This window comes from Indiicoccus explosivorum (assembly GCF_002167005.1).
Taxonomy (GTDB): domain Bacteria; phylum Bacillota; class Bacilli; order Bacillales_A; family Planococcaceae; genus Indiicoccus; species Indiicoccus explosivorum.
In genome coordinates, this window is the sequence record NZ_NHTN01000003.1 from 1 (window position 1) to 53,033 (window position 53,033).

The 53,033-nt window shown below is 49.7% G+C and carries 80 protein-coding genes (1 of these 80 running past the window's edge); 12 read left to right on the forward strand and 68 right to left on the reverse strand.

What is annotated here, in order from left to right; genetic code table 11:
• The coding region (locus CCE92_RS16120; RefSeq protein WP_206601385.1) for a hypothetical protein at window positions 1-201 on the forward strand (201 nt) is incomplete at its 5' end.
• A gap of 39 nt (window positions 202-240) precedes the next feature.
• On the opposite strand, the gene CCE92_RS00505 is transcribed toward CCE92_RS16120, so the two are convergent.
• The 45 genes from CCE92_RS00505 to CCE92_RS00710 all read right to left on the reverse strand — a co-directional run bounded on the left by CCE92_RS00505 (window position 241) and on the right by CCE92_RS00710 (window position 31,094).
• Complete coding sequence (locus CCE92_RS00505; RefSeq protein ID WP_088005583.1) at window positions 241-486, reverse strand: DUF3006 family protein; 246 nt, start codon at window positions 484-486, stop codon at window positions 241-243.
• Window positions 487-498: 12 nt separating this feature from the next.
• Complete coding sequence (locus tag CCE92_RS00510; protein ID WP_088005584.1) at window positions 499-2,226, reverse strand: S-layer homology domain-containing protein; 1,728 nt, start codon at window positions 2,224-2,226, stop codon at window positions 499-501.
• A 159-nt stretch (window positions 2,227-2,385) separates the two neighbouring features.
• Window positions 2,386-3,120: a Panacea domain-containing protein gene (locus tag CCE92_RS00515; protein ID WP_088005585.1), complete on the reverse strand. Its 735-nt coding sequence runs from the start codon at window positions 3,118-3,120 to the stop codon at window positions 2,386-2,388.
• Complete coding sequence (locus CCE92_RS00520; protein ID WP_162287782.1) at window positions 3,113-3,808, reverse strand: nucleotidyltransferase family protein; 696 nt, start codon at window positions 3,806-3,808, stop codon at window positions 3,113-3,115. The genes CCE92_RS00515 and CCE92_RS00520 overlap by 8 nt, the downstream gene beginning before the upstream one ends.
• Window positions 3,809-3,979: 171 nt before the next feature.
• Window positions 3,980-4,867: a M15 family metallopeptidase gene (locus CCE92_RS00525; protein WP_088005587.1), complete on the reverse strand. Its 888-nt coding sequence runs from the start codon at window positions 4,865-4,867 to the stop codon at window positions 3,980-3,982.
• A gap of 18 nt (window positions 4,868-4,885) precedes the next feature.
• Window positions 4,886-5,206, reverse strand: a complete 321-nt coding sequence (locus CCE92_RS00530) for a hypothetical protein (protein WP_088005588.1) — start codon at window positions 5,204-5,206, stop codon at window positions 4,886-4,888.
• Between the two features lie 18 nt (window positions 5,207-5,224).
• Window positions 5,225-5,626 (reverse strand): hypothetical protein, encoded by a 402-nt coding sequence (locus CCE92_RS00535; RefSeq protein ID WP_088005589.1) that lies wholly within the window; start codon window positions 5,624-5,626, stop codon window positions 5,225-5,227.
• A gap of 126 nt (window positions 5,627-5,752) precedes the next feature.
• Window positions 5,753-5,941, reverse strand: coding sequence for a hypothetical protein (locus CCE92_RS00540; RefSeq protein ID WP_088005590.1), 189 nt, complete (start codon window positions 5,939-5,941; stop codon window positions 5,753-5,755).
• Window positions 5,942-5,994: 53 nt separating this feature from the next.
• A complete protein-coding gene (locus tag CCE92_RS00545; RefSeq protein WP_088005591.1) occupies window positions 5,995-6,393 on the reverse strand; it encodes a C40 family peptidase in 399 nt (132 codons plus the stop codon).
• A gap of 13 nt (window positions 6,394-6,406) precedes the next feature.
• Entirely contained in the window at window positions 6,407-7,051 is a 645-nt protein-coding gene (locus CCE92_RS00550; RefSeq protein ID WP_088005592.1) for a DUF4376 domain-containing protein, read from the reverse strand.
• Between the two features lie 27 nt (window positions 7,052-7,078).
• On the reverse strand, window positions 7,079-7,702 hold the full coding sequence (locus CCE92_RS00555; protein WP_088005593.1) for a hypothetical protein: 624 nt from the start codon (window positions 7,700-7,702) through the stop codon (window positions 7,079-7,081).
• A 3-nt stretch (window positions 7,703-7,705) separates the two neighbouring features.
• The gene (locus CCE92_RS00560) at window positions 7,706-9,214 is read right to left on the reverse strand and encodes a pyocin knob domain-containing protein (RefSeq protein ID WP_088005594.1); all 1,509 of its coding nucleotides are present in this window, start codon (window positions 9,212-9,214) and stop codon (window positions 7,706-7,708) included.
• A 15-nt stretch (window positions 9,215-9,229) separates the two neighbouring features.
• Window positions 9,230-9,868 carry a hypothetical protein gene (locus tag CCE92_RS00565; protein WP_088005595.1) on the reverse strand — a complete coding sequence of 213 codons (639 nt, stop codon included), beginning with the start codon at window positions 9,866-9,868 and terminating at the stop codon, window positions 9,230-9,232.
• Complete coding sequence (locus tag CCE92_RS00570) at window positions 9,861-11,039, reverse strand: baseplate J/gp47 family protein (RefSeq protein ID WP_088005596.1); 1,179 nt, start codon at window positions 11,037-11,039, stop codon at window positions 9,861-9,863. Before CCE92_RS00570 ends, CCE92_RS00565 begins: the two co-directional genes overlap by 8 nt.
• On the reverse strand, window positions 11,029-11,388 hold the full coding sequence (locus CCE92_RS00575) for a contractile injection system sheath initiator (RefSeq protein WP_088005597.1): 360 nt from the start codon (window positions 11,386-11,388) through the stop codon (window positions 11,029-11,031). The genes CCE92_RS00570 and CCE92_RS00575 overlap by 11 nt, the downstream gene beginning before the upstream one ends.
• Window positions 11,385-11,762 carry a Gp138 family membrane-puncturing spike protein gene (locus CCE92_RS00580; protein ID WP_088005598.1) on the reverse strand — a complete coding sequence of 126 codons (378 nt, stop codon included), beginning with the start codon at window positions 11,760-11,762 and terminating at the stop codon, window positions 11,385-11,387. Before CCE92_RS00580 ends, CCE92_RS00575 begins: the two co-directional genes overlap by 4 nt.
• An 11-nt stretch (window positions 11,763-11,773) precedes the next feature.
• A complete protein-coding gene (locus CCE92_RS00585; RefSeq protein ID WP_088005599.1) occupies window positions 11,774-12,556 on the reverse strand; it encodes a phage protein in 783 nt (260 codons plus the stop codon).
• The gene (locus CCE92_RS00590; RefSeq protein ID WP_088005600.1) at window positions 12,553-12,867 is read right to left on the reverse strand and encodes a phage baseplate plug family protein; all 315 of its coding nucleotides are present in this window, start codon (window positions 12,865-12,867) and stop codon (window positions 12,553-12,555) included. Before CCE92_RS00590 ends, CCE92_RS00585 begins: the two co-directional genes overlap by 4 nt.
• A 6-nt stretch (window positions 12,868-12,873) precedes the next feature.
• Entirely contained in the window at window positions 12,874-13,449 is a 576-nt protein-coding gene (locus CCE92_RS00595; protein ID WP_162287783.1) for a LysM peptidoglycan-binding domain-containing protein, read from the reverse strand.
• 2 nt (window positions 13,450-13,451) lie between these two features.
• Window positions 13,452-17,135 (reverse strand): peptidoglycan DD-metalloendopeptidase family protein, encoded by a 3,684-nt coding sequence (locus tag CCE92_RS00600; RefSeq protein WP_162287784.1) that lies wholly within the window; start codon window positions 17,133-17,135, stop codon window positions 13,452-13,454.
• Window positions 17,136-17,243: 108 nt separating this feature from the next.
• Complete coding sequence (locus tag CCE92_RS16285) at window positions 17,244-17,375, reverse strand: hypothetical protein (RefSeq protein ID WP_277621510.1); 132 nt, start codon at window positions 17,373-17,375, stop codon at window positions 17,244-17,246.
• 46 nt (window positions 17,376-17,421) lie between these two features.
• Entirely contained in the window at window positions 17,422-17,682 is a 261-nt protein-coding gene (locus CCE92_RS00605; protein ID WP_088005603.1) for a hypothetical protein, read from the reverse strand.
• A gap of 98 nt (window positions 17,683-17,780) precedes the next feature.
• Window positions 17,781-18,182, reverse strand: a complete 402-nt coding sequence (locus CCE92_RS00610; RefSeq protein ID WP_088005604.1) for a phage structural protein — start codon at window positions 18,180-18,182, stop codon at window positions 17,781-17,783.
• 17 nt (window positions 18,183-18,199) lie between these two features.
• A complete protein-coding gene (locus CCE92_RS00615) occupies window positions 18,200-19,219 on the reverse strand; it encodes a DUF3383 family protein (protein ID WP_088005605.1) in 1,020 nt (339 codons plus the stop codon).
• Between the two features lie 17 nt (window positions 19,220-19,236).
• Complete coding sequence (locus tag CCE92_RS00620) at window positions 19,237-19,710, reverse strand: phage neck terminator protein (protein WP_088005606.1); 474 nt, start codon at window positions 19,708-19,710, stop codon at window positions 19,237-19,239.
• Window positions 19,707-20,075: a hypothetical protein gene (locus tag CCE92_RS00625; RefSeq protein ID WP_088005607.1), complete on the reverse strand. Its 369-nt coding sequence runs from the start codon at window positions 20,073-20,075 to the stop codon at window positions 19,707-19,709. Before CCE92_RS00625 ends, CCE92_RS00620 begins: the two co-directional genes overlap by 4 nt.
• Window positions 20,075-20,683, reverse strand: coding sequence for a hypothetical protein (locus CCE92_RS00630; protein ID WP_206601386.1), 609 nt, complete (start codon window positions 20,681-20,683; stop codon window positions 20,075-20,077). Before CCE92_RS00630 ends, CCE92_RS00625 begins: the two co-directional genes overlap by 1 nt.
• Window positions 20,683-21,027, reverse strand: a complete 345-nt coding sequence (locus CCE92_RS00635) for a DUF4054 domain-containing protein (RefSeq protein ID WP_088005608.1) — start codon at window positions 21,025-21,027, stop codon at window positions 20,683-20,685. Before CCE92_RS00635 ends, CCE92_RS00630 begins: the two co-directional genes overlap by 1 nt.
• A 13-nt stretch (window positions 21,028-21,040) precedes the next feature.
• Window positions 21,041-21,370, reverse strand: a complete 330-nt coding sequence (locus CCE92_RS00640; RefSeq protein WP_088005609.1) for a hypothetical protein — start codon at window positions 21,368-21,370, stop codon at window positions 21,041-21,043.
• Complete coding sequence (locus CCE92_RS00645; RefSeq protein WP_088005610.1) at window positions 21,370-22,269, reverse strand: DUF2184 domain-containing protein; 900 nt, start codon at window positions 22,267-22,269, stop codon at window positions 21,370-21,372. The genes CCE92_RS00640 and CCE92_RS00645 overlap by 1 nt, the downstream gene beginning before the upstream one ends.
• 21 nt (window positions 22,270-22,290) lie before the next feature.
• Window positions 22,291-22,749, reverse strand: a complete 459-nt coding sequence (locus CCE92_RS00650) for a structural cement protein Gp24 (protein ID WP_088005611.1) — start codon at window positions 22,747-22,749, stop codon at window positions 22,291-22,293.
• 18 nt (window positions 22,750-22,767) lie between these two features.
• A complete protein-coding gene (locus CCE92_RS00655; RefSeq protein WP_088005612.1) occupies window positions 22,768-23,856 on the reverse strand; it encodes a DUF2213 domain-containing protein in 1,089 nt (362 codons plus the stop codon).
• Between the two features lie 35 nt (window positions 23,857-23,891).
• Window positions 23,892-24,188, reverse strand: coding sequence for a hypothetical protein (locus CCE92_RS00660; protein WP_088005613.1), 297 nt, complete (start codon window positions 24,186-24,188; stop codon window positions 23,892-23,894).
• A 12-nt stretch (window positions 24,189-24,200) separates the two neighbouring features.
• The gene (locus CCE92_RS00665) at window positions 24,201-24,983 is read right to left on the reverse strand and encodes a phage head morphogenesis protein (RefSeq protein ID WP_162287785.1); all 783 of its coding nucleotides are present in this window, start codon (window positions 24,981-24,983) and stop codon (window positions 24,201-24,203) included.
• Window positions 24,976-26,304 (reverse strand): phage portal protein, encoded by a 1,329-nt coding sequence (locus tag CCE92_RS00670; protein ID WP_088005615.1) that lies wholly within the window; start codon window positions 26,302-26,304, stop codon window positions 24,976-24,978. Before CCE92_RS00670 ends, CCE92_RS00665 begins: the two co-directional genes overlap by 8 nt.
• A 6-nt stretch (window positions 26,305-26,310) precedes the next feature.
• Window positions 26,311-27,774 carry a phage terminase large subunit gene (terL, locus tag CCE92_RS00675; protein WP_088005616.1) on the reverse strand — a complete coding sequence of 488 codons (1,464 nt, stop codon included), beginning with the start codon at window positions 27,772-27,774 and terminating at the stop codon, window positions 26,311-26,313.
• On the reverse strand, window positions 27,746-28,078 hold the full coding sequence (locus CCE92_RS00680; protein ID WP_206601387.1) for a hypothetical protein: 333 nt from the start codon (window positions 28,076-28,078) through the stop codon (window positions 27,746-27,748). Before CCE92_RS00680 ends, terL begins: the two co-directional genes overlap by 29 nt.
• A 131-nt stretch (window positions 28,079-28,209) precedes the next feature.
• Window positions 28,210-28,419, reverse strand: a complete 210-nt coding sequence (locus tag CCE92_RS00685) for a hypothetical protein (RefSeq protein WP_144390952.1) — start codon at window positions 28,417-28,419, stop codon at window positions 28,210-28,212.
• Window positions 28,420-28,589: 170 nt separating this feature from the next.
• On the reverse strand, window positions 28,590-29,078 hold the full coding sequence (locus CCE92_RS00690; protein ID WP_088005619.1) for a sigma-70 family RNA polymerase sigma factor: 489 nt from the start codon (window positions 29,076-29,078) through the stop codon (window positions 28,590-28,592).
• Window positions 29,079-29,096: 18 nt separating this feature from the next.
• The gene (locus tag CCE92_RS15785) at window positions 29,097-29,273 is read right to left on the reverse strand and encodes a hypothetical protein (protein WP_155522820.1); all 177 of its coding nucleotides are present in this window, start codon (window positions 29,271-29,273) and stop codon (window positions 29,097-29,099) included.
• 99 nt (window positions 29,274-29,372) lie between these two features.
• Window positions 29,373-30,059, reverse strand: coding sequence for a hypothetical protein (locus CCE92_RS00695; RefSeq protein ID WP_088005620.1), 687 nt, complete (start codon window positions 30,057-30,059; stop codon window positions 29,373-29,375).
• Window positions 30,056-30,244 carry an XtrA/YqaO family protein gene (locus CCE92_RS00700; protein ID WP_420913214.1) on the reverse strand — a complete coding sequence of 63 codons (189 nt, stop codon included), beginning with the start codon at window positions 30,242-30,244 and terminating at the stop codon, window positions 30,056-30,058. The genes CCE92_RS00695 and CCE92_RS00700 overlap by 4 nt, the downstream gene beginning before the upstream one ends.
• Window positions 30,245-30,333: 89 nt before the next feature.
• Window positions 30,334-30,483 carry a hypothetical protein gene (locus CCE92_RS15790; RefSeq protein WP_155522821.1) on the reverse strand — a complete coding sequence of 50 codons (150 nt, stop codon included), beginning with the start codon at window positions 30,481-30,483 and terminating at the stop codon, window positions 30,334-30,336.
• 41 nt (window positions 30,484-30,524) lie between these two features.
• Complete coding sequence (locus CCE92_RS00705; RefSeq protein WP_088005621.1) at window positions 30,525-30,707, reverse strand: hypothetical protein; 183 nt, start codon at window positions 30,705-30,707, stop codon at window positions 30,525-30,527.
• A 207-nt stretch (window positions 30,708-30,914) separates the two neighbouring features.
• Window positions 30,915-31,094, reverse strand: a complete 180-nt coding sequence (locus CCE92_RS00710) for a hypothetical protein (RefSeq protein WP_088005622.1) — start codon at window positions 31,092-31,094, stop codon at window positions 30,915-30,917.
• 64 nt (window positions 31,095-31,158) lie between these two features.
• Between CCE92_RS00710 and CCE92_RS00715 the strand changes: the two genes are divergently transcribed.
• Window positions 31,159-31,380 (forward strand): hypothetical protein, encoded by a 222-nt coding sequence (locus tag CCE92_RS00715; RefSeq protein ID WP_088005623.1) that lies wholly within the window; start codon window positions 31,159-31,161, stop codon window positions 31,378-31,380.
• A 42-nt stretch (window positions 31,381-31,422) separates the two neighbouring features.
• On the opposite strand, the gene CCE92_RS00720 is transcribed toward CCE92_RS00715, so the two are convergent.
• The 15 genes from CCE92_RS00720 to CCE92_RS00780 all read right to left on the reverse strand — a co-directional run bounded on the left by CCE92_RS00720 (window position 31,423) and on the right by CCE92_RS00780 (window position 38,949).
• Window positions 31,423-31,902: a DUF1064 domain-containing protein gene (locus tag CCE92_RS00720; protein WP_241535804.1), complete on the reverse strand. Its 480-nt coding sequence runs from the start codon at window positions 31,900-31,902 to the stop codon at window positions 31,423-31,425.
• A gap of 136 nt (window positions 31,903-32,038) precedes the next feature.
• A complete protein-coding gene (locus CCE92_RS00725) occupies window positions 32,039-32,620 on the reverse strand; it encodes a dUTP diphosphatase (protein WP_088005625.1) in 582 nt (193 codons plus the stop codon).
• 35 nt (window positions 32,621-32,655) lie between these two features.
• Window positions 32,656-33,054 (reverse strand): hypothetical protein, encoded by a 399-nt coding sequence (locus tag CCE92_RS00730; RefSeq protein ID WP_088005626.1) that lies wholly within the window; start codon window positions 33,052-33,054, stop codon window positions 32,656-32,658.
• A gap of 10 nt (window positions 33,055-33,064) precedes the next feature.
• Window positions 33,065-33,235 (reverse strand): hypothetical protein, encoded by a 171-nt coding sequence (locus CCE92_RS15795; RefSeq protein ID WP_155522822.1) that lies wholly within the window; start codon window positions 33,233-33,235, stop codon window positions 33,065-33,067.
• Window positions 33,232-33,429, reverse strand: coding sequence for a hypothetical protein (locus CCE92_RS00735; RefSeq protein WP_088005627.1), 198 nt, complete (start codon window positions 33,427-33,429; stop codon window positions 33,232-33,234). Before CCE92_RS00735 ends, CCE92_RS15795 begins: the two co-directional genes overlap by 4 nt.
• Window positions 33,430-33,440: 11 nt before the next feature.
• Window positions 33,441-34,247, reverse strand: coding sequence for an ATP-binding protein (locus CCE92_RS00740; protein ID WP_241535808.1), 807 nt, complete (start codon window positions 34,245-34,247; stop codon window positions 33,441-33,443).
• A gap of 9 nt (window positions 34,248-34,256) precedes the next feature.
• On the reverse strand, window positions 34,257-35,063 hold the full coding sequence (locus CCE92_RS00745) for a hypothetical protein (protein ID WP_088005628.1): 807 nt from the start codon (window positions 35,061-35,063) through the stop codon (window positions 34,257-34,259).
• 71 nt (window positions 35,064-35,134) lie between these two features.
• A complete protein-coding gene (recT, locus tag CCE92_RS00750) occupies window positions 35,135-35,992 on the reverse strand; it encodes a phage-derived integrase/recombinase RecT (protein ID WP_088005629.1) in 858 nt (285 codons plus the stop codon).
• On the reverse strand, window positions 35,992-36,930 hold the full coding sequence (locus CCE92_RS00755; RefSeq protein WP_088005630.1) for a YqaJ viral recombinase family nuclease: 939 nt from the start codon (window positions 36,928-36,930) through the stop codon (window positions 35,992-35,994). Before CCE92_RS00755 ends, recT begins: the two co-directional genes overlap by 1 nt.
• Window positions 36,931-37,025: 95 nt before the next feature.
• Complete coding sequence (locus tag CCE92_RS00760) at window positions 37,026-37,262, reverse strand: YqaI family protein (RefSeq protein ID WP_162287786.1); 237 nt, start codon at window positions 37,260-37,262, stop codon at window positions 37,026-37,028.
• Between the two features lie 5 nt (window positions 37,263-37,267).
• Window positions 37,268-37,540, reverse strand: a complete 273-nt coding sequence (locus CCE92_RS00765; RefSeq protein ID WP_088005632.1) for a hypothetical protein — start codon at window positions 37,538-37,540, stop codon at window positions 37,268-37,270.
• A 150-nt stretch (window positions 37,541-37,690) separates the two neighbouring features.
• Window positions 37,691-37,813, reverse strand: coding sequence for a hypothetical protein (locus tag CCE92_RS16290; protein WP_277621511.1), 123 nt, complete (start codon window positions 37,811-37,813; stop codon window positions 37,691-37,693).
• Entirely contained in the window at window positions 37,810-38,340 is a 531-nt protein-coding gene (locus tag CCE92_RS00770; RefSeq protein ID WP_088005633.1) for a hypothetical protein, read from the reverse strand. Before CCE92_RS00770 ends, CCE92_RS16290 begins: the two co-directional genes overlap by 4 nt.
• 76 nt (window positions 38,341-38,416) lie before the next feature.
• Complete coding sequence (locus CCE92_RS00775) at window positions 38,417-38,695, reverse strand: group-specific protein (RefSeq protein WP_241535810.1); 279 nt, start codon at window positions 38,693-38,695, stop codon at window positions 38,417-38,419.
• Between the two features lie 17 nt (window positions 38,696-38,712).
• A complete protein-coding gene (locus CCE92_RS00780) occupies window positions 38,713-38,949 on the reverse strand; it encodes a helix-turn-helix domain-containing protein (protein ID WP_088005634.1) in 237 nt (78 codons plus the stop codon).
• A gap of 181 nt (window positions 38,950-39,130) precedes the next feature.
• Between CCE92_RS00780 and CCE92_RS00785 the strand changes: the two genes are divergently transcribed.
• The 7 genes from CCE92_RS00785 to CCE92_RS00810 all read left to right on the forward strand — a co-directional run bounded on the left by CCE92_RS00785 (window position 39,131) and on the right by CCE92_RS00810 (window position 44,366).
• Window positions 39,131-39,478, forward strand: coding sequence for a helix-turn-helix domain-containing protein (locus CCE92_RS00785; RefSeq protein WP_162287787.1), 348 nt, complete (start codon window positions 39,131-39,133; stop codon window positions 39,476-39,478).
• Window positions 39,479-39,497: 19 nt separating this feature from the next.
• On the forward strand, window positions 39,498-40,574 hold the full coding sequence (locus CCE92_RS15675) for a PH domain-containing protein (RefSeq protein WP_162287788.1): 1,077 nt from the start codon (window positions 39,498-39,500) through the stop codon (window positions 40,572-40,574).
• A 19-nt stretch (window positions 40,575-40,593) separates the two neighbouring features.
• Window positions 40,594-40,911 carry a hypothetical protein gene (locus tag CCE92_RS15680; RefSeq protein WP_144390955.1) on the forward strand — a complete coding sequence of 106 codons (318 nt, stop codon included), beginning with the start codon at window positions 40,594-40,596 and terminating at the stop codon, window positions 40,909-40,911.
• Between the two features lie 221 nt (window positions 40,912-41,132).
• Window positions 41,133-41,648 (forward strand): DUF6932 family protein, encoded by a 516-nt coding sequence (locus tag CCE92_RS00795; protein WP_088005636.1) that lies wholly within the window; start codon window positions 41,133-41,135, stop codon window positions 41,646-41,648.
• A 15-nt stretch (window positions 41,649-41,663) separates the two neighbouring features.
• Complete coding sequence (locus tag CCE92_RS00800) at window positions 41,664-42,572, forward strand: hypothetical protein (protein ID WP_088005637.1); 909 nt, start codon at window positions 41,664-41,666, stop codon at window positions 42,570-42,572.
• Window positions 42,573-42,680: 108 nt separating this feature from the next.
• On the forward strand, window positions 42,681-43,142 hold the full coding sequence (locus CCE92_RS00805; RefSeq protein WP_088005638.1) for an ImmA/IrrE family metallo-endopeptidase: 462 nt from the start codon (window positions 42,681-42,683) through the stop codon (window positions 43,140-43,142).
• A 75-nt stretch (window positions 43,143-43,217) separates the two neighbouring features.
• Window positions 43,218-44,366 carry a site-specific integrase gene (locus CCE92_RS00810; protein WP_088005639.1) on the forward strand — a complete coding sequence of 383 codons (1,149 nt, stop codon included), beginning with the start codon at window positions 43,218-43,220 and terminating at the stop codon, window positions 44,364-44,366.
• A gap of 234 nt (window positions 44,367-44,600) precedes the next feature.
• Here the strand turns inward: CCE92_RS00810 and CCE92_RS00815 are convergent, their stop codons facing one another.
• The 6 genes from CCE92_RS00815 to CCE92_RS00840 form a co-directional block, all read right to left on the reverse strand.
• On the reverse strand, window positions 44,601-45,110 hold the full coding sequence (locus CCE92_RS00815) for a hypothetical protein (RefSeq protein ID WP_088005640.1): 510 nt from the start codon (window positions 45,108-45,110) through the stop codon (window positions 44,601-44,603).
• Between the two features lie 28 nt (window positions 45,111-45,138).
• Window positions 45,139-45,408, reverse strand: coding sequence for a hypothetical protein (locus tag CCE92_RS00820; RefSeq protein WP_088005641.1), 270 nt, complete (start codon window positions 45,406-45,408; stop codon window positions 45,139-45,141).
• A 159-nt stretch (window positions 45,409-45,567) separates the two neighbouring features.
• The gene (locus tag CCE92_RS00825; protein WP_088005642.1) at window positions 45,568-47,610 is read right to left on the reverse strand and encodes a TRAP transporter permease; all 2,043 of its coding nucleotides are present in this window, start codon (window positions 47,608-47,610) and stop codon (window positions 45,568-45,570) included.
• Window positions 47,603-48,112, reverse strand: coding sequence for a DUF1850 domain-containing protein (locus CCE92_RS00830; protein ID WP_088005643.1), 510 nt, complete (start codon window positions 48,110-48,112; stop codon window positions 47,603-47,605). The genes CCE92_RS00825 and CCE92_RS00830 overlap by 8 nt, the downstream gene beginning before the upstream one ends.
• A gap of 80 nt (window positions 48,113-48,192) precedes the next feature.
• Window positions 48,193-49,197 carry a TAXI family TRAP transporter solute-binding subunit gene (locus CCE92_RS00835; RefSeq protein ID WP_088005644.1) on the reverse strand — a complete coding sequence of 335 codons (1,005 nt, stop codon included), beginning with the start codon at window positions 49,195-49,197 and terminating at the stop codon, window positions 48,193-48,195.
• 119 nt (window positions 49,198-49,316) lie between these two features.
• Entirely contained in the window at window positions 49,317-49,901 is a 585-nt protein-coding gene (locus CCE92_RS00840; RefSeq protein WP_088005712.1) for a phosphatidylglycerophosphatase A family protein, read from the reverse strand.
• A 116-nt stretch (window positions 49,902-50,017) separates the two neighbouring features.
• Between CCE92_RS00840 and CCE92_RS00845 the strand changes: the two genes are divergently transcribed.
• The 3 genes from CCE92_RS00845 (at window position 50,018) to CCE92_RS00855 (ending at window position 51,760) form a co-directional block, all read left to right on the forward strand.
• On the forward strand, window positions 50,018-50,740 hold the full coding sequence (locus CCE92_RS00845; protein WP_088005645.1) for an alpha/beta hydrolase: 723 nt from the start codon (window positions 50,018-50,020) through the stop codon (window positions 50,738-50,740).
• 72 nt (window positions 50,741-50,812) lie between these two features.
• Complete coding sequence (locus CCE92_RS00850; RefSeq protein WP_088005646.1) at window positions 50,813-51,331, forward strand: YjcG family protein; 519 nt, start codon at window positions 50,813-50,815, stop codon at window positions 51,329-51,331.
• A complete protein-coding gene (locus CCE92_RS00855) occupies window positions 51,332-51,760 on the forward strand; it encodes a GNAT family N-acetyltransferase (protein ID WP_088005647.1) in 429 nt (142 codons plus the stop codon).
• An 88-nt stretch (window positions 51,761-51,848) separates the two neighbouring features.
• Here the strand turns inward: CCE92_RS00855 and CCE92_RS00860 are convergent, their stop codons facing one another.
• Together CCE92_RS00860 and fabI are read right to left on the reverse strand one after the other, a co-directional pair.
• Complete coding sequence (locus CCE92_RS00860) at window positions 51,849-52,160, reverse strand: hypothetical protein (protein WP_088005648.1); 312 nt, start codon at window positions 52,158-52,160, stop codon at window positions 51,849-51,851.
• A 118-nt stretch (window positions 52,161-52,278) separates the two neighbouring features.
• On the reverse strand, window positions 52,279-53,033 hold the 3' portion of the coding sequence (gene fabI, locus CCE92_RS00865; protein WP_088005649.1) for an enoyl-ACP reductase FabI. 16 nt of this gene lie beyond the right edge of the window; the window shows 755 of its 771 coding nt (coding positions 17-771); its start codon lies off the right edge, out of view; the stop codon is at window positions 52,279-52,281.

Sequence of the window (53,033 nt, forward strand, 5' to 3'; positions counted from 1 at the left end):
GCTCAGCTGGGAGAGCGCTACCTTGACAGGGTAGAGGTCGCTGGTTCGAACCCAGTAGGAATCATCAATGAAATATCGTTCAAAACATTGATGTATCAGTGTTTTGAGACAAAGGAAACCGGGAGTGCTTGGGCACATTCCGGTCCTTTTTTTATGTCTGTATCATGCCATGTGCCGAAAGTGTGCCTATTTCTAAAATGAACGCAAAAACCCTCTACCTTAAATGGCAGAGGGTCTTACTCATTTTCGCTTTTTCAGTTCATCCATTTTCGCCTTCATGCGCTGCTCGACTTTCATCGTCTCATAATAAAGCGGCTCTAGGAAAGCCTCTCCATCCTTAACGCGCACTTCAATGATCAGTCCCTCCGGCACTTCAAAAGGAAATTCCTCGATCGGAATGATTTCTTCTATCGATTCGTCCGGTCTGTAAAGCAGCTTCACAATTCCATCTTGGATGGAATCAACTGTGTATTTTCCGCTTTTCATGTCGCTACTCCTTTATGGACGCTCTGAGATAAGGACACCGGATGAATCATAAAGTTCCGCTTCATCACCAGTGTTATTCCAGATATACGCGTCGGACCATTCCAAGTCACTCGGCGGATTGTGGATAGAACTGCGGCCAGAATTGATGTTTACACTGTAGCCAGCTCTTAAAATATAGCCTGCCGGGAATGTGTAGACTTGATTTCCTTCAACACTCACAAGCATCCACCCTGTCATATCGACATCGACAGAGCCTGTATTCTGAATGGTTACGGTTTCCGACTCCAGATTCTTGCCGACGATTTGCGGTGCGTACGTCGTCTCGTCAACTGGCGGTTTAGGCGGTGGCGGCGTTACGCCTCCATCAGTCGGCGATTCAAGCTGCGTGACATAGAGGGAAGTTCCGTCACTTTCCACAATCACTGTTCCGTCCATTGTGCTGATGACTTCAGCGCCGGAATTCAGCAGCCGGTTCACGACAGTCTGCGTAGGATGGCCATATGAGTTCTCACCTACAGAGATCACCGCAAGAAGTGGATCCACTTCGTCCACAAACGCTTGAGTCGTGCTCGAGTCGGAACCATGATGGCCGACTTTCAGCACTTCGGCATCCAGATTGTAATTCGCCACAAGTTCCGCTTCGGTTGATGCTTCCGCATCCCCTGTTAAAAGGAAATCATTCAGCCCATGTGTCAGCATGATTACAATCGAGCCTTCATTGAAATCTGAAGCTGCATCATTCACGGCAAGCACTTCCGCTTCAACTGAAGCATCATCTGACACATCGTCTCCGACTTCAGCCACTTGGAATGTCGCGCCGGATGCTTCGACAGCAGCCAGGTAGTCCGCAAATACTTCCGTTGTATGGACCTGCCCGCTATCAACTACGTGAGTTACGCCGTAGTTATTGATGACATACGCCGCGCCGCCAATGTGATCAGCGTCCGGGTGCGTAGCGATGAATGTATCAATCTGCGTTACGCCGACAGCTTGGAGAGCTGCGTCAATAACAGTACCGTACCGGCCTGCATCAACCAATGCCACTTCGCCGTTCGGATACTCGATCAGGATAGCATCCCCTTGGCCTACTTCCAAAAATGTCACTTCGACTTCACCCTCTGTCACCGGGAGGGCGAATACTTCTGGGTTGACCGCACGAGCCATGAATGCTGCGAATTGCTCGCGTGTCAGTTCCACATCCGGGCGGAATGTTCCGTCTGGGTAACCACCTGCTACGCCGAGCGTTCGCAGATCAGCAATCGCCTCGTAGGAGCGCATGCCGGAAGCAACATCACTGAAGTTCTCTGTTCCATCCACTGCGGATCCGTCAACAAATGCGCGATGCAGGAAAATCGCCATTTCTGCGCGTGTTACGACATCACCTGGACGGAATGTGCCGTCAGGATAGCCATTGATAATACCTACGTCTGCGAGGGCATCAATATAACCACTTGCTTTCACATCGGCGTCAACGTCAGGAAATTTGGTATCTTGCTGCGTCCCGCTGAATCCAAGCGCACGTCCAATCATGATAGCTGCTTGAGCTCGGGTGACATCCCCTTTCGGCTGGAATGTCCCGTCCGGAAAACCATTGATAATCGTCTCCCCTGTCAGGTACATGATTTCATCGTAAAATCTGTCGCTTGGATCCACATCGGGAAAACCAGCTGCGATTGCGGGTGACGTGAATACGCCGCCGAGCGAGAGCGTTACAACCAAAACTGCGATAAGTTTCTTCAAAAACTTTTCCTCCCTCTTTATCTTATGTATTACTTCTTAAAAGTAGCATATTGGATTCAGAGGCAGTGTGGATTATTTGCTGTTTCTGGACATTCGACAAAACTTCTTGTTTTTCGACAAATAAAAAGCCCTTCACTATTTTTAGTGAAGGACCTTTATTTAAGAATAGGCCGAAATTATATCATCTGTAATGAGTTTGTTTGCACCCGGTTTGTAAACTTTAGCCCAAGGCTTCCCTGGCTCATGAGTAAGCTCTACTAAGTCCCAAGCAGAAAGACTTCCGTACTCCTCGATTACAGAATGAATCATCTTGATGGTTAGCGGGCCGTGTTCGGATGAAAAAATCCGCATAAAAGAAGGGCTGATCGTCATATCGGCGGAATTCATAATAATGCTATCATCTTCTTCGTAGGGAATAAGATGAGAGCCGTAACTCTTGAAAGCATCATAAACAGATTCTACAACAGGACCATGTTTCCAAGCGTAAATAGGATCTTTGAACATTGGCACGCCTGTTGCTTTCAAGAGCTTCTCGTAAGACAAGTACAGTATCTTTTGCAGTTTCAAAGGGCTCATCGGACTAATAGTTAAAATAAACTTAGCTACATCTACGGCACTGAGGGTTTGTTCAGCGCTAATCAGTTCAATAAATCTATCTTTATCGTTTGTGACCAATAAGTCCTTGAAATAGGAATCTGATTTAACAACCGATTCCCATTCAGGCGATTCAGTAGTCAATTTATGGATTCCCAGTTTGATGTCGCCGTTTTTTCTCTTTAATTGCCCGAGAAATTCTTGAATTAAGGTTGAGTCCACTTTTTCAGCACTATAATGCCAAGCAAAGCGGATTCCCTTTGAATAAAGGCTAGTAATAGCGATGAAATGTTTATACATCTTTCTTAACCTCCTCTATGAGCGGCATCTGCTTATAATCCTCTACCCACTTAGTATAACCTTGTTTGTGTATAGAATGCGAACATATGTTACTTTGAGTATCTTCAGGATTCCAAATCTGTAATTCCCAAGGGAAATATTTATTATTACCGTTCGAGAAATAGGCGTGTGTTGCTTTATATTCCCCTTTCGAAGCATTATAAATCCGGAAAGGCTCTATCTGAACCAGATTTTTAATATGATCGATTGCAGCTTCGCTATGGTCAAAACCATCAATCCATACCCTTAACCCAAATAAGTCATTTAGGCATTTTTTGATACTCATAGCACCTTTTTCTTCTTTGTCTTTCATATAGTGCATTAGCTTTGCTACTCGAGAGTCAGGATCTTTAATTCGAATACTTATATCAAAGTCTAAACCAAAGAAATCATAGGCTGGTTCGTATAAGACTGGAATCAGCCCTTCACAGTAACTATTCATATACTGAAGGAAATGGGTATCGAGAGTGACTTTATTATCTTCTTCAGAGTCCGTTGAAGAGAGACAGATATTTTTCACTTGGCTTCTCTTTAGGTTATAAACGTCCTGCAAGTCATTTAACCACTGTCTAGAATGCTTATGGTGAAGGGTGTTCGTATGTATGATCAGTTCAACTAAAGGCTTAAAGTCAACTAAAGCTATACTCACCCTATCCCCCCACTCATTTATCGGCATCTTCCTTTGATTATAAACATACCGTTCTTTCATAAACAACATTTTGAGAAAATAAAAATCACTGCATCTTCAATATAGAACGCAAAAAGCCCTCTGCCGATTAAGGCAGAGGGCTTTCACAATACTCATACTCGATTCTTACTTTTAACTGTGAATTCGATAAAGCATCGCCCACAGTTCTTCGCGTGTGACGGGACGTTTGGGATAAGTGCCATCGCTAATCTTTTTCTCGGTCACCCATTCATGCGCTTCCTTGAACCGTGGTGACGGCTGTGCGTCCTTCTGGTATTGTTCTTCCTTTTCCACTTCTGGTTCCTCCTTCGCTGCCGTTTTGACTTCCGGAGCCGGCGCTTTCAATTCGTCCAGTGCCTCATTCATTTCCGCCAAACTTCCCGGGCCATAAAAACCATCCACTGTGAGGGCGCGCTTCCGCTGGAACTCTTTCACAGCCGCTTCAGTCGCAGGCCCATAATCCCCGTCTATGCCACATTTGATGCCGACCATGTTCAGGTACTTCTGCAGCGCTTCGACACGGCCGCCACTGTCACCGATGCCGAGGTAATTTCGCTCCGGTACCGCCGGAACCTTCGGGCGCTTTCCGGACGCCAGCTGCTGCCAGGAGAGCCCGCCGATGTCGATATGCGGATAATCTTTAAACGAGGTCCAGTCGCCGCCCCACTGGAATCCGAGCTCTTTTGCGATGGCTGCCACCCGCCGCCACTCGTCTGTCACGCTCCAGATCGCTTGATTGCCATCCTCCGACACAATGACATAATCCACAGCATAGCCGTAGTTGTGGACCGACTGACCGGCCCGCGCATTCGTGACGATGTTTCCGGGAGCCGTTCGTCCTTGTGCATACAAGCGGTTCTGCTCGGCCGCTGAACGATAGCCGGACGTAATCTGCACTTCTATGCCTTCGTGGTACGCCTGTTTGATCAGTTCCATGACGAGGGCTTTTACTTTACCGTTAACCGCGCCCATGTTTTCTTCCGACCGGCGCATCAACTCGAATACTGATACTCGTGCCATACTTTACACTCCCTCTCTTTACAGATCAAAACTGTCTTTGTCCTTCGGTACGACGACCGCTGGTTCTTCCACTTCTTCAAATTCGATTCCTTTATCTTCCAAATAGCGTACTTTTTTCTCGTTCGCCTTTCGGAACGCGGCCCACTTCGGGAAATGGTTGCTCAAAATCCCTTTAAGATTGACCGCCAGCACAATCACCGCACCGAGTAGCACACCAAATGCGTTGATGGAATCCATCGTAAACCAGTCATACGTCACACCGATCGACACAAAAAAGAACAGAAGCGCGGATAGGACCGCGACCACCTGCTCCACCAAATCTTTTGTTTTCTGTTTCATGGTTTTCCTCCTCCTCTCCTATTTAAGGAACAATTCGATTGCTGCAGTGACCGCGGCGATCAATCCACCCCCACCGAGTGCGCTGACGGCAGCCAGTGACACCTTTTCGCCGGTGCTCAACCGCTGCATCGTCACCCGTTCCTTGCTGTCGAATTCCCGTCTGTCCATTTCCAAAAAATGCTCGGTGAACTGTTCCAGCATCTTCCTAGTTCGGTGTCCGTCTTCCATGACCGTAACTTTAAGACTGTCCTGTGCATGGCGGATTTCCGTGACTTCAGATTTGATCGTCTGCATTTCCTTTTTGATTTCCAACTGGCCACTTTCGACCGCTTCCAGACGCGGCAGAATGTTTTTATTGATTAAATCATCGTGCGTATTGACCGTTTCAAACATGGAAAGATCATCCCCTTTGTTCGGCATCCTCTTCCCCCTTTCAACAGTGACTTCTCTCTTTTTTCGGTATATAAAAAGAGCGCTGGAGCGCCTTGGATTTTTGCATAAAAAAGAACGCCGGTGAGGGCGTTCTGGTTTATTTAGTGATATCAATCAAGATTCGTCGAGTATTTCAAACGAAGAAACCTTATTGCTATCAATCCAAATCTTTTTTTCTTTATCAACAGACAGGTAATTAACTGTAGCTCCACCGCCATGCATCTTTTCCAAAAACTCGTCCATGCTTTTAAATTTACTTGTTGCGTATTCTTTCCCGCTGTTCATTATAATTTTCATTTTCATTGATTCCCCCCCTCTCTATATCCATATTTCGACAAAAGAGGGAGGAATCCTTTTTATTCGACAAGTTCAGTAACGGCTTTATACAGTTCATTCGGCGTCATCCCCGTCCACGACGGTTTATGCATAGCATGGGCAATCAGCTCCGAACAGATAAACTGGTCCGGCGTGTTCCAGATCTTCCCCCATCGGAACAGGTACCAAAAGAACTGCCCGTAATCGTATTCGTAGCCGACGAATTTCCATGCGATCTCCATGTCCAACGGCACAGGCACCAACTCGTAATTACTGAATCGGAATGGGCGTTCTTTCACCCCATCCGGATACTGGCTGTCGAGCACATTGCCGTTATCGAGCAGGATCGCCACATGAGAAAATTCCCCTTTATCAAAAAAACGGATCAGCCGAGCCAACAGCGATGTCCCTCTGACGAAAACCAATGTACCTGGCTCCATACGCATCACTCCCTCACCAGATTATAGCATCAACTTCGGCGTTCAATGTCGCGGCCAATACCTGCGCCTCCAGCTGCCAATATTTCTCCTGCTGCGTGACTTTGTGCGCCGTCGCATCGTTAATGACCTGCTGGAATTCAGGCACGGTGAACACCTGCACGCCGTTGTTCTTCGTTTTCCAGCGAATGTCCGCGGTATCGCCGCTCACAATCAGCAGCAGCTGCTGTGTAAAGTTTGCCTGGTCTTTTTCATTAAAGCCGAACTCATTCGTCCCCGATGTAAAGCCAGCATAAATGGCGGCCGTGCATTCTTCCTTCAACTTTAAGATACGGGCGTCCTTCAGTTCGGCGATTGGCGTTGAAATCTTGTCTAACTTTGCGTATTTCTCCGTATCATTCATGTTCATTCGCTTTAAAGCTGCGTTCTCCTCGAGTAAACGAGCCGCTTGTGGATTGTTGCGGATAGAAGAAGATTCAGTGACAATCCCTTCATTATTTACTACATGTACAGTGATTGTGTGCTCGTATTCATATCCCGGGACGTGCTCAGGCACTTCCGACTTTGCGATCAAGTAGTTCCCGCTTCTCGCCGCCACCTCTGTATCATGAATTTGAATGACGTGTCTTGCGTCCTTGTGGTATTCCAGATAGGTCAGCATGTGTCTGTCCCCCTTTGGTTAGTGCCCTTATTTGAGTGTGATGCCATAAATGGTCGTCTTCCGGTCTTTTCCGGCAGCATCCCCCAGATACGTTCTGAATCCGATGCGGTAAAGCCCCGATAACGCGGAAATGTCCACCGTCTTAACCCCTCGGGCTTCGTGAAGGCCGAAGTTCACTTCCGCGGCAGCGGCGTTGTCTGTATGATTGATTATCTGAAGATACGTCAGTCCATAGCCTGTGTACATCGAAACGCCATTGCCATCATACACAGTGACTTCGACATCAAATTCGGCCGTCGTGTAATTTGTCAGGTCGATGCTGTCCGCTGTAACTGACGTTATGTTCCCGTAAGAGGCACTGCCGTCGCTCAGCGCTGTCGTGTTGACACGGTTGTAGATGCTACTGGCTACAGTGCTGTGATCGTTGGACGTGGACACGCCGGTAGTGGAAGCAGTCCTATTCATGACTTCGAAAGTATATGCAGAATTCGCCCCACTATACACTTTTAAGAGATAAGTGATGAAGTCCTGCCACACTCCGCCCTTAAACACTCTCCCGATTTTCTTCAATGCCCATGCGCCATTTTGGAAAACATGAATCCCTTTGACCGCCGTCAAAACGCCTGCCTTGTTCACTTTTATCCGTGCCACGGCTTACACCTCAATCCAAATATCGCCTTCACCAGGTGCAGTCGGCGCAGTCGCTGAAACCGTGATTTTCCCAGTACCAACACCTGTTACCTTCTCGTTCCAAGCAGTTCGCTCATCGGAATTGATGTGCTGAATCGTATTCTCGGCATGCGCATTAACCTTCGCCTGCGCGCCGGCGGTCGTCTCCAGCTCGGTCCATGCGCCCCACGTCCCGCTCCCGCCGACTTGGGGCGGGTTGCCGGAACGGGTGTAGAGTTTTCCAGTGCTGTGTTCAGAGACAAGCTGAGTAATGGTATCGGATTGTCCGTGAAGGACAAGCATCTGACCGAAGTTAGCGGCGGCGCTGGGTTGGTTTGCATGACCACTTTGCAGACGGTAGAATCCGCTTGCAACGATGGTATTCAGGTCGGCATTCGCGGGGACCTGTCCCTTCGAATTATCCCCAAAGCCGAAGCTCCGCGTCCATGTCTTCGCGTCGTTCGTACCTTTGGATGCGGCTGCATCCGCCTTCGCCTGCGCCCCGGAGGTCGTCTCCCGCTCAGCCCATGCTGACCAGCCAGCTGATGTGTAAATACGGGAAAACATGCGTCCGGAGGCTGCCAAGGCAAGCTGGCCATAGTTACTTCCCTGTATGACAATGATGGCCGCGGTTTCTCCGTTCGGGGCATTTAATCCGGCATTGGTAACGTAATAGAACCCTCCGGCTCGCGCATCGTTTGCATCGGCAACACTTTTCGCAATAGCGCCGAGCCCAAGTTCCTTCGCCCAGTTGATGGCGTCCGCTTCTGCCTGATTAGCTTTCTCTTGCGCACCCGCCGGTGTCTCCTTCGCGTTCCAGTTGTTCTTTTCCGTGTCAGAGACAAACCGGTTATTCACGTCCTGCGCAATGATGCTCGGTGCATGCGTCGCCGGGTGAACATACTTATTGGCACCCGATTCAATCCCGCCAAGCTTTGTTTTTTCGGCCGATGTATAATCCTCGGTCGAGAGCTGCTTTCCTGTCACCTTGTCCACTTTCGCGTCAAGGGCATTGGAAACCGATGTTGCAAAATCCGGGTCATTCGCAACAGCAGCCGCCAGTTCGACCAACGTGTCCAACCCGACAGGTGCGCCGTTCACCAGTGCATTAACTGCAGAATTCACTTTCGCCTGCGCACCTGCCGGGGTTTCCTTCGCATTCCAGTCCGTTCGTTCAGTGGCTGTGATGTGGACGGTGGTATCGTCTGTATGCTCATCAAACTCAATTTGTGTAACTTCACCGGCAAGTGAACCGTCTGCATTGATTGGCTTGCCGTCCGCATTCAGGCGAGCGATTCCGTTCGCTACACCTACCTGCTCGGAATGAACAGCGTTCTGTTGCAGTTCGAGCAGCGCTTGATCGAGCAGCCGGAAAGTCCAGTTGAAATACTCGGCTGGCGGCTTCTGTTGTGCTTGCCAGCCCGCATCTTTTAAGGATTGAGGTGGCTCGATTCCGACAGCTCCCCAGCCTATTAGCGGTTGTTGAAATGGCATCTAAGTTCCTCCTCTCTAAATCGGCAGTTCTTGATCACTTGATGGCTCGAATGCCGCACCGAAGTAACCGCCTGTTGTGCCGTCAACATCGGAAAAGCCTGCTGCCGCATCCGTTTCCATCGGCAACCCGCCGAATTCAAAGGTACCGGTCAGCTCGATCGATGCGACTTTAACACCCGCTGCCACGGTCTTCTGGATGATCTTCACGAACTGCTCGGGTGCCAGACCGGATTCATTGATCTTGGCGAGTGGCACTTCAATCACTTTGATGGCCGCCGGTTCCGGCTCAGTCGGGTCGTTCCACTTCTCTTGAATACGGATCGTCGACGGATCGGCGTCCAACGCCAGTGACAGCACACGGATGATCGTATTGATGTCACTCGTCGACAGGTTGCGGGCGATTTTGGATTTTAATAAAACCCGGTAAACTTCATCCGTCGCGATCCCGCGCGGCTGCTGAATGTTCTCGCCGATCAGGTCGAGCGCCACGCCTTCCGCATTATCGATCAACCGCCATTCCTTGATTCGGATATTCGTCGTTTCCAAGTCCTGCAGCTGCTGCGAAAAAATCTGAATGATTTTTCCTAAATTGCTGTTGGAATCTTTATTGAAGACATCCGTGAATTTTTTCAGAATATCAATGGTTTTATACATTGATGGTCACCTCAATGAAATCGTCAGCCGTCTGTGCTACCTGCCGGCTTGAAATAGCGATATTGCCTTCCGCATAATTCATCCCATCTGTAGACAGCGACAATGTGATATCTTCGATACCTGGCACTTTAAAAATCTGCGCAATGAGCTTCGAATAAATCACATCTTCTCCCATATTCAAGCCGGCATAGAGCGCGCCTCCCGCATCTTCCCCGCCGACGAACTGGATCAGCGTCTGTCGAATTCGCGCGCCGCCATCTACGGGAAATGACGTGTTTTTGGTGATGCTTAAACGAACTCGGACCAAGATTTCTTCCGCACGCGAAAAAGCGACGTCGTGAACATGGCCGGCATCGTCCTCCACTTGGACCAGCACGTCACCAAACGGACGGATGCCGCCTGCCTTGGAGTTGAAGATGATCTCCGCAATCTCCTGGTCAGCCCCTCCAAGCACATACGCTTGAAAGCTGTGGGGCGGCCGGCCTTCTGAATCTGTGACAGCTAAGTTATTTTCGATAACAGCTGCCGCCCGGACGTCCGGCACCTTCAGCAGCTTTGAACGAATGGCTGGCAGTGTAGCGGCACCGAGCCCTTCGACCGTCAGTCCGAATCGTTCCCGCAGTTCCTGGTCGGTCTCCCGCTCCCGGCCGCCTGTGGTCGGCTCCGGATTCGTCACTGTATGGATGTTGGCGCTCGGGTTTACAATCACCAAAATAGCGCCAGTTGCTACATTCCCGGAGCGGCCGGTCACTTGCGCCTGAATCGGCGCAGTTCCGTTCCCCACTCCATCCAGCACCACGCTCTCTGTTGTTTCAAAAAACACATCCGCTTCAGTTGCAACGACAAAGCCAGCTGGTACTTCGAATCCGGCCGTTCCACTGATCGTGATTGTTCCAATTGCGTATCGCGCCGGATTCCGCCGGATTCCGCCATACGGCAAAAGCCGGTCCAGGTTCTTGTCTGTCGCTGTTCCGACATATGCGGAATAGTAGACGTCTTCATTGTCCTTCCAGACGAGGGACAAAAACCACGCCATGATCATCAGGAGGATTCCAAGCACGGACTTTTTGCCGAGCTGGATGCTTTCTCCGAATAGCTCCCGGGCTTTGTTCTCGATTTCCATTAGAATTTCATCATATGTCTTTCGGCGGTATCCAAATTTATCGAGCATTCAGTGACACCTCCCCCTCAATCGTTTCGCCACCGCGGATTCGGACACGAAAAAAGACCGACAGCTTGCGTGCCTGCCGATCTTGCTTGATTTGCAGATCCTCAATGAGTTCCACTCGTTCTTCCTGGCTGATCGTCGCAATGATTGCCGCCCGAATCTGACTGTCGGTCGGCTTGCCGATGATCGCTTTAAAGTCCAGCCCGAAATCCGGATGCAGGAACCATTCCCGTTTATTCGTCGCCATTGCCAGATACAGCGACTGACGGACCTCTTCGACTTCATCAACGAAAACCAGATCCGCTTTATCGAGTGCCAGGTCACCGGTTTCATCCAATTTCAATGTTTTCATGTAATCACCCCTACTATGACCGCGCCGGTTAGTGGGAAAAGCCGGTTCGGGCTCGGGTAAGCCGGCTGACCGGTCAGCGCATCATCCAATTCGCGCTGCGAGAAACTGAGGAGCACGATATCCCCCGCCCGAATGACCGGCAGGTATTCCCGCTCCACTCCATCCACTTCAAAGCGCTGGAAGAGCACCGGCACGCTTTCTAATACAGGTAATGTCACCGGTTCCCGGCCTTTTTCTTTTGACTTATACAGCGGCTGCACCTTCGCTTCCCGCTGGGCTTTATCGTAACTGATCACTTTCGCCGGCATGGACGTATTGATGGAAAGCAGAATATCCTGCTTAAACTTCCGGAAAAACGACATGTCTTCACTCACCGCTGCACCTCCTAATAAATCAGATCCAGTTCAGTCGTGAACTGGCTGCCGGTCCAACTGTGCATCCCCCGGTAGACATAAAATTTCCCGTTTGCCGCAGCAGATTTCAGCGTAACAGCATTCGCGGTCGATAGCCGGTGCTGCAGCAGGGATTGCACACTGTACCCGGAAAGGCTTTCTTCTTCAAACGGCGCTGGCGTACCGATTAGCCCGCTTTCTTCGCTCAGCGTAAATTTGCTCGTCTCTCCACTGTGGATCCCGCTGACGAACGCCTTGCCCTTGCTCATGTAAAAGGTGACGCCGCACTCTTTCGCTAAACTAGACAGCGCTTCGACAATCTCCCCGTCTATGGTATAACCCTTCGCATACGTCTTATCCCATGCAAGTCGCACAGTCGCATCCAAATTGAGAATAGACAGCAAATCGGCAATGACCTGCGAAGCTTTGATGTTCTTTTTGTACGCTTTACTGAGGGTCTTCTGTGTATCCAGCGGTTGTGAGTCCAGGACATACAGCGTCGTCACTTTATCGACACCCTGCCGGACTGTTTTCGTCTTAGAAATATAGCCAGACAGCACAACGCCGATGTCACCTTTATAGCCAGCATTTAAGACCAGTTTCTTTTTTTGCTTGAATCGATTGATTGTATCGTCCGTCAGATTGTAAATCGACAGCTCAGATTCATTTGGCTCCACATCACTGTCGAAAGGGACGCGGAAATCAATATCCAGTCCCTCACTCGTCAGTGTCATGCCCGCGCAATGGATTTCTGCATATCGGCCGAACAAATTCACCGGTTCATCACCACCAGAAAGACTGTTTCGCCTAAATTCTTATAGGTGACGTGCTGTTCATTCCCGGATTCGTCAAGCGGCACGATGGTCGGTGCCGGGAACCGCCGATCATACACGTCTCGAAAAAGCGGCACGCCGTAGACAATCTTCTCGCCAAGGACAAGCGTTTCGTCGCCTTTAAACAAATCGATTGTAAAAAAATCATACGTTTCATTGTATCGGACCTCGAACGTGTAAATCTCGATTGGCAATGCAATGTCGAAACGGTATGGAATGTTTTCTTTTTCGATTGGTAAGTACTCAAATCGCATCTCGTATCACCCGACTCTCAGTTTTACGCCGATTGGAATTGCCCTTGCCGGGTACGTATTCCATGACTGCAGTTTCTGCACACTCACCCCATATTGCCGGGATAATTCCCAGAACGTATCGCCGGCCTTCACAATGTGATAGACGGCTGATTCATTCTTGTTCTGCGTCTGTTTCTGACCGGCATTTGTAACCGGTTTGGTCGGCGGTGTGTATTCCACTTCCGCAATCCGCACCTGCTTCAGCGTCATGCTAAAGCTGTAGCCATTGGCCGTGGATTTATCAGCAGCGAATTTGAAGCTTTCAATCAGCACGTTCTGCACGATCTGCCGACCTTCGTACTGCAGCTTCGTGCCGTTCTTTTTCCAGTCCAGAATCTTGTTGATCAGCGTCTGCACCCGCTCTTCAGTGGGACGGACGAGAAGGCCAGACAGTGAAACGACTTGGGGCTCACTCGACACATGATCGTTCATGGTCAGCCCGTTTTCGGTTTTGTGACTCGTCACTTCGCCGTCATGGGCATAGTCCTCGCTGCTTACATGAATTTCGTAGCCCTCCAGCCGTGCTTTGCCATTCAGCTCCATTCTCATCCCTCCCGATTAAAGAGCATTCTGCGGTTAAATTTCGCGTACTGTTCTTCCATTTCTTCGCGAATCATTTGTTTCATCTTGTCGACGGTACCCTCATCCGCATTGCCTTGGATGGTGATGTTGATTTCCGGGTTGAAGTGACCGCTTCCGCCGACAGGTGCCGGAACAGCTGGTTCATAGCCGCCGGCCGTCATCGCCACGCTGTCCTGATGGCTAAATACTTCCGTGCCTTTTCTCAGGTGCATGAGCTCGGGGCCACGTTCACCGACCCACGCCCACTGTGAGCGCTGAAGCGGGCCGTTCGTGCCTGTTGCAAAGCCCGGAAAGCTGTTCGGGTTAATCGCACGACCGTTCTTCCGGATTTCGTAGTGCAAGTGAGGGCCTGTGCTGGCCCCCGTTGAACCGACGAGCCCGATGATCTGCCCTTTGCGGACCGTGTCTCCCGTAGAGACCAGGTTCCGGCTGTTGTGCTGGTAGATATAGTCGAACGGACCCGTTCCGACCTTGACGTAATTCCCGCGCAGGCCATGGTAGCCCGCGTATTTGACGATGCCGCTGGTCTGCGACGGAATCGGCGTGCCAATCGGTGCGGCGAAGTCAACGCCTCGGTGCATGGTCGAACCGATGCCGCCCGGTGAGCGTCTCGGGCCGAAACCGCTCGTCATCGTGAAGCCGCCGAAATTGCCACCGGCCGGCAGCATGTTCGCGATTTTGTTTTTCACAAAACCGATCACTTTTTCTTTCACGAGAGACAGTGCTCCACGGCCCATCTCGCCGAATGCCCCGCCGATGTTGGACGGGAAACCAAAACCGAACAGTTCGAGCGCTTTGCTCATCAACTTGGACGGATTCGAGATGTAGCTCCAGACATCCAGTCCGAAGTCCTTCACCTTACCGACGACATTTTTCGCACCTTCCAAAACGCTGGTCGATTTATCCTTCAGCCAGCTGGCGCCGGTCCGGATAGCATCGCCGATCATGTTGCCGGACTCATAGGCCGGATAGAAGTTGTTGAAGACCTTTTGCGTGTCCGGCCCGGACAGCACTTGTGTTCCTTTCGGCAAGTTCATGAGCGTATCTGTCGCCGGCGACAGCCCGACCAAGCCCTGCGGTGTTCTGAACAGTTCATTCATGCCGCCGTCGCCCAAGATAGCCGGGCCGCCAGGATGGAAGTTCGTGCCGCGGGCATATTGTTGCGGCCCTCCTGGCCCGGCGTGTGCCATAGCTACGCCGCTGACCGACGGTGTCCATGGCGGGATAGCAAAATCAATTCCTAGTTTACCCATCACCCAGTTGATTCCGCCGGTTGCCCCGTTGATGATCTGGGCAAATCCTTGCTTCAACTTGGTTCCAAACGACTTGATGCCGTCCCATGCTTTGCCGCCCATTGCCTTGATACCGTCGCCGATTTTTTTCGGCAGGGCCTTCGCTGCGTCGACGATTTTCCCGAAGGTCGTGGAAATGCCGTCCTTCAATTTTGTCATGATATCATCGAGTAGCGTCCGCATTCGAGTGAATCCGGTGACGGCAAAGTTTTTCACTTTGCTGACGCCTGACTTAAAGAGACTCGAGGCGGTAGACCAAAGAGTTGTGATGATCCCTTTGAATCCAGTGAAAAACAATTTCCCGGCACTGAGAATTTTCCCGAACATCTGCAATTGAATGAAGTTCCAGATAAATTTAATCGCGCCGAAGAAGATTTGCTTGATGCCTTCCCACATTTTGCCGAAGTCGCCTGTAAAGAGCCCAGAGAAAACTTTCACGAGACCCATGATGACATCCAGCGCACCATCGATGACGCCTTTGATGTTTTTCCAGACGGATTTGATCAACGCAAGCACGGCCGGCCAAATGAATTTCATAACCGCCCAGATGGCATTGAGCACACCCTTAATCAAACCACTGATGAAGTTCCAAACATTCTTTCCTGCCTTAAGGATTTGTTGGCCTTCAGAATCCCAGAATGCCCGCAACTGCGCGAGTTTTTCCTGACCGAACGAAACGACCGCACCGATCGCCTGATTGATAAAAGGTTCGAGGAATCCCCATACTTCACGGGCTTTCGACTTAATCGCTTCCCATCCGGAAATGACTGCGTTTCGGAATGTTTCAGAGCGCGTCCATAAGAGATAGAGAGCTGCAGCAAATCCAATGACTGCAGCTGATACGAGTAAGACCGTCCCCATCATCGCGCCGAGGCCGGTTACTAATGGGCCAATAATCAGGAAAACAGCCGAAAATGCAGCCTTAATTCCTCCGAACAATCCAATGCCTATTGCCAAAGGCGACAACAGCAACGTGAACGTCGTGACCAGGTAAAGGAACATGCCGCCGATCTTCGTGATCCATGGGCTGATGTCATTCAGTTTCTGGACTAATTCACCAATCTTCGTACCAGCTTTCACTACATACGAGGCGAGTAATCCCCAGAACTCGACAAACGGCGCGAGTGCATCGGCCCACGTCGCTTTAAAGTCCTCCCATGCAAGTCCGAGCGGTGTAAGGGAATCCTGCAGGGCTTTCACTTTCTGGTCTGTTACTTTCCGGAGACCCTCCAATTCCGTTTCTGCGGATGTGCGAGCAAGCGCATGTTTTTCTTTCCACATGGCGACGTATTTCGTCAATCCTTCATCGCTCATCTGCGTGAGTGCCGCAATTTCGCCGGCAGCTGCAGGACCCATTTTCCGCAGTTCCTGAATAAACCCTTTATCCAATCCCTTGGCTGCAAGTTTCCCTAGGTTTTCCTGCCAGCCACGCATGACTTTCACTTGCTGCTGCAGATTCAAAAACAGCCGCCGCGGATTCGTCGCATCAATTGTTACCTGCTCGAAAAGACTGAAGGTATTATAGATTTCATCCGTCCGTTTCTTCAGTTCCTTCTCATATTCAGCCCATGCTTCTGCCTGCGCCGCAAGGTTCTCTTGGACATCTGGCCCAAGCGCCGCATTCGCCATAATCGCAGTGAACCCAACCCACGCAACAGCAGCTACAACTGCCACTGCCTGCATCCGCATGATCCCCCGATTGATAAGCGCAATCCGGTCCTGCAGGTCCTTCATGCTCGCGTTCGGTCCGAGCTGTTTCAGCGCAACAAACGCAGCGTTCCCTTCACGCGCCATCTTCTCAAAGCCGCCGGTCACTTTCAGCAACGGATTGTTGACCCGATAAATGGCATTGCCCATCTGATCATAGTTCTTGCTGATCTTCTCGCTCTGCCCGCTCATGGCGCTCAGTGTTGCGACCGTCTGAACTAATCCGCGGCGCATGCCGACGTTATTATTGATCATTTGATCGGTCGCTTTCTTATGCGCTTTTCCGAGCTTGCCGATTTCATCCATGAATTCATTGGTCGTGCCCGTGTAATGGCCCATCTGTGAACCGAGCTTCTGCATGCTGTTCTCGACTTCCAGAATTTCCGAGCGGTATTTCCGCATCTCGTTGTTGTTTTTGATGAGCGATTTCCGCATATCTGTACTCATGTCCTGCCAATCGGCGGCCATCCGTTGGGCACTTGTGCCAGTCTGCTTGGCCAACTGGCGAATGACAGCGCTCTGCTGATTCATCTGCTTATTAAACGCTTGGGACTCCTTGATCATGCCCCGGTTCGTCATGTCGATGGTCTTGCTCATCTTGTTCATTTCTTTTTGGGCTTCGCTGGTCGCCCCGCCCAAATTGCCCATCTGCTTCACAACATCCTGCAGGGGAGACGGATTGGCCGCTATGCCGACCGCCAAATCTCGTAAAGTAATGGTTTTCCCCTCCCTTCTGTTATGTATTTTTGTTGCCGTTTAGCGATTTGCCGCGTTATCTTTTTCAATCTGCAGATCAATGGCCGCATTCACTTCGAGCAGCTGGTGCTGGCTCATTTCTATCGCTTCGGAATAGGTGAGCACCTTGGCGACGATTGGCCGCCAGAACACCCAGTCCTTCTTCACTTTCGCTTTGTACCAGGACGGATCTTCCCCGTTACTTTCCAGTCCTAAGAAAGTTCATGGCTTCTGTAATGACCTCTTCGTATCCATCGTTTTCGTCGAAGTACTCAAAGTCCACTTTTGGTTCCACGATGACGTGCTTGAAAATTTCTTCCGACAATTTTTCAGAAGACATCATACCGCCTTCGCGCTGAATCCGGTCTTGGATCTGGGTATATGCCCGAGTTCCCGGGTGCTGCAGCGTAAATTCTGTTCCTTCAACTTCGACAACTTTCTTGGATCCTAGTTTTGGCATTTTCTGTACCTCCGATATAAGTTTTAAATGCAAAGAAGCAGCCCGGTTGGACTGCTTCGTGATTCTGCTCTGATTTTGGTTATGTGATTTCATTCGACTCACTCTTCAGTGTAGTCGAACACGACGATGGAATATTCCCGATTGGCCGCTTCCTTACCATAGCTTCGCGCTGCCGGCCGCTGAATCCGGCACATGGTACCGCCGGACTTCTCTTTCGGCTCATTCGTGTTCATGCAATAGACCGGCACCAAGCGCTTCGACTTGGCGATGTTATCCAAGTACGAAACATATGGGCTCGTCTGCTGTAGCACGAGTGTGGCCGTGCGCGTCTCGTCATTCGTTTCCGATACGACGACATCTCCCGGAGCTGCGCCGACCGAGTATGAGAACCCGTCTTCGGCCGCTTCGAATGAAATGAATGTGCCATCCGCAAGACCGGTGATGTGCATGTTATCGACTGTGACAATGACCTTACTAGAATCATATACACCTACTGGCATTCGTTATCCCTCCTTGATTAGTAGCTGATGGAGCCGGTGATTTCCGCTTCGTGGATGGCTCCTGCTAATTCAAAACTGAAAGCCCCGCCTGTATAGCGGCGGAGCGCGCGATCTTCTTCCGATGTTTCAGCACGGCTCTTGAAATTGGTCTGGAACAACGGGTTATTCGCTTCATCGCCGGCGATAATGCCTTGGTTAAATCCGCGCTTCAGAACAGACAGGACGCCCGCTTCCAGTGTGGCAATACCGCCGTCTGTATACGGAATTTTGCCGGCCTGGTTCTTGATTTTCTGGACTGTGTGCTCGATGTTCGCTTTCACCCAGTCCTTGCCGTGCATTACGTCGATATATTCACCTGAGAGCACCTTGCCTTCCGATGTCACGTCATCGCCTGCCTTCGTCACATAAGCATAGCCATTTGCGTCCTCGATAGCCGTCACTTCTGCAGGCGACAGATCCTGCGACGTGATGCCGACGAGCGTCTTGCCCTGCCAAGTAACAGAACCGACTTCGCGGGATCCGACTGCGCCAACAATGGCCGCGTCGATATGTTCGGCATCCGGATGGACCGCCACGAATGTCCGGTCACCCGTTCCAAGCCCAGCAAGATCTGCAGCTGCAGCCACCTGTGCGGAAAAGAGTTTCGGTACGCCTGTCGCATTCGATCCTTCCACGACTGCTGCGATGTCGGCCAAATCGATCAGATCATCCTCCGTTACAATAAGGAAATACCAGTCTTTCGAAAGCAAGCTTTCAACCAGATCGGCGGCTGTCGTGATGGCTCCGGCCACGGTGGATGCCGGGTCGAATGCAGCGACTGCGAATTTCTCCGGCCGGTTCTCCTGCGCGAGCAATGCTTCTGCCTTTGCATAAACTTCTGTTGTGTCATTGAAATCTGCGGCTAATGTCTGCAGGTCACTGTACTCCGTGTAAGGGAATCCTCCCGCCAGTTCACCGACAATTAATGGTTTTCCGAATCCGACAGTTCCTGCTGGTCGGTTCGTGGTGATGCGTACGGTTACGTCACTCAATGGCATTTGTCATACCTCCTGTATTAAATATTGATTTCATCCATTGGTTCTTCCTGATACTTGGAGCTGTCCACATAGCGGATCCGGACGTCGATTCCGTGGCGTCTCTCGTAATGATCTCCGAGCAAAACACTGCGGTTTTGAGTGGATGAAACTTCAATCACCGCTATCCCGTGATCTGCCAGCAGGGTGCGACCGGTCCGCTCGAAATACTCAATCAATCCATAGCAGTAATCCAGTGCTTCATCCCGGTTCTCAGAATGAGCGGTGAATGAATAGGTGGCTTCCTTCTGATTCGCGTAGGTTTTGACGAAACCGGCAGCTGTCTCCCCGTGGGTAATGCTGTCGTGCCCGTTCTTCCCGTTGTCCCGAATGACGGAATACAACACATAAGGGCGCTCCGGAATTTCCCCATCGTCATCGTCCGGTATGATTGGAATCTGCAGGTGATTGTAGAGCGCTTGGACGAGCGCATTCCGGATACTCACACTGATCATCGGCCACCATCTCCCATGCTCGTCCGTTTCGCGTAATAGACATTGAAACCGGCGTAATGCCCATACGGCTTGTCACCGGTAATCCGGTAACTTAGGCTGTCCACAGTCACGACATCATTTTCCGCAAGCGTTTTCGGTTCTTGCAGATAAATCTTTCGGTCCTGTCGGGTATACGTGCCGGCTGTGTCGAACCGCAGGTCATCATTCCCGAGCGGAACCACAATTCCCTGCATGTCCTTCGCTGGAAGCTCAGTTCCTTTTACCGTTTGGCCGCCCCTTGAATAGTCACGGTCGCTCGGTGTGCGAGGGATCAGCTGAAACGGTCGGTTATATTCAGCGAATAAGCTGCTAAAGTCAAATTCCATTACCGTTTCCTCACTTTCCACGTCACCCGTTGCCGCATGCCGCCTGTGTCAATCAGCGGATTGGACGAGCCTTTGTTTTTGACCGTGATATCAGCATTGGCTGGACTTCTCAGGCTTGTCATTTTTCGCTGGATATCCGCGACCGCTTTCGCGCCCATTTGCTCGAACATCTGCTCGACCGACATTTCAAACTGCAGCACGCGGTCCAAACGTTCTTCCAGAAATGCCGTCCAGTTTTTCTCTTCTTCATCGAATGTCGAACGGATGAACGAACGCTCCGGAATTTTGACGCTCTTCCGGAGGAAAAACATGATTTTCAGTTCGCCATCCTCACTCACAGCAAGATAATCTTTCCCCTTTGGCCGGAACAGCCCGGGAATCTCACCGGCACTTCTGCCTTTCGCATGTTCTGTCGGGATGGTCAAGGCGCTGCCTTTTGCCTTGATCGTCATGCCGAATTCATGAACACCGGCAATCATGGTGTAGAACTCATCATCCTCGCCGAAAATGCCGATTTCGATATACATTTTGTCCAGATCATCAATGACCTGCTGCAGTTGCGCCAGGTTGTCTTCCTGTACGGTGATTTTCATCTGCGTCTTCTGCATCACAGCACCGTCAGATTCAGCGATGGACGAACCGCAAACCGCTTCAGCAACCGCGCATATTCCTGACCATAAGCTGTTGCGTCGAGTCCTTTGTTTGATTCCGAGCCGTCCTGATACGTCTGCGACATGTCCGCAACTTTCTGCTGCTGTACCTGGCGCACGTTGAGCGAAGCCAGATGCGCCGCCAAGTACCGGACCGCCCGTTCCCGATATGCTTCCGGAACGGAAGAAGAGGACACCTCAAGCGAGGCATCCTCAATATAGACAGCAAGATCGGTGTCCGGTAACGACTTTAGATGATTGGCAATTGATTTTATTTTGACTGCTGTTGTCAACGGCTCCAATCAAATCAGCTCCTTACTCGTCGTCGCCAGTTTCGCCCTGCAGCTCAGCCAGTTTGTCAGCAATCGCTTCCTGAACCGTTTTACGGTCATCCGCTTCCTGCCACTGCCGAAGCAAATCGACGTCTACGGTGTCTTTCACGAGCTCAACTGCGCCATCAACATTAAAGTCCTGTGTGCTCTTAGCCTTTTCATGTGCAACAACTTCCCCACTCTCGATAACTTCTTTCATGATCGGATTGGAGCTGAACTTCTTCCAGTCCTTCTCGCTCACGTTATTGGTTCCTGGCACCAACATGACACCGGCTGCGTGACGGACGTAATTGCCTTTGTTATGAATAAGCATCAGACACCGTCTCCTCTCACAATGGCCATTGGATAACGGACGATTGCGCCGCCTGTACGTTCTTCAAGCGGAATCTTGTAGTTCGGGAATTTGTATTCCTGCGGATGGCGGGTAATGTCCATCGAAACAAGCACTTCAACCACAGTTGGCGAACTGTCGAGAACGAGGAAACAGTTAGTGCCTGCGTCGCCCATTCCTTCCAAGTCGGAAGTGGAATCAATGCGAGAAAACCAGTTCTGGCTTTTCAGATACTGCAACACAGTCTGATTTGTGTATTCGTTATACTCTTTCTCCAGCTCTTCCATTGCATCCGGCGTCACGACGAGTGTATCTGCCTGGTGGCCAGGAAGTCGGTTGACTGCTGAACGAGCCTTTCGAAGATCCGCAACGATTTCCCGGCCGGTCTTATCCGCCCAGTTGGTCGAAGTGTCAGCAGCGTTGGTATCGAGCGCCATCGCCTGAATGCCCTCCGCATTTGCCACACCGAGGATGCCGTGTTTTGCGTCCCCTTTCCAGACAAGCTTGTTTTCTTTCTCGGCAATCGCCCGGCGAGCCGTGGCCGCTTTCATTGTTTCGATCGGCGTACCGCTCATCTGCGCCTGACGCAATTCCTGAACGGAATAACGGAACGCGGAAGCAATTGAATAAATTGTCTCTGTATGCCGCTCCATATCTGCGTCAACGAGTGGGATATCATCCGCACCAGGCGCCAGAATCTTAGCCGCACCCGAGCGTTTGATGACGTCATAGGAATAAGTCTCTGCACCAGCCGGGACATCGGTCTTCACGTTGAAAATCGAGCGAGCCTTGAGTTCCTCGCGGTGTGTTTCGTAGATTGTATTGTCGATTGCATTCAGATCCTGTGGACGGATCAGAGCATCTTCGCGCATTGTTGCCATTTTCACTTCACTCCTCATTTATTAGGGTAGATTGATTTCAAGTTGGGCCAGTCCACCGGCAGCAGCTGCAGAATGGAACCGCGCCCCCGGCAGTGCTGTGACTGTTGTGATGGCTGTCGTATTTGGACGGAAGTTCCCTGTCGCATTGTCAACAACCGGTGTATCACCCGCAAGAACATCTTCGATAACTTCAACCCAGATGACTCCCTTCGTGACAACGGCCACCGGCGAGTTCACTGGATAGTTCTGATCAGCGGCGTTATTCACCCAATCATGTGGCTCCTGCGCGAGGGAAATACCGGCAGGCGCCCCTCCAGCGAATGGCACAACCGTTTCCTGATCTGCGCCCAGCTGCACCGCGACACCAAATGCAATGGCAGCAGCTGCGCCTTTCGTGATGGCGCTATACGGCTGGTAATTTGCCAACTTTCCTTTTGAGCTTGCTTCAGACATATATTTTTCGTAGCTTGTAATCGGCATTTCTTGTTCCTCCCTCTCTTATTTGGAATCCCGCAGGTTCAGGCGCTGCTTCCGCTTTTCTTCCAGGTTTCCATCACCTTTGTAATCACCGGTATGCAAATGATTGTCGCCGGTGGACGAGAACCCGTCTTGCTTCGAGCGTTCGACCGTTGCATCATAAAACGCATTAATGTACTCATCCGACTTGCCGTCACCCTTGAAATCCGGTTTCACTTTCTGAATGACCGCTTCCTTGATTTCACGCTCTTTCTTGCCGGAGAAATCGAATTCATCTCCAAGAAACGCTTTTGCGCCGGAAACGAGCTCGACGCGCCCCTGCACCTTCTTGTCCAGTTCGTCTTCAGACAGATTCGATTTCTTCGCTTCCTCAAGGTCCGCTTTTGCCTGATTGTAATCCGATTCGAGGGAATCGTACCGGCCTTGAAGTTTGTCGTAATCCTTGGCTTTGTTTTCCGCTGAATCCTTCTGCGCTTCGAGTGCATCCAATCGTGCTTTCACGACCGGATCCACTTCATAATCCTTGCCGTCAATTTTGTATGTTGGCATCTTGCTGCCTCCTTCATTTTTGGTTTCGATTTGCCATGCCGAGCTGTCATTCCGGATGGATACATCAGGACCGGCACGGCCCTGCTCGACGATGGCAATGTGATTAATGTCGATGTTGCGCTGCACGTATTCGTACTGGTCACCACGGTAAGTGCCGCCTTCGGACACGACATCCGACAGGAAACCGATGCTGATTTCCCGCTGATCTCCGTTCCGGATCTTGTCAATCAAGCCGGCATCCGTGACCGTCAACGAAACGAACAGCATTCCGTTTTCCACCCGGCTGTCCGTGTGGCTCAACCCTTTTGCATACTGCATATGATTGGCCAATGTGACCGGTTCATTCGGATGCCCGTCCGTCACCGCTTTGGAGCGAGCGGAGCGGATTGTCAGGTCACTGAATACATCATCCGGCAGCTTGGCCTCCATCTGAATGGTTCCATCCTGCCGCTGGTACGGGAAGACGCCGGGCCGGGTAATTGGCGTATCCACCGTCAAATAACCTTCGGATGTTTCCTGATAGTCCAGAATCATCACTTTGTCATATCTCTGTACCTTCACACTTTCTCACCCCCTTTAAGGCACGAAAAAAAACGCTATCCGTTCCGGAAGCACTTCTCTGTTTTTCCTTCATCCAATTTTTCATAAGTAGCTTCAAAGATTTCCGGTTTGCATGGGTAAAATTCACCTTGGACACCCTTAATGATGTAGTCGCCTACTCTTGCTCGCATTTCGCCTTCGAGCGTGGGTACGACAACTTCACCTAACTGGTAGCGATCATAATCAATATAAGCTCCTTCACAAGCTTTCATGAAGGTATCTGTTATCAAATGATTCGCACCTGTCCACTCGACAGCTTCAATCACGACCGGTTTCTTTCGATATCTCGCCATCCTCATCCACCTCTATTCGAAAACTGGATCCGCCACACAACGGCAGCGGTAATCTTCACCCGGCAGTACCTTCCGCTTTCCAACAGTCGGCGGATTCGCGTAAGAGAACGTCTTACCATCCAAATTCTCGTGTGTCTTCCGCACCCGTTCATCATCCGAATCTCGCCAAATGAATTCTTTTACACCCATGCTTTGATGCCGTTTCGCGGTCAGTTGGCCGAATATGGATCCCATCTGATCAACTGCAATGAACTCGGCACGTGTTCTAGAAAAACCGATCTGCTGAACCAACTGTTCCCGGATTCCTTTCATGCTCGAGCCTTTCTTCACGCCATTTAAAACAATGCGCTCGATGTCCACAAGGAAATCATCTTTTATTTTCGTGATATAACTCACGTTCTGCTGAATGGATAGCTCCATGAAATCAGCCAGTTTACCGTCGGCATCTACGGGTTCAACACCTGCTACCCGACCCTGTGCTTTCATGTTTTTCAGATTCATTTTGTTGATGAGACTCAGATTATCGGTCGCGATAGTGACGACCTTCGACGGGCTGAAAATCCGATGGGCAGCAGATGCGATAAAAGCGAACGCTCGCTGGATCAAACTGAGGAAGCTATCCTCGATATAATTGAGGCTGTCCTTTCGCTTGTACGCTTTCAGCTGTGGTTTGAGCTGCTCATCAAACGTTTTCAGCGTCTCGCTCCCCAGTTCATTGACCAGCCGTTTAATCGCTTTCGAATAGTTGACACTCGGAGCATACGGAAAACGAGTAGGCGGCACTTTTCTAGCCATTCTGTAGGCTCTCCTTGCGCTTGGCATAGACTTCTGCGGCCATCTTTTCGTAATCGGCTTCATCACCGCTGAACGCCAACGTCTGCTCCAGTCCGAAGCGACCAAAACGGGCCTCTCTCACTTCATCCGTGGTCAGTACGCCGTTTGTAATATACAGATCATCGGTCTCCGCCACCAACTTCCGGATTTCTGCATCCGTTTTCCCGTCCACTTCCCACAGCGGATTGAATTTTACTTCCCATTCAACGGAGGCAGGATCAACGCGCCCGCCCAATTCATCGGAGCACCACAGCAGCATGCGGATGAGCTTTTCGATAAGTGGCTTCATTTCATTTTCCTGCATGGCCGCAATCCGCGAATAGTAATTCATGACATCGTATTGGGCTCCGGCAATGGTGCCCGCTTCCTGTCCTTTAATGACCGTCTTCGGCATCCGGGCGCCACCGGCCAGCATGTCCCATCCGTAATCGAGCAGCTCCTTAATGCCGCCTGCGTTCGTCGTCTGCTTCTCCAGTTTCTCGCCTTCCCCGATGATCGCCAACGCCTCTGTGCGGAACATGAAATCCATCAGCGTTCCGAGCTCCCGGCGTTCTTCCGGCTTCATATCCTCGATGTCTTTGCTGCTGTAAGTCTTGAACGTGAAATCATAAAGGATTTGACCGACGCTCCAGAGCGATGTATCCATGACCGTGATAATGTCGAACAGCGGTTCCAGAAGCGGCTGCCCCTGCTTCTCGTCCTCCAGCCGCCGCGTCTGATCGTGCAGAATCCGGCTGGCGTGGACCAAGTTCTTTTTGTCGCTTCCGTTGATTTTCGGCAGCTCGAACTGTTCGACGCTGCCGTAGTCAGGAGAAAATACATTGTTATTCGAAACCATGTTCTCCACCTTGAAACCGCTGAACGCGTGGATATATTCCAGCTTCATCAGTTTTTCCGGTTCGATTGGTTTATCCAAGGTGAAGCTCGTTGATTGCTTGACGCCAAGACTGATCAGCCCGTCACCGGACAGCCGCTCGAAGCGGCGCATGTCTTTGAACGCCTCTTTTGCTTTCAGGTCCCGCAGCTTCTGCATGATGGCATCCCGGAGTTTTTCATCCTTCATCTTCAAGGTGAACCAGCTGCGCGTCATATCCTCAGCGGGGATGTTGATGATGTTCTGAACAATAATGTTGCTGGCGTAGAGTGATTTCAGCTGATCCTTCGACAGCTTCCGGCGATTGCCTGGATTCTGCCGGACGAGCGCGTCCCGTTCACCGCCCTTTCCATTCCCTTGCATAAAGTCATTTCGAAACTGCTTTGCACGTTCGATGGTTGTCGTCAAATCCCATCACCTCCTGCCATACATTTTTTTATACCGATCAAGCGGATTGCTTTTCTTCACCTGTAGCTTAATGAGTGCCTGAGTGCCGCTGTCCACTTGGTCATCGTTTTTGCCATTTGGGAATGATGTGAATTCCTCGATGAGATCATTCACCCACGGCGCAATGGATGGATGCGGGAGATATACGTTTCCGGCTTCCATCAGCGGAGCTACGGCGTTTGCCCGTGCTTCCTTCCCGCCTTCCGGATTCACCGGAATGAGTCCGGTGATTTCCTTTTCGAGCATCTGAATGACGGCAGGCCCGTTTGCCTTGTCCTCAATGTACTTGGCTTTCGCTTCCGGCCACTTGGCCGTCATGTTCCGGATGGCTTTCATCGTCTCCGGCAGATTCATTCGATTCCTAAACTGGTCGAGCAGATAAAAAGCGGCATCTCTGCTGCCCCATACCTGTCCGACTACAAAATCTGAAGTTTTACTGTCCTTGAACGTGCAATCCCAAGACTGGATCTGCTTTTCGATGATCCGCGGAAGAACGACAACCCCTTCCGGATTGGCAAGTCGTGAACGAGTCGGCTCGTCAGGCACATAAAACCGCCACCACTGCCGCTGAAAAATAGCCCCGCCGGCTGGCGAAGGCCGCTGCTGATAAAGTGCGGACCAAGTACGGGAGCCGACTTCCGATTTCTTTTCTTCTGCCCATTGTTCGTCGAATCCGAGTTCAGCACAGAGGGGCTCTCCAATCTCCCGACCAAGCAGATCATCTTTATCCTCTGAAATCGCCGGCATCCGGATCCGCTTCCAATCTCTTGGCGAACGCTCAAGCAACCGGCCGATCAGGTCATCCTCATGCCACCGTGTCATGATGACAATCACAGAGGCGCCTTTATGAAGACGGGTGGATAATGTCGATTCCCACTCGTCCCAGACCTTATCGCGGATGGTGGATGAGTTGGCCGCTTCCGCATTCTTAAACGGGTCATCGATAATCAGCAGATCAGCGCCCTGTCCGGTAATGGATCCACCGATACCGGTCGAAATCATTCCGCCATTCATCCTGGCGATATCCCAGTTGTTTTGGGAAGCATTTACGTCCGACAGCTGCACATCGAAAAGTTCCGGACCGTATTCCTCCAGCTTCGCCCGGTTCAATCGGCCGAACTTTCGAGCGAGCCCATCAGAGTAGGAAGCGGTGATGACCCGCTTTTCCGGATTCTTCGCCAGGTAATAACTCGGGAAGCTTTCGGAAACCGTCATACTTTTCCCGTGCCGTGGCGGCATCTCAATCATGATATAGCGCTGTTCCCCATTTGCGACCGGCTCCAGTTCACCCGCGATGTATTCCGTATGCCGAAAATGCCTGTAATTGCCGCGATGCACGTACTCAACATAGTCCCGGAAAGAGCGACGAGCGAGTTCTGCCTGCGCCTGCCGTGCAAGCTCCTTACGTTGATTCGCTGTCAGAGTTGGCAAGCTTCCTCAACTCCTCAACGGATAGTCCGGAAAGATCCAGCTTGTTTTCAATGCCCCCGCTGTGTTCAACTTCCTGCTTTTTGCTGAATTCATCTTTGGCTTTCCGCTCTAAATACCAGAGTGATAAGTCAATATCTCTCCGTTCGATGAGATTTGCTACATTGAGTTTTGCCCGCATTTTCACCTGTTCTTTTAAGAGCTCTTTTCGCTCCGAAAACTCAGGTTTATCTTTGCAGTATTCGTAGAGCGTTGAAGGCGCAATACCTGCGTAAAGACAAGCTTCCCGATCACTCAATCCTTTCAAGAATCCGTCTTCTAATTCCCGGAGTACCGCCTTCGTGATTTTCTTTGGCCTTGGCACCTCTTATCACCTCTCCCACGCTATTCGCTTCTTCAGACATAGTAAAAAGCACCTCAACTGAGATGCCTGCGCCTTTACTCAAATGTATTAAACCGGAACATATAAAAGACCAGGTAAACCAACAACAAAGATGCCGCCGGTGCTACGATTGAACCTGGTATTCTTAATTTTCGTAAGCCCCATCCAACTATCATTGCTAAGAGGAACGGGATTCCCAAAACGATCAGTAGGTTCAGCAGCAACTCGTTCATGATCGGTTCCATTGGACTGAAATCAACCTCCACCATACTTACCTCCTTCGCTACATCTTATGTATCGGATAAGCCATGCAGGTATGAATAAGGCACCCATATTTTGTGGGGTTGAGTGAGGAGATTTGCGCCTTGCACGCATCCCCTCTTTTTTTCTCCCCTTCATTAATAGGGGGACCGTATGACAAGCGTATGACAAAGAATTATAATTTCACCCGGTCCTTCACTTTCTTTTTCGCCCGCTCAATGTGCGTTTGAACGGTGGCTTTACTGACACAAAGTCCCTTTGCAATTTCCCCCATGCTGATGCCTTTAGCGACATGGAGAATATAGCAGTGCTTTTCCCGGTGGGACAAGGATTTGAAAATATCTTGCATGATCATTTTTTCTTCGGCGGTCATATACAACAGCTTCGGGCCATCCTCCAACTGCTCTACGATGTCGGGAATGAAATCCAGATTTCCATATGATTTTTGGTAAACTCCCCGTTTGTCAGCTCCTCGGTAATTACCCGGCTGTCTGCCAGTTTCCAGCCATCCCAGTACAAATTCCATGTCCCGGGTCATGCTGTTCTTGCTTGAGATAATCTGCTGATCGGCAAGATCATCTGGATCCAACCTGCGGACTTGCCGCCGCAACTCGTTTTGATGTTTCCGGTATTGTGCAATCAGCTCGTCCGCCCAGTTCTCCATTTACCTTCCCCCTGTTTTTTATTTCTGTCTATAAGCTCCGCCCTTGTGCCGGGAAAATCTCGGCTTTCGAACACCCATCAATTCTTCCAAGTCCCGCTGACTGAGCTTGTTCTTTGGCCGCTTCTCTTTTTTGGGCGGCGATTTCTCTTTTTTGGCGAGGCCGATTCTGATCAGTTCCTCTTGCAGATTCCCCATAACGCTCCCCCTTTAGAAAAATAAAAAAAGAGGACACAAAACAGCAATTATGCTGTCATGTGTCCTCCAGTTGGCTGGTGCGGACATATATATGGTCTCTTAATCGTTTTCATCCTCTTCTTTAAGAGGTTTAAAATTCAAATTGTAATATTTTATGTTTTTTAATGCTTTTCTAATCATTTCTATTTCTTCATTGCTTTTTCCAACCAGCAAATTACTGGACGATGAGTTTAAAAGATCTGAATGTCTTCTAGCGATAGAAATAAGATCAGAAGGTTTTTCAAAATTATTATAAGCCAAACTTAAATCTTCTTGAATAGAGGATAATTCCTTTTTAATTGATTGAATTTCAGCTTCAGATTTATCGGTCCCTTGTAAATCACCTAGCTTTTCCGTAGCTTCGATGAGTTTTTGGACGTATCCTTTACTGTCTGCTTGAAAATTTTCGAATAACACAATAACATCTTCAATCGTTTCTCTATTTTGTGTATCAATTTGTTCTACAAATGATTTAATTTCAGCAGTTACTTCTTTAAGTTCTTCTACACTACTTTTCATATCTTGTATATTATTTTTTTGGCCAGCTACATCCCAAAGAGTTATTAATATTGCCACTACTGCTAATACAATGGAAGTCAGCAATCCGGCAGCAGAAAGCCCTTTGATAGCAACCTCTTGATCATATAAGGCTAATCCGCCTATGGTACAACCAACCAACACAAAAATAGTAATTATATATTTCAAGTGAAGATTTAACCTAACAATTTTCACTTCTTCATCGCTCAAAACTCTTCCCCCTCATCCCACTTCACACGGGTCACTCTGCCTTTATGCGTAATGATCTTCGTCTCTGCATGCGGAGGAAGTTCGGCAAGTTTCACCTTGCCGTCGTTGATGACCACCACACAACTGTCCGGTAATTCCATTATATCCAATTCTATGACATTTGTCTCGTTGATCTTAAGTTCCATTAAGCGCACCGTATGACCCCTTTCTCTGTTCTCGTCTGTCTTTTTGCCTAGTCTATAACTAGAAGAATACCCCAGCTCTGGCCGGGGTATCATTTTGCTGCCTGCTTCACGAATTTGCTGCCACACCAGCAGCAGTACACCTGGTCTTGATCATAAACCGCTTTGCCGCACCGGTTGCAGTAAGGGAGTTCAATGTGGCTGTTACCGACTTTGATTTTCCGATAGGCGATTTTCGCCATGTGGAGCTCCTTTCTTTTTGGACATAGGGTTGAATGATTGATTAAATTTCTACAACCGTTCCAATTACAATCAGCCCTCTTGCCATTACCATTTTTCGTGAAACTGCTTGAATTGCTCTTTCCTTTGCATCTTCTTTGTTCGTGGCAAAAACCGTTTCAGTACCGCTATATCTGAAATCTAAGCCGTTGGAACTCCAATCAACTTCATAATCCCGTCTTTCCATTAATGACTCCTCCTCTCTCATCAGTTTGTTTCGACGGTCTCTGAACCGGCTGTGTAGGTATCCCTACGACACTGGTGTCTGGGAAACGTTAAATCAGCATTAACTATTTCCGAACCTTCTTTATACATCTACCTTCTAACAAGAAATATTCAAAAGGTCATTTACATTACTTGGATACAGCGATATGACCTTTTGAGATATCCTGATTCACCACGTTTGTTCAGGCAGCTTCCCTTCCCGCTCGAGCCGCTTCCGGATCTGATGCGCCTGCATAAATGTTCCACCGATGATGGTCTGAATGGCTGAAACGCCGAATACCCTTTGCTCTCTGGAAGGTTCCCATCTCGGTATAGCAGCGAGGACTTCTTCGTACTTCCTTTCATCCAAAGGATTCACAACCTTCCGGAAATGTTATAATGAATCTTTAAAATATTTCAGTGGAGGATAAATCATGTCATCGTTTTGGCAGTACAATATGAAAGCAGAATTCGCGATTTACCCATATAAGGGAGAAGATTATTTGGTCTGCTATAGCACTGTTGGTAATTTCCGCATTCATTTTGTAGAATCCGTGGCTACAGGCGAGCGGCAAATCCCTTCAGCAGAACAACGGGCAGAAAGCCCAAATTCGAAGGAACTCATTGTCGAGCTGATCAAGAATATTTTGGACTGAACCGGATAATTTCCGGTTCTTTTTTCTTCACTTTTGGAGCTGTCATTTTCTAAGCCATTCCTTCCCTTTTCGTTCCACGATGATCAGTTCCATGCCGGTCATTTTTTCAAACAGCCGCCGACGCACCGGAAAGTCCCGGGAAGAACTGAATCCTTTCACATCAATGACCTCCGTGTATCCGTCAGTGTATGTAACCCGGAAATCAGCCGTATATGTCATCCCCGCCTTCTCTCGCTTACCCTTACCCTTGCATAAGCTGCATTGATTCAGATTGCCGGTCTTTCGATTCAGCACTTGCCGGTTTCCCCTACAGCGTTTGCACTCCACTTCATAAGGTGAAAGAATCTGGAACTGCGGCTGCAACTCGATTTGTTCCACTTCGGGAAGCAGCCGAAGATGCAGGTAGTACGCCAGCTCAGTTTTGGAATCGAATTCCCGCCCATCGAACGTCACCTTCGTCGCCTGGAACTTACGGGGAACCCGCTTGGTGCGGGCCCGTGTTCCGGTTCTGCGTTTCTGCAAATTCATCCCCCGTTCATCTTCATCAGCTTGTCGTACTCTTCGCAAAGTCGTCGGTCATCCATGTCATCGAAATACTCGGGATCTTTGAAAGTCATAACCGAGAGGGTAAGAATCATTCCTTCACGTTCTTCCGGGCTCAATATCCGTTCGCCTGCCGATCGTGATTCGCTTTATTTTTCTGGAGGTACGCTGCCTCTACTTCCTCCCAGGTAAAGCTGAGCATTTTGCCCAACTCGACGAAGTTGACGATCAGCTCCCGGTACCACTTCTGCCGCTCACTCTCGAAAGGATGGGCTTCGATCTCTCCGACGAAATAAAACAGGTCCAGAAACTTCGCCACGATAGAGGCAGTGTCGTACTCCTGTGCCAGCAGTTCCGGCACCTCGAAATCTGCTACTCCAAAACGATTGCCGAGCGTCAGTATGGCGTGAAGACAATCAGCGTATTCTTCGAGGAGTGGGTTAGTGACAATCCAATCTGCAACCCTTCCTTCTGTTTCGTCAAAGGTCTTCATATCAGGAGTTTTCTTTAAGATTCTCGGCCCCCGATCATCACTCCAATACTTGAACCCCCGCCATTCATTCAGCAGCTCTCCGAGTTCTGCGTACAGAGCCAAGAAATCCATCGACTCCCGGTCTTCACCGTTTTGGTTAGGATGCTGTTTTTCGATCTCTGCATCCAGTTCCGCTTGCTTCTCGTACAGTTTTTTCAGGTTCATTTTTCCGCTCCTTCCGCTTCATCTGTGCCTCAAAATTAATTCACAACGTCACTTTCAGGCTCGAAAATCCAGTCCGTGTCAATATCTTCGACAAACGGTTTTTCGCCTAAGCGATCAACAGCCACTTTTTTCATTTTCACCAGCTGCTTATCAAAGTCCGGTGTGCTCTTGATTAGCCGAACAAGTCCGTTTCCCACTTTTCCCAGAAATTGAATCGTGCCTTCTTTTGTTCCTGTCTGCATCATGACTTCCAAATTCATCGGAATATCGAATACTTTCACGCCGGACGATACGTCGGAGATATTGATATGGCTGCCTGACGGGATTGCGCAAAATTGATATTTACCGACCTTGATTTCATGTCCGACGGCCGGTTCCCATTTCTCGAACGCCAGATAAAAACGCTGTGTCTGTTCGTTTACTGTGACCTTCATGCTGCACCTCCTACGACTGTTTCGCCCGCTCGATGCTGAGCAGACTCAATGCTTCCGAATACGTCGCTTTCTCGATTGGTTCACCATGGAACGTGTGCGTGATACCAAGCTGTTTCAGTTCGGCTACCCATGACCGGCGGCGTTTTTCACCGGCGTCGAAAAAGTACTGTTTCTCGCTCATGCGACTGCCTCCCCTGCCATATAACGGACCAGCAGCCGAACCGAGTTCTCGTGACTCAGTTGTGTCATGCCTTGCAGTTCGTTCAGCTTGGCGTTGAACTGGCGCTCCAGCCCCTTGTCTGTCTGCCCTGATTTTTCCCAAGCACCGGCAATCAAAATCAGGTGATCCATTGTGCGTGCAATCATTTCGTGCATCGTTCTGCCTCCTAAAATGCCTTTCGGCGATAGTCTTTGCCGTTCATCAAAATAATTTCTGCGCTATCCATGATTCGGCTGAAATTTCGTGTGCCAACCTTCGTTTCCAGTTCAGTACTGGAGAGGTTTGTCGTGTAGATCGTAGATTTACCGGACCGGCTATCCACGACTTCGAACAGTTTGGACCAAACCCAGTTGTCGGCCGTGTTTCGGGCATTGGTATACTCTGCGCCAAGGTCATCCAGCACCATCAGATCCACCATGCCGACCAATTCCAGCAAATCCGCTTCCGAAAAAGTTGATTTGCTGTTGTAGGTATCCTTGATTTTCGTCAGCAGTTTTGGCACCGACAGGAATAATGCGGAGTGACCGCTTGCCAGTAATGTCTTCGCCGTGGCGTAGGACAAATGACTTTTGCCTGTTCCGAACGTACCTTTCAGCATGAAACTGTGCGGTTCCACAGCCGAGAAATTGTCTGCGAACATCTTCAGTTGATCTTTCGCGAATGCGAGTTCCTGTGATGGCGGATTGTAATTCTCGAATGTCGCTTTTTTCAGCGATTCATTGACCAGTGAGTTCTGATCAAACAAGCGAAGCATGTGCCGTGTGCGGGCTTGCCTGTCTTTCTCGACAGCCTGTTCCGCCAGGATGATATCCCCGCACTTGCAGCCAAGGTAGAATTTTTCAACTTTTCCTTTGTCCGGTCCGCCGGCAATCGGCATTTCCGTTACTTGCACATCCTGCCCGCACCCTTCGCACTGATAGGTGTTCAGGATTTCCGGTTTCGGGAAGTTGTTCAGCATGTCCTGATAACTCATGGCGTCCTCCTAAAATCCGTAATTGTATTCCTGATCCTGTTGTTTCTGCTCTTCTGTTTTTTGCGGCATGGCAGCCGGTCGGTGATTAGCGTCGAATATCGCTCCGGCACAGTAAGAGAGAGAGTGAATTTTGTCTTTGCTGTGTTTCGGTTGAAATTCCGCGAATTTCCGTTCCATCGCTTTAATGGCCACATCGAGCGGGATGTTAGCCTGTTCGATTTCAATTGCCGTCATGTAATCCTTCGGCGTAGAGTCAAATCCATATCCGCGCAATTGGACGTAGCGTTGTAGCAAACGCTGTTGGTAATCAGTCGGCCCTGAGCTCCCTTGTCCTTGCGCATGCGCATCAGCAGCAGTAGTACTTTTATTCTCTTGGTTAACATAGTTCTCTAAGTTCTTATTGTTCCGCTGCTGTTCCGACGCTGTTCCAACGCCGTTCCGACGCTGTTCCAAGCTACTCGACTTATAAGCCGAAAAGTCTTGGTATATCGCATAATTGACGACAGTAAATAGTGTTCCAAGCTTCGTCTTTTCGGTCTGGAGTCGGCCCTCCTCGACCAGTTCCGCAATCTTGCGGTTCAGTGTCGCCATCCCGTACATTTTCTCGGCGTTATTTTCGTAGTAAACTAGATCTTCTCGCAGGTTTCGCAGAGAACGGAGATACTGCCCCCGGCCGACGTGAACGCCGCCTTTTTCTACTCCCGTTTCAGAAAAAACAGCGTTCCCGACAATGAAGAAGAAAATCCGAAATTTCGGAACGTCGGTCCATATTCCGTTTTTGAAAATATCCCTCGATGTCAGGAATGCGCCGCTCATATTTTCACCTCAACTTTTTACTGATAACAGATAAGGGAGAAAAACCGCTCCCTCATCCGGTGTTCCGCTGATTAAAGCAAACTCTCTTGCCGTTCACCCCGCGGGTCTTTCTTTGGTTCCTCACCTTGTGCAGGTTCCGGTTCTGCCTCTTCCGGCTGAGTTCCCGCATGAACTTCGCTGAATTCCGCGTCGATCACGTCATCATCCAGTTCTTCCGCTTCGCCCTCGATCGGCTGCTTCTCGTCATTAGTGAATGCCTTTTGCATTTCTACCGAGAGAATGCCCCACTTGTTTAGCATGTTCCGGATCACCGTCTTCTTCGCCATTGCATCCCAATCATTTTTCCAGCCGAAGTCCGACTTACTGAACTTCTTTTTGTGCTTCTCGACATCCGATTTCGTCCAGTACACCGTCTTCTTGAATCCGTTTATCAATTCGAAATAGCCGACATATCCCACAACTTTATCTGACGCTTTCGATTCAAACTCCAATTCAAGTTCTTCTGTCATCCGGTTCCAGCTGATGAACTCGCCTTCATAGATTTCTGTGACGTTGATTTTCCGGTACTGACCTGTCCGTAGCGCTAGTTGAATATATCCTTTGTAACCTAGCTGGAACTGCGCTTTGCCGCCGTATGGAACGATCCATGCATAGCCTAGATTCTTATCAATTGGCAGATCGAGCGTCGCGGCGATCATAGCGCTTGAAATGACGCTCATCGGCTCTGATTTCTGAAGCATCTTCTCGCTGTTGTAGAGGCTCAAGATGGATGCAGTGAATTGCATTGCCCGTTTGCCGAGCACTTCTTCAAACCGCTTGATGACAGCCGGTGAAGCGAGGAGCCCCTTCATCGTCGTTCCCTGTGTCGATGGTGCCTGTCCGTTCTGTCGGTTGGCGATCTGTGATTTCACGCTCGAATTAGTGGCCATTAGTCAATCTCCTTTATGTCGAATTTTCGGTAACTGCTCTCCTTCATCACTTGCCGGTACACGTCAGGAAACTTTTCTTTCAGCGCTTTTGAGTCCACCCGGTTCGCCGTGATCGTCTTCCAGTTCACCTGATAGTTATGGACAATGCCTGTTTCAGCTTCCTTCAGTTCATACTTCATTTCGTTTTCAAGGAGCTTCTTTTGTTCCTCCAATTGTTTGATGGAGTTTTTCAGTTCGCGGTACTGTTCAATCTTGCCCTTGTAGGCATGACCGAGATCGATGGACTTGTCGGCATCCCCTTTGTCGTATCTTTCTCTCAGGAACTTCTCAGCGGCACTGGAGCCATCCAGCGCCGGCGCAACTTTGTTTTCCACGTGATGCGTCCAGAAATGGACTTCCGCTTCAAAAATCAAATCAATCAATTCCTGGTCTCGCTCGATCTCTTTCCAGACGAACCGCTGTCCGCCAATCAGAACGGCCATGTACGCTTTGTCATAGCCGGTGACGCCAAGGTAATGCTGCACCTGCACAAGGTAGGATTCGGGAATCTCATCGCTCTCCCAGTCCTTCGCCAGATATGCACTTGCGGTCTTGCATTCAAGGACTGCGGATTCTCCAACCACTTTCCGGTCGATGTTGGCCATGATGAACGGGTGATCAGAATGCTGAAGAATGGCGTTCCGTTTCCGTACCTTCTTGCCTGTTCGGATCTCGAACTCCTTCGCCACCAATTCTTCGAGCACATTTCCAAAGTAGGCCGCTTCTCCAGCGCTGTCTTCCATTTCAGTCTGGCCGGTTTTCTCAAGCCAGAGCTCAAAAGGTGTTTTGTACTTGTTCAGCCCAAGGATGATGGATGCGTCTGAACCGCCGATCCCTTTGGTCCGTTCCTGCAGCCATTCTTCCCGGCTCATATCTTTCGTCGATACTGCCTGAACCATATCTGATCCCTCCTATTGAGTTTTGAGGGGCTCTGGTTTACAATGAAGTTAAGTTAATGATCCAGAACCCCGAGTCCGCTGTTGCTGCAGCGGGCTTATTTTAATGCCCGGAAAAACTCGACGCCGATCACTTCGATCAGGTAGTCATCTATATTGTCTTCCAGAACGATCCGGCCCTCCGAATCCTCGAACCACTTGTCGCCTTCCAAAATTTCCGAGCCGAACATGTCCTCGACTGGATTGTCGTCCTTCTCCTGTTCTCGCTCCCAATCGAGGTAATCCTTCGAAGGGTAGCCAGTCCGCATTGCGTATTCGATCTCTGGGTGTTCCATTTGTTTTACCTCCATTCGATTAGTAATCCCTCGTCCTGTGCACCAACAGAAAAACCATGGAACGTAAAGGCTTCATAGGTCTTCAATGCTGTTTTCGGGCTCCCTAATCGCTCGTACGTCACCAGTTTGCTGGTCTTCCCCTCAATGGCTGCCAGATGCAGTTCCGTCCGCAAATCGCTCATGAGCAGCGACCGGTCGAATGCAGCCAATTCCGGATCTTTCGGCTTCAGCACATCCTCACCTTCTTCCACAATGGTTTCAATCGAGATATAGTTCATCTTCCACTTCCTCTCTGATGGCGAGTCCCATCAAGAAGCCCATGACACATGGCCCGGTCAAGCATCCGGTTTTTTTCATAGGCTTCTTGACGGGAGCCAGTGCTCCCGTGGTAAAATAGACATATCCCATATCAGCCGGCTGACTCGACCTCAGTCGGCTTTTTCGTTTTCCTCTTTCATTTCCGCTCCCACCACATTCCAGAGATACAAGCCCGCAAACGTCAGCATCGCCACTAAAATGCCTGTGATGTACCCGTCCATCCATTCCGTCATACCAACCATCCTCTCGCTTTCCATCTCGGCATCATGGCCTTGATCCGCTCTGTTATTGATATTCCGTATTCGACCTGCAATTGTTTCAGGAAATTGTCCGTCAGTGTCCGGACATCCAGCAGCTCATCAACGATCTCCTTTACTCCTTCTAATTCATCTTTACTCAAGGATTGGGGTGGTCTCGCCAGGCAAACCTTTTTGATGACGTCGATGGCTTCAGCCAATTCCCGCTCTGTGTGCGCCTCGTAGCTTAAGCGATGCTGCTCGATGTTCCGTCCTCTCAGGACTGGCGGGGTGTACCCGCTTGAAAACTCGAACAGGAGATCCATTCGGTATTCCGGATTGTCGTAGCAATCCATGGACGCTTGCGCGATTTCCCGGTGCATGTTGCGCCGGTTATGCTTATAGTGGCTGGTCAGCTGCTCGGAGACGTTGAGATCTGCCGCCATCTCCTTCCCGGTCATTCCTTCTTGTTCCAAGAGCGATGCGACCGCCGGTCCGACCTTCGCCGAATCTTTGATTGACATGAAATTATCTCCTTTCTGTTTGTATACTGACCTGTCTAGTGCTATACGCTCATTCGCTGTACAGTTACGGTAGGAGTCAGTGGCGGGACTGTTCCGACAGCCACAGCAACAGGAATTCTTCCGCTTCTTTCGCCGGGAACAGCCATTTGCGCCCTACCCGAAACTTTTTGAACCGTGGATCGAAAAAGAATGTGTCCTTGATGAAGTTGATGCTCATGTGTGTCTGGCGGCTCAACTCCTCCAGATCCCAGAAGGTGTATCGGTGTTCCAGATGATCGAGCCGCTTCCGCAATTCCGTACGCAGCATTTCCTCGATTTGCCCTTCATCCACGTTAAGTTTTAAAAGTTCACCCACGCTTCATCCCTCCTTTCTTATCCTGTGGCTCGCTTTTGTCTATTGATAACGGAATCCGTTAGTTGGTCATCAAAAAAAACGGCGACATCGGTCTCTAATATGGCAGCGATTTTTTGTAGCCTGCCTACGTCTAATCTAGTTGCACCATTTTCAATGTGGCTATAACCCATCACTGACATATTTAAAGCTTTCGCTATATGGGTTTTTGTAACCCCTTTAGCTTCTCTTATTTTTTCTACATTCTTGTGCACCATTTTGTTCACCTCCTTCTATAACGGTATCCGTTATATACATAATACTAACGATTTTCGTTACAGTCAACTACTTTATATAGTTTTTTCTCATATTCCGTTATTTAAATATCATATCCCGTTAGTTACTGGTAAAATTATTTAAATTATATATATAAATTGGGTCTGCCTAGGAGGTGTCGTTTTGGAGACCGGAGACCGCATAAAGAAGTATAGGAATCGTAGAGGATTCACACAAAAGCAGTTGGGGGATAAAATTCATGTTTCTTCCCAAAAAATCTCTAATTGGGAGAGAAGTTATACAACTCCAGATTCAGCTGACATCAAAGCATTAGCAGAAGCGCTTGACTGTTCAGTCGATGAATTGCTTGGTCGGAATAGCACTGAATCGGTAAACATTGATCCAGATTTCGAAAAATGGCTCTCTGATCCAAAGATCGGCAAGTTCTTTAAAGAGCTCGCGGAAAGTCCTGAGGAACAGAGGGAACAGCTCTATGCGATGTGGAAAATTATAAATAGATCGAATAAATAATATGGAGAGGAGAAACGAAATGAGCAGTAAATTTACTAAGCTAAATTACCGTTATGGCGTCATGGAATTTCCGTTAACAGTCTCTGAACTTAAAGGCGTGACTAAAGATATCCCGAAGACCGAACGGACTTATTACGAATACACTTTAAAAGCCATCAAGAAGTACGTGAAGGATAATGAAAATATTTATTACCTTACTGTAGGCGGTGCAAAGTTACTAAAACCAAGCGGCTTCGTTCTTGTCGCAGATAGTGGGCTAATCCTCACGTGGCTTAAAGGCGGAATGTTTGGCGGAGCTGAAGCTGAAAAAATCGAATATAATTCTATCAAGAATGTCGATTTTGATATTTTGCCAGGCGGCTCTTCTTCTTTCAAAGGCGGGAGTTTATTGCTTGAAATCAGCGGGTTGATGGGTACCAAAAAGAAGACTGTCAGAGACATCGAAGAGAACGACTTAGATACCCTTGTCGATGTCCTCCGGAACAGGATTTCGTTATCTAAGGGGAATGGGAAACTTTCTCCTGAAAAGAATGATGCTGAGTTTTTCTTTGGCTCTGATCCAAATGAAGAAGAAACAAAAATTATCAGCAGCCATACACTAGCAGCAAGTAGAATCAGAGCTAAACATATTGAAAATGACGAATCGATTCGGGCTGTCGTTCCGGTATTATTTGATGTTCCAAAAGGTAAGCAAGTAAAAGGTTTGCTTGTAGCCACAAATCTAAAACTTATATTTTTCTCGGAAACCGTCTTCAAAGAATTTGTACATACTCGTCAACTGGATCAAATCAATGATATTTCGCAGAATGGCAAGGAACTAATTGTAAAGTCAGATGAAGGCGTTCTGAAATACGAGCTACAGAATGATCAAAATGATGTCAGAGAACGTCTGGTAACTGCAATTTCTGCCCCCTCTCCGGTTCCTGAGGTGGTATCAGAGACGATTACCGAGAATCCTGATCCTGAAGAATCAATGACTCCTCCTCCAGCTCCTGATAAATTCCAGCAGCTTAAGCAATTGGGTGAACTGAGGGACTCAGGCATCCTAACCGAAGAGGAGTTCCAGGCGGAGAAAGCCAAGCTGCTGAATTCATAATAGGCTTTTAAACATTAGGGTGAACACATATGCTGAACTTTATGGAAACATAAAGAAAAGACCGCTTAAAAGCGGTCTTGATAACAAAAAGATTCTTGATGACCTCGATACCGGTTCAGGCCTAGCGAAAATCATTGAAGAAACCGGAAAGACGACTAATCGATTAACAGAGGTGATGGAATCCATGAAAACGTTTGACACCGGAATTCCTGCATCTCTGGTTTCTGGTTTAGAGCTTAAAGGTACTAGTGCACTCGCTCAAGCGTTCTCTGAACCGGTAGGCATCAAAGGTAGAAGTGCCCTCTCTATAAGTAATTATAGAGGAAGCACCGGGTGAATTCAAAGAAACCCTAAGTCGATATTCGATATGGCAACTTTGAGCCAAGCTGGTGAACCCTTATGGTAACCAGAAGGTGCAACGCATAGGTAGTGAGCAAGGGAGCAATAACCTACCCACGAGCGCCCGGCGCCCTAATGTTTTTATTTATCTGCCCGGTGGGGCTTTTCTTTTAATTTAGTGTAGAAAAATTTTCCGATTTTGGAAGGAGAAGCAGAATAATGACGACTGGTTCACAACTTCAGTTTGATCACCGCGGAAATTTAACTCCTGGAATAATAAGAAATATATCGCTTCAAAACTTTAAAATCTTTTTTGTCGAAGCGTTTCCTGATTCTGAAACGAGGGAACGGAATTATGAAGGATTTTCACGTTTTATTGCAGAAATTAAAAGAGTAAATATTTTTGAAGCTGTAACTAAATTCTGGATAGATGGCAGCTTTGTCACCAACAAAGAAGACCCTAAAGATGTAGACTTGGTTTTCTATTTGGATGCGACCCACCCTGCAACCCGAGCGGTGCTACAAAACAAGAGGATTTTTAGGGAATTCGGTATCCCTTTGCATTGTGATCCTTACTTCACAGTAGACCCAAAGACTATTCCATTTGAAGGTAACGATGTAGAAGAGGATCGTGCTCATTTTGATTTATACGAAAAGTATTGGCGAGGACAATTTTGTTTTGACAGAAATGAAGATCCTAAGGGTATAATTGAAATGACGATCGACCAATTTTAATGAGGGGGTTCTAAAATGACAATCGACAATCTTGATGTTAGATCTCGTGACGAATTGCCTTCATTAGCTGAATTGGAGCGATCATTGAAATCATTGGATGGAAACTCTAGATTTTACGACTTAGCCGATGCGTCAATGGAACAAATAAAGCTTTTTGAACGAAATAAAGTAACAGGAAAGACCGAAGATGAATTTGTCGTAAGTATTGATACCGCATTGGAGCCAGGTCAAATCACTCTTACAAAACTCGGGTCCGTCGCGAGAGGGATTCAACGAGTTTATACTTCTATGTTCAATGACGTTTTTGGCAAAGGAAACGCTAAAGGTCTTATTCCTAGATATATTGTTGATTCTTCTCAACTCATTTTAGAGAATACTTCCCCTGGCTCATTTAATCTTCATTTAGGGGCTGTGGATGATTACTTTGTCGATGGCGTAATTTCAGAAGAGGGCCTTGGTAAACTAAAAGAGTTCTTTCAGAGACTACCCGAAGATGATCCTTCTTTTATCATCGAAGAAATTGGCTATCGGACGTTCGCTGTCTCTAAAAACTGGTTCAAGGAAATGGATAAGGAAGACATATCATTATCCATCATAAACAAAGGTTCAAAAACTAAAATCGACAAAGAAAAAATTCACTACATTAGCAATAGATTTGATGAAATAAAAAGCAAAATAGAAACAGAATCGATATTTGTAACAGGAGTAATTGACAGCGCCAACAGATCTGTAAGTTCAATAAAGATCATAAGTGATTCTGGAATCGCGATTTCTGCTAAAACAAATCGAGAAATATTTACACAAGGGTTAGTAATTGCCACGAAAATGTATCAATTTAACTTAACAAAAAGTACTATCACTAATAAAAACACTGGAAATAAAAAGGAAACTTTTATACTTAACGATCTTGAGAGTACAGAGTAAAGTGAAATTATACAGTAATTTATAAAAATTGATTTAGAGACCCACTTTCCAAAAGTGGGTTTTTCTTGTACTATTTAGGGGAACATATGTTCTAAAGGAGTGATTCATTTGTGCTATACATACGGCACCTTAGAAGAATACATAACGAAGATGTTGCGGGATATCGATGTATTCCACCCGCATCAGATGAACATCGAAGTGATTGCTCCCCGATTAGGCTACGCTGTCCACTACTACCCCTACGGCTCCGCTTACGCTGATAACGTGATATTTCTCGATGACCGGCTGCTACCCGAAGAACAATGGCAAGCGTTCGGGCATGAGGTCTGCCACGCCAAGTTGCATGAAGGCGACCAACGGCTCATCACGGCTATGATGAGAGACTACCAGGAAGTCAAAGCGAATAACTTCAGCCAACTCTTTTGCATTCCGACATTTATGCTCCAACGGCTACAATTGCCGAATGACGAGCGACGAGCTATCTGGGTGCTCCAAGAGCTTTTCGGTGTGAACCCCGACTTTGCCCAGAAACGCCTGGAACAGTACTGCCGAAATCTTTGCAGTCGGTAGTGTTCAGTTGTATAGCAACTGACCTTGCCCTATACAGGCGAACATTTAAGGATACTTGTAAGGAGGGATACATAAATGGCTTACTCTAAAGACTTGGGGAACGGAAAATACAGGTTGTTTGCGGAAGTCGGAAAGGACCGGAAAGGTAGGCGAAGACGCAAAACCAAGATCGTCACGCCATCCGGACAGCGTGAATTGAAGCGAATGCTGAGTGATTTTGAATATGAAGTCCGGAACACGGAAGAACAATCTATTGAAAACATCACATTCGGCGCGTTCAAGGACCGATGGCGGAAGAATTTCGCAGACAAGAAGCTGGCTGCCACTACAAATGAAGTGCTGGATTACGTTCTGAAACCTATCATTACGGCATTTGAGGATATGTACATGCGGGAGATCCGAACGCTGGATATCGAAGATTTCTTCACGGCGGAGGCTGATGCCGGCCGGGGTTCGCTTGAGAAAAAGTACTATGCGCTCCAGTCCATTTTCGGCCACGCATTGCGTTGGGAAGTCATCGAGTCGAATCCGATGGACGGCGTTGGCAAACCGCACACGAAAAAGAAAAAGCTGAAGCCCTACACGATGGAGGAAGTGAAAAGGATCGCCGACCATTTCCCGGAGATCTCGAAATACCATCAGCGGCTGATTATGATCGCCTTCGAATTTTCGCTGCGGCGTGGTGAGGTCGTGGCCATTGCGGAGGATGTGCTCGATTATGAGAGAGGTGGTATCTGGATAAAACGGGCGCTCGTCTATACATCGAAGCACGGATTGCAGCTAAAATGTACCAAGACAGGCGACGAGACGTTCCTGCATTGCACGGAAGAACTGATGGAGGAACTGCGGGCGCAGCGGAATGCCGCCCTGCGGAACAAGCTGCTGGCCGGTCCTGACTGGAATGGGTTCAAGGATGAGGACGGGAACGAGGTTCTGCTCTTGTTTGCGGATCCGTTCGGCGTGCCTTATCATCCGAATGCCGTCACCCGCTTCTGGGGCCGCTTCGTCAAACGGACCGGCATCCGGCAGATCCGGTTCCACGACCTGCGCCATTCCTCTGCTTCGATCATGGCACGTGAACAGGTTAACATGCGAGCTATCCAGAGCCGGCTGCGGCACCGGAAGCTCACAACGACTAACCGTTACTTACACACGGACGACGCGGATGATATCGTGGCTGCGGAGACGTTCAAGGGTGTATGGGGCAAGAACAATGCCAAGTGATGGGCACACATGTGAAGCGGTCCGGCAATGTGTGCCCAAAATGTGCCCGATTTGTGCCGGCTTATGATGTTTTATGATTTTAACTGGCCCAAGAACATTGATAGGACGGTTTCGATTCCCCAAGTGCCGCTTTTTGATTTACGGAGTGTACTTTGACAGGGTAGAGGTCGCTGGTTCGAACCCAGTAGGAATCATCATGAAAACGCCAGCCTCCGCGGCTGGCGTTTTTTCGTCTTATTCAGCAAGAATGTCTTCAACCGGTCCCACCATCGATTCGAGTTCATCGAAATCAGCGAAGTCTGCGATGTTCATATCGAATTCTTCAACTGTGTAATCATTGAATTCTTCCGGCGTCCATTCCAGCGGACCTAGATAGACTTCCTCCAGGCGTCCCCGGTCGATCGCACCGAAATCGAACTCAGCGTCAGCGGCGGTCGGTTCCTCTTCTGCGATTTCATCCACTTCGACAGCGCCTTCGTCGATGATTCCCTGTTCATCTGCCCAGGTATCCAGCTCTTCCTGCGTGTAAAAGCCCTGTTCGTCAGCCCATGCTTCCAGTTCTTCCTGGGTGTAGAAGTTCTGCTCTTCCGCCCATGTCGTGAGCTCATCTTCCGTAAAGTACCCTTCCGCATCCTCCGGTGTCAGGTATTCGGTTTCCGCGGCGTCGTCTCCGGAGCAGCCGGCGAGAATCCCAGCAGCCAGGACCGCAATGCCGGCGCCTTTAACCGCATTGTTGAATTCCATCACTGCCCCTCCTTCCCGGATTTATCCGTCACTCAAGTATCCCGTTTTCCGTCGCCCACTGATCGAGGTCATCCGCTGAAATCAATCCTTCCTCTTCCACCCATTCGTCCAAGTCTTCCTCTGCAATGTAGCCTTGATCTTCAGCCCAGATCTGCAGGTCTTCTTCTGTATAATATTCTTCCAAGTCTTCCTGCATCAGGTATTCGCCTTCCGGACCGTCATCGCCCGCACAGCCTGCCAGGACTCCGAGCGAGAGGACGGCAGCACCGGTTCCCTTTAAAGCGGTTCGGATTTTCATAACGACATCCTCCCTTTCTGGATTATTGTAATCATTTTGTTATGTTTCATTTTCCCTCCCTGGTCTTGCCTAAACATTCAGGCTGAAAGGGCGATTCGCCGACAGGATAGCCACCACCGAAAAAAGCCGGAGCGTGGCCGCTCCGGCTTTTTCGGCATACTATGAAACTGTTTCGGTTTTCGGTTCTTCTTTATTGCGCGTGATAAACTGGATCGCCAGCAGGATAATGAATGCACCCAAGCCGATCGTATCGGTGATGCTTTCCGGATAAATCAGCGCAAGCCCTGTCGCTACTGCGAGAATCCGCTCAATCCAGTACATTTTCCGGTACCAGTACCCGATGAGACCGGCACCGATCGCCATCATTCCCGCCAGTGCGGTGAAGACGACCCAGGCAATCTGCGGCAGAGTCGCGTCGATCATCAAAAGTTCCGGTGACAGGACGAACATGTACGGAATGATGAAAGCCGCAGCTGCAAGTTTAGCCGAATTGATCCCCGTCTTGATAGGCTCCCCTCCGGATACACCGGCCGCCGCGAAAGCGGCGAGTGCCACCGGCGGGGTGATGTCCGCAATGATTCCGAAGTAGAATACGAACAAGTGGGCCGACAGTGCGACAACCAGCGGGACTGCCGCACCTTCCGGTTCACCGATCATGAGCAGCGTGACGATCGCCGGCGCTGCAATGGTCGATGTGATGACGTAGTTGGCTGTCGTCGGGGAACCCATTCCCAGAACGATGGCGGCCAGCATGGTGAAGAACAGGGTCAGAAGGATGCTTCCGCCTGAAGCGCTGACGAGCCCGTTCGCAAGGCTGAGACCGAGGCCGGTCTTCACGACCACTCCGACGATGATGCCGGCAGCAGCTGTTGCAGCCGCAACAGCCAGTGCTGTCCGGGCGCCATCGACAAGCGCGTCGATGGTATCCCGGAAGCCGATCCGAGTCGCTTTATCGATCGCACTCACGATGATCGTCAGCAGAATGCCATAAAGCGCCGACTGCATGGTCGGGATACCGATCAAAAGGAACAGGATAATCGCCACAATCGGTGACAGCAGGTAAATCTTTTTCAGAACTTCTTTCTTGTCCGGCAGTTCTTCGTCCGGGATTCCTCGGAGCCCGATCCGTTTCGCCTCGAAATGCGTCATGATCCAGACACCGGAGAAATACAGGAGCGCCGGAATGGCAGCCGCTTTTGCGATATCCCAGTACTGGATGCCCCCGCCGATGAATTCCACCATCAGGAAAGCCGCGGCTCCCATGATCGGCGGCATAAGCTGACCGCCTGTGGATGCGGCAGCCTCAACGCCGCCGGCGAATTCTTTTTTGTACCCAAGTTTTTTCATCATCGGAATCGTATAGGAACCGGAGGTCACCACGTTCGCAACCGAGCTTCCGGAAATCGTTCCCTGAAGCGCACTTGAGAAGATGGCCACCTTCGCCGGTCCCCCGATCAGTTTTCCGGCCAGTGTCACCGCTAAATCATTGAAGTACTGCCCCACACCGGTCTTCACCAGAAAAGCTCCGAACAAAAGGAAGGTGAAGATGAAGGTTGCAGAAACGCCGATCGGTGTGCCGAGGATGCCATCCGTCGTGAAGAACATCAGCTGGACAACCGACTCGAGATCCTGCCCCCGGTGCGCGAGAAAGCCTGGAAAGCTCCGGCCGAAAAACGCATAGAACAGAAAAGCGGAAGAAATAATGGTGATCGGCAGGCCGACTGCGCGCCGCGTCGCTTCAAGCGTCAGCACAATCGCCAGTATGCCCACCGCCAGGTCGATTCCGGCGAGCCGCCCGACCCTCAGGACGATTTCCTCATAAAACAGCGGCCAGTACAGCCCCACGCCGACCGAAAGAACGGCGAGAATGATGTCATAGAATGGAACGCTGTTTCTCCGTGCGCCTTTCCGTCTGGCCGGAAACAGCAGGAAAATCAACGACAGCGCGAATCCCAAGTGGATGGACCGCTGGATATACGCGGTGAACTGGCCGAAAATCGCTGTGTAAAGCTGGAAAATCGAAAACGCCAGCAGGCCGAAAAATATGATGGATTTCAAGACCCCGACCACATCGCGGGTATTGGATTCCGGATCATATTTCTGCAGGATCTCCTTTTGCTGTTCTTCCGTAAACACCGTATCTTCGGGCGGCAGCTTATTTTCCTGCCGCTCTTCAAAATCCGGCGGTCTTTTCTCACTCATGCAGTTCCACTCCTTTAACTAAATCAAACCATGATAATTTTTCAATCCTGAACAGGTAGGACTCGCCCCGTTCCAGCACGGACTTCAGATTGTAAACATGCCTGCCGGCGAGCAGCGACAGCTCCAAATCGATATCGCCGATGAATAGCGTGAAGCCGGGTATCACCCGGTCCATGTTTTTGATGAAATACTTTCCGTCCTTTTCGACGAAAACCTCCCCTTTTCCTGCATTCGCCGGCATGCCGATCGCAAAGTCCTCATACTCAAGTTCCGTCATCCGAAGATCGAGGTCTTCCGTCACTTCGTATGTTTCAACGACATCCGATAAGTGGATCGAATGGGTATAGCGGATTTTCAGCGTCCTTTCTTCAAGAGGATGATAAGCGGCGAGTTTGCCGGTTTCACTGCTGATGAAGACAGCGCTTTCCTTCCAGGGAATAAATAAAGCGGCTGCGGCAGCCAGCAGCAGTGCTGCTGCTGCGATGATTATAACCGTGCGCATCCCGTTTCGCCTCGATTCCATGGAAAAATAAATACGGCGATAAGGCTTAGGCCTTATCGCCTGTTACGTTCAACCTATCCTTATTCAGCCGCTTCTTCGCCGAGCACTTCATCGAAATAGCGCTGCGCACCCGGGTGCACATCGATTCCGACACCATCAAGCGCTGTTTCCGCTTTGATCAGCGCGCCTTTTGCATGGGTGATTTCATCGGTGTTTTCATAAATCGCCTTAGTCGCTTCATACACGAAATCCTCAGAAAGGTCGTTTTGTGCAATCAGCATCGCCATGACGGAGACAGTCGGCACTTCCTCTTCCAGTCCGTATGTTCCGGCAGGAACGACGTCTTTAGCGTAGTAAGGATATTTCTCGATCAGTTCTTCCGCTTTTGCTTCTTCAACCGGAACAATCACGACATCTGCTACAGCATTCAAGCTCTCAACAGCTCCTGTCGGTGTGCCGGAAGTGATGAACGCCGCGTCGATCTGGCCGGCCTGCAGGCTTTCCTGGGATTCACCGAAGTCGAGATTCTGCGCTTCAATGTCATCAAGTGAAATGCCGTGGATTTCCAGCAGCTGTGTCGCGTTGGCAGCTGTTCCGGAACCTGGAGCTCCGATGGAAATGCTCTTGCCTTCCAAGTCGTCGAACGAGGTGATCCCCGAATCAGCGGTAGTGACAAGCTGGATCGTCTCCGGGTACAGGACGCCCATTGCGGAAATGTTCTCTACAGGACCGCTTTCAGCAAACATCTCTTCCCCTTGAGTCGCGTAGTAGGCGATGTCTGTCTGGACGAACGCCATTTCCGCATTTCCGTCAGCGAGCGCTGCTACGTTCGCCGCTGATGCCTGCGAAGATTCAGCCGTCACATTGACGCCGGTCGCATCTTCAATGATGGTGGCCATCGCGCCGCCAAGCGGGTAATACGTACCGGTTGTTCCGCCGGTCAGGATGCTGACGAACTCGGGATATTCAGCTGTTGCTTCGCCCGCTTCACCTTCAAGCGGTTCTTCTTCTTCACCGCAGCCGGACAGCAGGACAGAACCCGCAAGCGCGAGTGACGTGACCAATCCGAACTTTTTCTTTAACATCGCAGTTCCCCCTAGTCTGATTTGTGATTAACTTCAACCCATCATACCATGCTTTTTACCATTCCTGTCAATCTTATTTTACAGAAATGGAAGCCTTTCCACTGGGATAGGCCCATCCTTCATGTTTCCGCACCGTCGATGTGGGACTCCGGCGCCACTTCCTCCGGACTGACGTCTTCGTACGTCTTCCCTTCTTCTTCCAGATCACGGGTCCGGTGGGCGATCCGGGAAGAAGCGCATGCTGTCACGCTCGCGACAAGGTCATCAAGGAATGTATGGACCCCTTCACCGGTTTTCGTATCCAGCCGGTTGATGATACCGACTTTATTTTTATCCAAATGGCCGAACGTCGTCACTGCGATACTGCCATATGTAAGCACTGCTCCGAGACCAAGCATCTCATCGACGCCGAACAGCCCTTCGTCTGAGTCGACGATCTGCTGAAGCGGTCGCGATAACTGCCCTTTCTCCGCCAGTTCATCCATTTCGATCCCCACTAACAGCGCATGCTGGACCTCCCGCTTTTTCAGCACGCTCTCCACTGATTCGATACAGTGCTTCATGGTGAGACCGTCATTGTACGGTACTTGCATTTCATAAACGATTTCAGCTATATCTCTGACCGAGACTCCCCGGCGCTCCAGCGCTTCGTGTGTCGCTTTTGTCACTTCATCCGAGTGGACTCTGAATCTTCTTCCATCCATATCATTCATGCAGTTGCGCTCCTCTCTTCCGTCCGGATTATTGTTGACTTCTTTGATTATACCCCGCAGGCCGTATATGTTACAATTTTCTTGAAAAACGGACAGGAGGTCTAGTCATGGAAAGAGGCGTCATCCAGGAAATTTCACTATACAGCAATGAGCTCCAGGAAGAGATGGAACTGCTTATCTATATGCCGTCCAACTACTCCCCGCTCTACAAATACACAGTCGTCATCATGTCGGACGGCCGTGACTATTTCCAGATGGGCCGGGTCTCCCGCACCGCCGATGAACTGCTGGGCAGCGGCGAAATCGAAAATGTCATACTCGTCGGCGTCCCATATAAGAACGTGCGGGACCGCTGGGAGAAGTACCATCCTGAAGGCAGCCAGAATGGCGCGTACATACGGTTCCTGGCCCATGAACTCGTCCCCTATCTGGACGCGGAATATCCGACCTACCAAGTAGGGAATGGGCGGGTGCTGATGGGCGACTCATTGGCCGCCACCGTGTCACTGATGGCGGCCATGAAGTATCCGAACAGCTTCGGCCGGGTCATCCTGCATTCACCGATGGTCAGCGAGCGGGTCCTTCAGCTGACAGAAGAATTCGGCGCACCTAATGCGTTTTCCGTCTACCATGTCATCGGGCAGGAAGAGACGGAAGTTCCGACGACTGCGGGCGGGACGGAAAATTTCATCGAGCCGAACCGCCGCCTCCATGAAGTGATGGAAAAGCGCGGATTCTCCGTCTTCTATGACGAATTCGAAGGCGGACACACATGGAAGTATTGGCAGCGGGATATGGACCGGACCCTCCGTTTGAATTTCGGACACTGAGCCGCTTGCCAATCGCTGTTGGTTTTTTGCTATAATGAAATCGCGAGCATTTATTCCGAGGAGGTCACAGTTATGAAATACGGCGTAGCCGCATTCCCATCGAAGGAAATGCAGGACATTGCGAACTCGTACCGGAAACGGTATGACCCGCGATATGCAAAGATCACTCCGCATATAACGCTGAAAGATGCGTTCCGGGCGGATGACGCGAGAATCAAGGAAATCGCGGAGGAAATCGAAAGAATCGCAAAGCGCCATAAGCCGTTCAAGCTGCACGTGACGCGTGTCAGCACGTTTTCTCCGGTGACGAACACCTTGTATTACAAAGTGGAACCCGACGAGGAACTCATGTCACTCCATGAGGATCTGCATTCCGATTTCTTCGGGGGCCCTCCGCAATATCAGTACGTGCCTCACATCACGATCGCCCAGGAGCTGTCCGATTCGGAGCATTCCGACATATACGGCCAGCTGAAAATGGCGGGAATCGACCATACGGAAACCATCGACCGGATCCACCTGCTCTACCAGCTGGAGGACGGCTCATGGCAAGTATATGAAACATACCGCCTGACCGGGGAGCAGAGCTGAATGCAGCAAGTGAGAGTCGCGGAGACCCAGCTGGAAAAAGAACAGGCCTTCGACGTGCGGAGAACGGTATTCACGGAAGAACAGGGCGTTTCACCTGATATCGAATTCGACGAATCCGATGACAGCGCCACACATTTTGTCGGTTATGACCTTCAGCAGCCGATTGCAGCGGGAAGGCTCCGGTCCCTTGAGCAGGGAATCGGCAAAGCCGAACGGGTATGTGTGCTGCCGGAATACCGGGGACACGGAATCGGCGCCATGATGATGGAAGCGATGGAAGAAGAAGCCCGGCAGCAGGGCATCCATCTGCTCCGGCTGAATGCACAGACGCACGCCATGGCTTTTTATGAGCATCTCGGGTACCAGACCGCGTCCGAAGAGTTCATGGATGCCGGCATTCCGCATAAAACGATGGAGAAGGAACTTTGATCTGCAAAGCCAAAGGGCTGTCCAGAAAGCCGTATTACCGGTTTTCTGGACAGCCCTTTTCTTGTCTCTTCCAATCTTATCCGCCGTTTCAGCTGTACGGATTCTCCGTTGCCCTCAGCTGCACGGCCGACTGCCTGACCGACTCCGGCAGTTCCGCAGGATTGGGCGGGATGTAGCCCTGGAATGTCCGCAGCTCCTTTTGTGACTGCTGTCCGTCCCTTTCTTCAATGGCGGTGCCCTCCCCTTGGCCGCTTTCTTCCTGCCGGCGGTTTTTGTCCTCCTGCTGATCAGGTAAAATGCGCTCCACACCTCCGACATGGGCGAAATCATATTGCGCCATGGCGGTCCGGCTGGCATATTGCTCATATGTATAATGCTGGTAAGGTAAGATATAGCCCACGACTGCCGCACCTCCGGATGTATCCTTTTCCCGGAAGTATACCCGTTCCTTCCTGTTCTAAACCTGTTTTAACAATAAAGTCCTGAAGCGGAAAAACCGCCTCAGGACCTATTCCCGATTAAAGGATATGATAGCCGCTGTCGACATGGATCACTTCACCGGTAATCCCGCGCGACATATTGCTGAACAGGAACGCGGCGGTATCGCCGACTTCCTCCGGAGTCGTATTGCGGTGAAGCGGCGCTTTCTCTTCGATCTCTTTCAGAATCGTGTTGAAATCACCGACGCCTTTTGCGGACAGAGTCCGGATCGGACCTGCGGAAATGGCATTGACCCGGATATTCTGCCGGCCGAGATCGTGCGCCAAATACCGGACCGACATTTCAAGCGATGCTTTTGCCACACCCATGACGTTGTAGTTCGGCATCACCCGTTCTCCGCCGATATAAGTGAGTGTCACAATGCTGCCGCCTTCGGTCATGAGCGGTTTCGCATATTTCGCGATGACCGTCAGGGAGTATGCGGAAATATTCTGTGCCACAAGAAACCCGTCCCGGGAAGTCTCCGAGAAATCGCCTTTCAATTCTTCCGTCTTTGCAAATGCGATGCAATGCGCAAGTCCGTCGATCTTCCCCGCCTGTTCGCCGATCGTCCGGAAGCACTTTTCGACGTCTTCGTCGCTTGTCACATCGCAGGGCAAAATAAGCTCATGGTTCCCTTCCAGAGTTTCAACAAGGTCGCGGACAGGCTTCTCAAACCGTTCCCCCGCATATGTAAAGATCAGGTTTGCACCTGCCGCATCAAGCGACCGGGCGATTCCCCATGCGATACTCCGTTTATTTGCAACTCCCATGACTACGAACGTTTTATCCT

Bases quoted from the DNA above. Each gene is read 5' to 3' on its own strand.
- CCE92_RS15785 (WP_155522820.1), bottom strand. From the start codon at position 29,273: ATGGGGAATCTGCAAGAGGAACTGATCAGAATCGGCCTCGCCAAAAAA.
- CCE92_RS00550 (WP_088005592.1), bottom strand. From the start codon at position 7,051: ATGCTGACCTATCTGGAATACCACAAGGACGCAAGACACGTCATTCAA.
- CCE92_RS00530 (WP_088005588.1), bottom strand. From the start codon at position 5,206: ATGAAACAGAAAACAAAAGATTTGGTGGAGCAGGTGGTCGCGGTCCTA.
- CCE92_RS00715 (WP_088005623.1), top strand. From the start codon at position 31,159: ATGTCATCGTTTTGGCAGTACAATATGAAAGCAGAATTCGCGATTTAC.
- CCE92_RS00505 (WP_088005583.1), bottom strand. From the start codon at position 486: ATGAAAAGCGGAAAATACACAGTTGATTCCATCCAAGATGGAATTGTG.
- CCE92_RS00605 (WP_088005603.1), bottom strand. From the start codon at position 17,682: ATGCCAAAACTAGGATCCAAGAAAGTTGTCGAAGTTGAAGGAACAGAA.
- CCE92_RS00745 (WP_088005628.1), bottom strand. From the start codon at position 35,063: ATGAGCGGCGCATTCCTGACATCGAGGGATATTTTCAAAAACGGAATA.
- CCE92_RS00650 (WP_088005611.1), bottom strand. From the start codon at position 22,749: ATGCCGATTACAAGCTACGAAAAATATATGTCTGAAGCAAGCTCAAAA.
- CCE92_RS00735 (WP_088005627.1), bottom strand. From the start codon at position 33,429: ATGCACGAAATGATTGCACGCACAATGGATCACCTGATTTTGATTGCC.
- CCE92_RS00840 (WP_088005712.1), bottom strand. From the start codon at position 49,901: ATGGATGGAAGAAGATTCAGAGTCCACTCGGATGAAGTGACAAAAGCG.
- CCE92_RS00610 (WP_088005604.1), bottom strand. From the start codon at position 18,182: ATGCCAGTAGGTGTATATGATTCTAGTAAGGTCATTGTCACAGTCGAT.
- CCE92_RS00725 (WP_088005625.1), bottom strand. From the start codon at position 32,620: ATGAACCTGAAAAAACTGTACGAGAAGCAAGCGGAACTGGATGCAGAG.
- CCE92_RS16290 (WP_277621511.1), bottom strand. From the start codon at position 37,813: ATGACGGAATGGATGGACGGGTACATCACAGGCATTTTAGTGGCGATG.
- CCE92_RS00705 (WP_088005621.1), bottom strand. From the start codon at position 30,707: ATGGAAAGACGGGATTATGAAGTTGATTGGAGTTCCAACGGCTTAGAT.
- CCE92_RS00515 (WP_088005585.1), bottom strand. From the start codon at position 3,120: ATGTATAAACATTTCATCGCTATTACTAGCCTTTATTCAAAGGGAATC.
- CCE92_RS00565 (WP_088005595.1), bottom strand. From the start codon at position 9,868: ATGTATAAAACCATTGATATTCTGAAAAAATTCACGGATGTCTTCAAT.
- CCE92_RS00625 (WP_088005607.1), bottom strand. From the start codon at position 20,075: ATGGAATTTGACTTTAGCAGCTTATTCGCTGAATATAACCGACCGTTT.
- CCE92_RS00755 (WP_088005630.1), bottom strand. From the start codon at position 36,930: ATGGTTCAGGCAGTATCGACGAAAGATATGAGCCGGGAAGAATGGCTG.
- CCE92_RS00700 (WP_420913214.1), bottom strand. From the start codon at position 30,244: ATGGAACTTAAGATCAACGAGACAAATGTCATAGAATTGGATATAATG.
- CCE92_RS00660 (WP_088005613.1), bottom strand. From the start codon at position 24,188: ATGGCGAGATATCGAAAGAAACCGGTCGTGATTGAAGCTGTCGAGTGG.
- CCE92_RS00595 (WP_162287783.1), bottom strand. From the start codon at position 13,449: ATGGAGCTGAATGGCAAAGCACGGCTGGAGGGCTACGAAATTCATGTA.
- CCE92_RS00545 (WP_088005591.1), bottom strand. From the start codon at position 6,393: ATGGAGCCAGGTACATTGGTTTTCGTCAGAGGGACATCGCTGTTGGCT.
- CCE92_RS00765 (WP_088005632.1), bottom strand. From the start codon at position 37,540: ATGAACTATATCTCGATTGAAACCATTGTGGAAGAAGGTGAGGATGTG.
- CCE92_RS00730 (WP_088005626.1), bottom strand. From the start codon at position 33,054: ATGAAGGTCACAGTAAACGAACAGACACAGCGTTTTTATCTGGCGTTC.
- CCE92_RS15795 (WP_155522822.1), bottom strand. From the start codon at position 33,235: ATGAGCGAGAAACAGTACTTTTTCGACGCCGGTGAAAAACGCCGCCGG.
- CCE92_RS00690 (WP_088005619.1), bottom strand. From the start codon at position 29,078: ATGGAGAACTGGGCGGACGAGCTGATTGCACAATACCGGAAACATCAA.
- CCE92_RS00640 (WP_088005609.1), bottom strand. From the start codon at position 21,370: ATGCTTATTCATAACAAAGGCAATTACGTCCGTCACGCAGCCGGTGTC.
- CCE92_RS00525 (WP_088005587.1), bottom strand. From the start codon at position 4,867: ATGGCACGAGTATCAGTATTCGAGTTGATGCGCCGGTCGGAAGAAAAC.
- CCE92_RS15675 (WP_162287788.1), top strand. From the start codon at position 39,498: ATGAGCAGTAAATTTACTAAGCTAAATTACCGTTATGGCGTCATGGAA.
- CCE92_RS15790 (WP_155522821.1), bottom strand. From the start codon at position 30,483: ATGGCGAAAATCGCCTATCGGAAAATCAAAGTCGGTAACAGCCACATT.
- CCE92_RS00845 (WP_088005645.1), top strand. From the start codon at position 50,018: ATGGAAAGAGGCGTCATCCAGGAAATTTCACTATACAGCAATGAGCTC.
- CCE92_RS00740 (WP_241535808.1), bottom strand. From the start codon at position 34,247: ATGAGTTATCAGGACATGCTGAACAACTTCCCGAAACCGGAAATCCTG.
- CCE92_RS00620 (WP_088005606.1), bottom strand. From the start codon at position 19,710: ATGATCAGTGTGAGTATCCGGAATGCGCTCGTCCAAGCGCTCTACAAT.
- CCE92_RS00570 (WP_088005596.1), bottom strand. From the start codon at position 11,039: ATGCTCGATAAATTTGGATACCGCCGAAAGACATATGATGAAATTCTA.
- CCE92_RS00560 (WP_088005594.1), bottom strand. From the start codon at position 9,214: ATGCCATTTCAACAACCGCTAATAGGCTGGGGAGCTGTCGGAATCGAG.
- CCE92_RS00825 (WP_088005642.1), bottom strand. From the start codon at position 47,610: ATGAGTGAGAAAAGACCGCCGGATTTTGAAGAGCGGCAGGAAAATAAG.
- CCE92_RS00795 (WP_088005636.1), top strand. From the start codon at position 41,133: ATGACGACTGGTTCACAACTTCAGTTTGATCACCGCGGAAATTTAACT.
- CCE92_RS00780 (WP_088005634.1), bottom strand. From the start codon at position 38,949: ATGGTGCACAAGAATGTAGAAAAAATAAGAGAAGCTAAAGGGGTTACA.
- CCE92_RS00850 (WP_088005646.1), top strand. From the start codon at position 50,813: ATGAAATACGGCGTAGCCGCATTCCCATCGAAGGAAATGCAGGACATT.
- CCE92_RS00855 (WP_088005647.1), top strand. From the start codon at position 51,332: ATGCAGCAAGTGAGAGTCGCGGAGACCCAGCTGGAAAAAGAACAGGCC.
- CCE92_RS00815 (WP_088005640.1), bottom strand. From the start codon at position 45,110: ATGGAATTCAACAATGCGGTTAAAGGCGCCGGCATTGCGGTCCTGGCT.
- CCE92_RS00645 (WP_088005610.1), bottom strand. From the start codon at position 22,269: ATGGCAACAATGCGCGAAGATGCTCTGATCCGTCCACAGGATCTGAAT.
- CCE92_RS00835 (WP_088005644.1), bottom strand. From the start codon at position 49,197: ATGTTAAAGAAAAAGTTCGGATTGGTCACGTCACTCGCGCTTGCGGGT.
- CCE92_RS00615 (WP_088005605.1), bottom strand. From the start codon at position 19,219: ATGCCATTGAGTGACGTAACCGTACGCATCACCACGAACCGACCAGCA.
- CCE92_RS00600 (WP_162287784.1), bottom strand. From the start codon at position 17,135: ATGGGCAATTTGGGCGGGGCGACCAGCGAAGCCCAAAAAGAAATGAAC.
- CCE92_RS00830 (WP_088005643.1), bottom strand. From the start codon at position 48,112: ATGCGCACGGTTATAATCATCGCAGCAGCAGCACTGCTGCTGGCTGCC.
- CCE92_RS00770 (WP_088005633.1), bottom strand. From the start codon at position 38,340: ATGTCAATCAAAGATTCGGCGAAGGTCGGACCGGCGGTCGCATCGCTC.
- CCE92_RS00630 (WP_206601386.1), bottom strand. From the start codon at position 20,683: ATGCAGAAGACGCAGATGAAAATCACCGTACAGGAAGACAACCTGGCG.
- CCE92_RS00810 (WP_088005639.1), top strand. From the start codon at position 43,218: ATGGCTTACTCTAAAGACTTGGGGAACGGAAAATACAGGTTGTTTGCG.
- CCE92_RS00800 (WP_088005637.1), top strand. From the start codon at position 41,664: ATGACAATCGACAATCTTGATGTTAGATCTCGTGACGAATTGCCTTCA.
- CCE92_RS00535 (WP_088005589.1), bottom strand. From the start codon at position 5,626: ATGCCGAACAAAGGGGATGATCTTTCCATGTTTGAAACGGTCAATACG.
- CCE92_RS00760 (WP_162287786.1), bottom strand. From the start codon at position 37,262: ATGGAACACCCAGAGATCGAATACGCAATGCGGACTGGCTACCCTTCG.
- CCE92_RS00820 (WP_088005641.1), bottom strand. From the start codon at position 45,408: ATGAAAATCCGAACCGCTTTAAAGGGAACCGGTGCTGCCGTCCTCTCG.
- recT (WP_088005629.1), bottom strand. From the start codon at position 35,992: ATGGCCACTAATTCGAGCGTGAAATCACAGATCGCCAACCGACAGAAC.
- CCE92_RS00590 (WP_088005600.1), bottom strand. From the start codon at position 12,867: ATGCGATTTGAGTACTTACCAATCGAAAAAGAAAACATTCCATACCGT.
- CCE92_RS00575 (WP_088005597.1), bottom strand. From the start codon at position 11,388: ATGAAAACATTGAAATTGGATGAAACCGGTGACCTGGCACTCGATAAA.
- CCE92_RS00665 (WP_162287785.1), bottom strand. From the start codon at position 24,983: ATGGCTAGAAAAGTGCCGCCTACTCGTTTTCCGTATGCTCCGAGTGTC.
- CCE92_RS00540 (WP_088005590.1), bottom strand. From the start codon at position 5,941: ATGAAAATGAAAATTATAATGAACAGCGGGAAAGAATACGCAACAAGT.